The organism is Kitasatospora sp. NPDC054768, from assembly GCF_053612025.1.
Genome location: NZ_JBSHBN010000038.1, coordinates 1 through 57,671 on the forward strand (window position 1 = coordinate 1; position 57,671 = coordinate 57,671).

The following is a 57,671-nucleotide window of genomic DNA, read 5'->3' on the forward strand; positions in this document are numbered from 1 at the left end:
GCCCGGAGCCGGTCGGGCCGCCCCGCCCGCCGTCAACGCCCCTCGTCACTCCGGACGTCGGCACCCTGCGGAGCGGCGGAGCCGGCGATCCGGCCCAGCAGGGTGGCGAGCTCCCCGGGCATGGACAGGAACGGGGCGTGGCTGCTGGGCAGCCGGTGGACGGTGTCGGCGCGGGCGGCGAGCTCGCGCTGCCGTGACGGTTCGAGGGCCCGGTCGTGCTCGCACACGATGTAGCTGGACGGCACGGTGCGCCAGCCCGCCGTGGTCACCGGCTGGGTGAAGGACCGGACGCTCTGCGGGGTCAGCCGGGCCAGGGCGCGGTCGGCCTCGGCGGCGGGCACGTCGGTGTAGTGCACGCGGCGGGCGTCGGCGTTCGGCGGGGTGCGGCCCGTGTCGTCCTCCGGAACGGGAGCCCCGAGGAAGGAGAACACGCTTTCGCCGACGTCCAGTTGGAAGGCGGTGAGGTAGACCGCCCGCACCACGTTGGCGGCGCCCGCGATGGCCTCGGTGGTGGGGGCGCCGCCGTAGGAGTGGGCGACCGTCACCACCGGGCCGTCGATCCGCCGCAGGCGGTCGCGGATCGCGTCGGCGTCCTCCAGCAGGCCCGCCGGGCGGGCGGCATCGGGGTGGGCGCCGTCGAGGCGGGCGGCATCGGGGTGGGCGGCGGAGCTGGGCAGGTCCACGGTGTGGGTGCGCCACCCGTCGGCGGCGAGGGCGGTGCGCACCGCGTCCCAGCACCAGGCGCCGTGCCAGGCGCCGTGGACCAGGAGGAAGGCGGGGCGGTCGGGGCCGGCGGTCATCTGCGGTGGTCCTCCGTCGTACGGGGCGCGGGCGGTGGGCCTTCCGAGTATCCAGCGGGAACGTGACGGCCGTGTGACGCCGGGCGTGTCGCCCGCCGGCCGGCCCGGGGCCGTCGCGGACCGCCGCCGGGCCCGCTCCCGAACGCGCCAGTGGCGCCGCCCTCGACGGGGCGGCGCCACTGGCGTTCAGCGGGGTCCGGGTGGGCGTCAGCCGTGCCGGCCCGGTCGGCGGTAGGCGACGAAGCAGAGGGTGCCGCCGCCGAGGAGGGCGATGGCTCCGAGTGCCGCGACGAGGGTGTCGGGGGAGGAGCCGCCGGTGTGCGGCAGTTCGCCGCTCTCCGACGGGCTCGGGACGTGGGTGTGCGTGTGGGTGGCGGTGGCGGTGGCGGTGGCGGTGGCCGTCGGGCTCGGCGAGTGGGACGGCGAGTGGGACGGCGACGAACTCGGGCTCGGGCTCGGCGACGGCGTCGGCGAGGAGGTCGGCGAGGGCGAGGAGGTCGGCGACGGGGAGGAGGTCGGCGAGGGCGAGGAGGTCGGCGACGGGGAGGAGGTCGGCGAGGGCGACGGCGAGGGGGAGGTGGTCTGGAGGATCACGCCCATGTCGAGGTCGAGGTCGCGCTGTCCGCCGCTGAGGGTGACGGTCTGGGTGAGGCCGGTGGCCGGGTCGGCGTCCGAGTCCTTGGCCGGGTCGGTGCCGGCGTGCTGCTTGGTGACGGTGGCGCCCTTGGGCAGGGTGGCCAGGTCGAAGCGGACCGCATAGCTGCCGTCCGGCAGGTTGTCGAACAGGTAGTGGCCGGTGGCGTCGGTCACCGCGGTGACCGGCTTGCCGTCCTTGTCCCGCACCGGCTGGCCGGTGCCGTCCAGCAGGTGCACGGTGACCCCGGCGATCCCGGTGTCACCGGGCTTCTGGACGCCGGAGCCGTCCTTGTCCTGCCAGACGAAGTCGCCCAGCGCGTTGTTGGAGGGTGTGACCCGCTTGACCGCGACGCCGACCTTGGCGGGCTCGGCCGGCAGCAGCTGGCGGCCGGCCGCGTCGGTGGCGGTGTACGCGAAGCTGTTCCAGGCGTACTCGCCCTCCGGCGCGTCGTAGGAGGCGACCATCGGCCAGGTCAGGGTGAAGGACTCGCCGGAGGCCATGGTGCCGGGGCGGTGGATGCGGAACCAGGTGGCCGTCCCGGGGCCGGGGAAGGTGGTGCTCCAGACTGCCGCGCTGTTGCAGCCGGTGCGGTTGACGACGACGGGCTCCACGCAGGGGTTGGGGTCGGTGGTGTACTCGATCAGCACGGTCGGGTCGCTGCTGGTGATCGGCTGGCTGAGCGACGGGGTCCAGGCGCTGCCGCGCGGGGCGTCCTGGGTGAGCACGTAGGTGTCGCCCGGGGTGGGGAGCCTGTCGTAGGCGATGAAGTCGGTGACCGGGTCGGGGGAGTCGTTGCGTACGGTCATCCGGTACGAGATCCGGCCGCCCGGGGTGGCGGTGCCGATGCTCACGTAGTCGGAGTCCAGGTCGCCCTTGACCTCCTTGTACGAGCGCAGCACCGACGGCACGTCCACCCGGATCTGCGAGGAGGCGTGGCAGAGCAGCTCGGTGGTGTTGCCGTTGCCGTTGAGGTCGAGCACGTCCGGGGTGCTGCCGCTGTCGGAGCCGGAGAACATGCAGGCGACGGGGGCGGTGGGCTGGTCCACGGTGACGTAGACGTCGTTGGTGAGGTCACCGGAGCGGATGCTGTTGGCGACCTGGACGTCGAAGAGCATCCGGTAGGCCAGCTGGTCGTGCAGGTACGTCATGTCCGGCGCGCCGGCCGGCCACTCCATCCGCAGGATCTGCCGGCCGTCCGGGCCGGGGGTCACGGTGATCGACGAAGGGGCCTTGGCGTCCGGGTAGTTGGGGTCGGGCCGGGCCGAGCCGTCGATGTAGACGACGCCGGCCGGCAGCACGTCGTAGAGCACCAGCGGCCGGTCCAGGTCGCGGGCGCTGCGGTTGTACGGGATGACCTGGAAGGTCGCCCGGCCGCCGGGGGCGGACAGCTCGCCGGCGACGGTGGTCTTGGCCGCGCCGAGGTTGGTGGCCTGGGTGATGGTGGTCTGCGCGCAGGCGTTGGCCGAGGCGTTGTTGGTGCCGTCGGTGGCGGTGGTGTCCACGCAGTTGGTCAGCGGCTCGGGGGCCTGGCGTCCGTCGTGGCCGGGGGTGGCGACCTGGGTGACCAGCTGCACCGCGTTGCCCGGGCTCCAGCCGGTGGGGATCGGGCCGTTCCAGGTGAACCGGAGGCCGTCCAGCCAGCGCCCGGCCGGGATGCCGAGCACGTCGTTGGCCGGGTCGCCCGCGCCCGGTTCGAAGGTGATCCGGCGGGTGTCGGAGCCGTTGAACGGGGTGCCCGGGGTGAAGGTCTGCCAGGTGGGGTCGCCGTTGAGGCGGTACTGCAGGGTCAGCAGGATGCTGGTGGGGTTCCACGGCTCCAGCTGGAGGGACTGCGGGAAGATCCAGTTGTAGATGCCGTCGGTGCTGCCGGCCCCGGGGTCGGTGACGGTGAGGCTGGTGGCCGGTCCGGCGGTGTTGGTGGCCGACAGGCTGAAGGAGTTGAGGTCGCCGTTGACGGTGGTGTCGCGCCAGACCTTGCTGGCGGTCACCACCACGCCGGTGGCCGGCGGCTGGAACGGGCTGGTGGTGGCGTTCGCGGTGTCGAGCTGGCGCTCCGGGTCCGGCCCGATCGGGTCGCCGTGCAGGGCCACGACGTTCTCGGAGGTCGTTCCGTCCGGGAAGGAGGCCTCCGGGTAGTTGACGACCAGGACGCCGGGGATGCGGCAGCCGCCGCGCCCGTTGCCGGAGACGAACGGGCCGATGTCGTAGCCCCAGGTGTTCGGGCCGGGTGCCACCGGCGACCAGCCCGGTGAGCGGCCGGTGTCCACCACCGCGCCTGGCGGCAGGGTGTCCAGCAGCCGGCTGGTGTCCAGGTCGACGTTGGGCACGTTGTCGGTGGCGCAGGCGCTGAACTGGTAGGTGACGGTGCGTCCGTCACTGCTGGAGGTCTGGACGCCCTTGGTCACCGTGTACTGCGGCTGCACCTGGACGGCGGTGTCGGCGGTGGCGGTCTGCGAGGGCTCGCCGTTGGCCGACATGGTGGCCGAGTTGGTGGAGGTGGCGCCGTTCGGGGTGGTGAAGTTCGGGTACTTCATCGTCACCGTGACGGTGGCGGTGGTGCCCGGACTCAGGTCCTTCAGCCGGATGTCCATCGTGCCGCCCATAGCGCCCGCGGCGGGCACGGTGGAGGCGGCCACGTCCACCGAGGACGGGTCCGGCGTCCAGCCGAGGAACTGCATGTTCGAGGGCAGGGTGTCGAGGATGTTCCCGCCCGTGCACTCGGTGATGGAGCAGGTGTAGCGCAGGGTGTAGGTGACGTTCTCCCCCGGGGAGACGGTCGCCTTGTCGACGCTCTTGGTGAAGGAGATCGCGGCCTGGGCCGGTGGGGCCAGCACGCTGCTGCTCAGCAGTGAGCCCGCCACCAGCGCCAGGACCGAGACGATCCGTCCGGTCCGGTGTGGAATACGCATAGCGCGCAGTCCAGCCGATCGCCGTGCCGGGCCGGTCGGCGACACGAGGGGCGGTCGCGGCGATTCACCTGCTCGGCGGTCGCCCGCCCGGCCGCACCGCGGTCGCCGGAACGGGCGGCGGGGCCGATCATGGCGCGGGCCGCGGGCGACCGGCCCGACGGGGAGCGCCGCCCGGACCGGCCAGCCCGACGGAGCGCCCGGCCGGCCGGGCCGGTCAGCCGAACATCACGCCGGTCTCCCGGGCCAGGGTGTCCAGGCCGTAGCGGGTCACGTGCTCGGCGTTGTCCGGGTCGATGGTGCGGACGCCCTCGGCGGCGAGCCGCTCGTTGATCTCGTCCAGGTGCTGCTGGACGACCTGCTTCTCCGCGTCGGTGGTGCGGCCCTTGTGCGGCCGCCCGGCGTGTTCCAGGCTGGCGTAGTTGACCCGCTCCCGGCTGCCGGCGAGGGCCGTCGCGGAGGCGGCGGCCCGGGCGGCCGGCCTGGCGCCGCGCAGCACCTCGGCCATCGGCGCGGCCGAGGCCAGCCGGTTGAAGGTCTCGGCCTCCATCACCACCGTCTGCGGCTCCGCCCGGTCCGGGTGGTGCAGCTCGATCGTGACCAGGTCGAGCGTCAGCTCCCGCACCTCGCCCAACTCCCCGGCGAGCGCGTCGATCTCGACCGGACCGTCCGTCAGGTCGGGGTGCTGGAGCACCACCACCCGCACCAGGTCCCGGTCGTTCTCCGCGTGCCGGCCGGTCAGGTCCGAGAACCGGATGATCTTCTGGCCCATGGTCTCCCTCTCTGCCCCTGTGATCAGCCGAGAGCCTACGCCGGGATGATCATCGATGTGCACAAGCGGCCGGGCCCGGGGGATCACCCCCGGGCCCGGCCTTACCTGTCCTGCATCAGTTGGTCGTCGGAGAGGCCTCCTCCCGGCTCAGTACCGCGGGTTCACGCGGTAGATCGGACGGTCCGGCACCCACCAGTGGCTGGAGCGCCAGATCCCGAAGGTGAAGATCACACCGTGGCTGCCGCGCTTGTTGGCCGCCTTGATGAACTGCTTGCCGATCTTCTTCATCAGGTAGGACAGCGCCCACAGGACGTAGCCGGCGGCCCGGGCGACGATGTGCGGGAGCCTGCGCAGGATCTTCGAGATGCCCTGGGCGATCTTGCCGGAGACGTACAGCAGGGCACCGATCGTGTTGCCCTCGGCCCGGCTGAAGTAGGCCGTCCACTTCTTCTTCCAGTTCAGACCGGTCAGGTCGTCCATGGTGATCGGGTCGACCGGGTAGCCGTAGGCGTTCGGCGAGCCCTCCAGGACCGGGTCGGTCTGCAGGAAGCGGCCGGTGGTCGAGTCGTACAGGCGCACGCCCATCAGGGTGAGGCCGGAGAGGCCGTCGGCCTCGCGCTGCGCCCCGCCGAGCCAGCCGTACGCGGTCGAGCCGGTGGAGTCGACGGTGTTGCCGTACTCGTCGTAGTGGTAGACCGCGAGGTCCTCCAGGCCGTCCGGGGACATCTGGACGGACACGTCGCCGTGCAGGTTGGTCAGCAGCAGGATCGCGCCGCCGTCGGTGCCGGTGGCGGCCGTGAGCTGGCCGGTCAGGTCCAGGACGTCGCGGGTCAGCTTGCCGGCCGCGTCCTTGGACCAGGAGGCGCTGTCGTTGCCGCCGTCGAAGTGCTTGGTCTCCTGCTCGGTGACGGTCCAGGTGCCGTCGGTGCCCTTGGTCTCCGTGGTGCCGACCGCGAGGCGGCCGGAGGCGTCCAGGTCCCAGGTCCTGCGGGTGTCGCCGAGGGTCTCGGTGCGGACCAGGTCGTTGGTGTAGTAGCCGACCTGGGTGCCCTTCGGCAGGGCGGTGGTGCGGCCGAAGGCGTCGTACACGTAGCCGGTGTCGGTGAGGCGGTCGGCGGTGTCGTAGCCGTGGTTCTCGGCCTGGGTGACGGCGTCGGCGGTGGCCGGGTCGCAGTCGTCGGTGACGCTGGTGCGGTTGGTCCGGTTGCTGCTCCTGTCGAACGCGTAGGTCCGGGTGGAGCAGGCCAGGCCGGTGCTGTCGGCGGCCTTGGTGAGGCGGCCGGTGGCGTCGTAGGTGTAGCCGCTGGTGGTGCTGTTGCCGTCGCTCTGGGTGCGGCCGGCCTGCTGTCCGTGGACGGTGTAGTCGGCGGTGTCGGCCAGCAGGACGGTGCCCGCCTGGTTGGTGTAGGTCTTGCCGGTCTGGATGCCCCGGCTGTCGTAGCTGCTGGTCAGGGTGTTGCCGCCGGGCAGGGTCTGCGAGACCAGCCGGCCCTCGACGTCGTAGCCGGCGGTGAAGGTACCGGCCACCGAGTCGGTGAGCGAGGTGGGCAGGCCGCGCGGGTCCTTGGCGGTGTCGTAGCCGTAGGTCACGGTGGACGGCACCGAGTCGGACTTCTTCACCGGGCGGTCGAGCCGGTCGTACTCGGTGGTGGTGACGTTGCCGGCGCCGTCGTCGTAGGAGACCTGGCGGCCGAGCCTGTCGTAGCCCTGGGTGATGGTGGCCTTGCCGTTGTTGAGGGAGGCCAGCTCGCCGTTGGCGGGGTCGTAGCCGAGCACGGTGTCGGCGACCGCGGTGCCGGTGCCGCCGCTGACCGAGATCTTCACCGGGCGGCCGGCCGCGTCGTAGCTGCGGGTGGTGGTGCGGGTGACGCCGTTGGCGGTCTCGGTCTGGACCGTGACGTTGCCCCAGCGGTCGTACTGGAAGGTCTTCGTCGGCAGCTGCGGCGGGTTGCCGCCGCCGCCGGCGACCTGGGCGGCCGGGGCGATCGAGCAGACCAGGTCGGCCCACTCGGGGTGGCCGGCGCAGGCGCCGGTCCCGGTGCCGGTCCAGTAGGTGGTGACGGTGGTGGCCGCGTCGGAGCCGGTGGAGTTCGGGCGGCTCTGCGAGGTCACCCGACCGCTGGCGTCGTAGCCGGTGGCGGTGGTGATCTTCAGGCCGGCCGGGTCCTGGACGGACGTGACGGGCAGGCCCTGGGCCCAGTCGTAGCCGGTGGCGGTGGTGCGGGTGTCGGCGTCGGCGGCGTAGCCGTCGATCCGGGCGCCGACCGTCACCGAGGTGGCCATGTCGCTGACCGCGGCGCCCGCCGGGCGGCCCTCGTCGTAGCCGCTGACGGTGTGGGCGCGGGCCGCGACCTCGGCGCCGGCGGCGAGCGCCGGGGAGGTGCCGGAGGCGGCCACGTCGTGCTCCAGGGTGACCAGCTGCAGCGGGTCGTACTGCTCCAGCAGGCGCTTGCCGTCGGCCGAGTGGAGCGAGGTGGAGGAGAGCACCTGGGCGCGGTCGGCCGTCGAGCGGCCGGCGATGCCGAGGGCGCGCAGCTTGTTGAGGTCGTTGCCGGTGGTGGCCAGGGCGAGGATGCGGTTCTCCGCGGAGAGGGTCCGCACCGGGCTGCCGTAGGCGTTGTACTCGGTGGTGGTGATGCCGCCGCCGGGGGTGGCGGTGTTGACCTCGCGGCCGGAGGCGTTGGTGTACGTCACCGAGGCGCGGTTGTAGCCGGCGGTGCCGAGCGCCTTGCCGTCGTGGGTGGCCGGGACGGCGTCGGGCGGCAGCACGGCGGTGGCGTCGGTCGGGGCGTCGGTCTGGCCCCAGGCGGCGACGTCGGACGGCGCCAGCGGGTACGGCGCGTTGGCGCCGCTCAGCGGGACGTCGTAGACCACCGAGGTGGTGGCGGTGCCGTCGGTGACGTCCTTGCTGCCCTGCTTGAGGGTGGGACGGGAGGCGGCGAGCAGCATGCCGTCGCCGGCGGTGGCGGCGTTGCCGGCCTTGCCGTACTCCAGGGTCCACGGCAGCTCGCCGGGGTCGGTCACGGTGGTGACCCGGCCGGCCGCGTCGTAGCCGTACGCGGTCTTCAGCGCCGGGCCGGTCCGCGGGTCCCACACCTCGCGCAGCCGGCCCTGGTCGTCGTACGCGTACTGCGAGACGACGACGGGGGTGGCGGTGGCGGCGCCGGGGTCGGTGGACCACAGGCGGATCTGCTTCACCTGGCCGGCCGTGTCGCCCGGGGCGGAGGCGGTGGCGGTGGTGGTGTCGGCGTAGACGTACTCCAGCACCCGGCAGCCGGCCGTGGACGGCACGGCGGCGCAGTTGGCGGAGGCGGTCGCCGAGGAGGGCGCGACGACGTACTTCGGGCGGGCCAGGGTCTTTCCGCCGGAGACGACCTTCTCCGAGACCACCGAGGTGGTGGAGTTGTCGCTGGGCAGCGAGGAGCCGGAGGCCTGCCAGGTGGTGGCGGCCGGGTCGACCTTGGCGAAGGTGACCGTGATGCCCTCGGTGTCCTTCAGGGTGAAGGCAGTGGTGAACGCGCCGGTCAGGGTGAGGTTCTCGGCCCCGGGCTCGGGCTTCCAGCCGCCGGCGCCGGTGGCGGTGAAGCCGACCTCGGAGCCGTCCGCGGAGACCACCGAGAGGGAGGTCGCCGAGGTCTTGCGGACGTAGGAGTAGTCGGCGTCGGTGATCTCGGCGGTGGTGCCGGAGCTCCACTGCGGGCCGAAGATCGCCGCCTGGCCCTCCTGGGCCGAGCCGTTGGCGGGCCGGCGGGAGGAGAAGGAGCGCTCGGCGTGCAGGCCGAAGGCCTCGGCGTCGGTCTCGGACAGGGTGAGGTCACCGGTGAGGGTGTTCACCGATCCCGGGCCGACCTTGGTCTCCGGCGCGGTGCCCGCGTTGCGGTCCACCGTGACGGTGTTCGGCTCGGTGGCGTCGGTGGCGGTGCCGTCGGTGAACACCGCGCGGACGTCGACCGGGCCGTTCTCGGCCAGGGTGTCGGTGATGTTCCAGGTCAGCGCGGCCGCCTTGCCGCCGGGGGCGGGATGCGGCCAGGCGGTCACCGGCTGGCCGGCGGTGGTGGTGACGTTGGCGACCGGAACGTCCTTCCAGGCGTCCGTCTCGCCGCGGCGGTACTGGTAGCGCACCCCGGTGTAGGTGCTGTTGCCCTCGGCCTGCAGCGAGGTGCGGCGGGCCGGGCGCTCGCCCGCGCCGGGCGCGACCAGGGCGGAGCCCTTGCCGGCGTAGAAGGCGTAGGTCCTGTCGGCGGAGACGTTGCCCGCGGCGTCCCGGCTGTGCGCGGTGACGGTGTGGGCGCCCGCCTTGAAGGTGAGCTTGGCGTTGACCGGCGTGCCGGTGGTGGCCGCGGTGACCCAGGCCCCGCCGTCCAGCTTGTACTGGACGTCCTTCACGTCGCTGCTCGGCGGGGTGAAGGTGAAGGTGCCGCTGTAGTCGCCGTTGGCGTCCGGGGTGCCCGCCCACTGGCCGGCCGGGAAGTCGCCGGAGGAGACGGTGGTCGCGCCGGGCGCGGTGGTGTCCACGGTGAGGGTGCGGAAGGCGGACCAGGCGCTGTTGGCGGTGCCGTCCCAGGAGCGGGAGCGCCACTTGTAGGCGCCGGCCGGCAGCGCGGTGCCCGGGGTCCAGGTGAACGTGGCGCCCGAGGCCGCCATGGCGGTGCGGCCGGACTGCAGCGCGGCCGTGCCGTTGGACGCCCAGAGCTCGAAGTCGAGGGCTATGTTGCCGCCGTCGGGGTCGGTCGCCTTGGCGGACAGCGTCGGCGTGGAGTCGCCGGTGAGCGCGGCGTCGGCCGGGGAGATCAGGGTGGAGACGGCCGGCGGGGTGTTGTAGGTCACCGACAGGTACGGCGTGTTGGACGTCGCGTTGCCGGAGTTGAACTTCTTCCAGCCGTACGGGTCGCTCTCGTCGGTGGCCCGGATGCCCAGGGTGTTGTTGGTGTTCCCGTTGGCGGCCCAGGCCTTGACCAGCGAGGTGATGTCCTGGTTCACCCAGCCGTCGTTGCAGGAGCTGGAGTAGCCCTTGGTCGCGGTGGAGGTCGCCCACTTCTTGTTCCAGCCGGGCTGGGCGGTCCAGCGGGTGGCCGTGGTGGCCGTGCCGGTGTCCCAGACCTCCCAGCTCTTCGCGGTGCAGGACCAGCTGTGGAAGTTCCACAGGTTGAGCTTGCCGCCGGTGATCTGCTTCCCGCTGATCTTCGCCATCGGGAACTGCAGGAACGACCGCGCGACCTGGCCGGAGCCGTTGTTGCCCAGCTTCAGCTCGGTCTGCGAGGAGACGTCGGTGGCGTAGCCCTGCTGCACGAAGGTGTCGAAGCCGACGCCGATGTTGACCGCGGGGTCGATGGTGACCGGGTACGTGGTCTTCGGGTCGGTCAGGAAGGCGGCGTCCGGGGTCAGCGTCAGGTCGATCGCGTTCCCGTTCTGGGTGACCTTCAGCGCGACCGGCGCGGTGCGGGTGTGGTCGCCGCTGCGCTCGTCGACCTGCGCGTCCCACATCACCGGGGCGGGCAGTTGGCCCTTCTCCTCGCCGGTCTTCGGGTCGAGGAACGACACCGAGTCGTCCGGGTTCTGCCGGGCCCGCAGGCCGGCCGCGTCCAGGGTGAGCGTCACGCTGCCGTTGGCGGCCACCGCCGAGCGGTCCTTGAGCTCCAGGAACTGCTCGAAGCCGGTCCGGGTGGACTCGACGACCAGGTCGGTGGCGGTGAGCGCGTTCGCGTACCGGGCCCTGGCGCCGTCCACCGAGGGTTCGGGCAGGGCGCCGCGCCAGGACAGCGACATGGCGGTGCCGTTGCCGTTGTCCAGCGAGACCAGCGGGGTGGTCGGGGCCTTCGGGTCCCCGGCCGGGGCGCCGGCCGCCTTGAACGCCGACGCGGCGGCGGGCGGGGTGGCGCCGGCCAGCGAGAGGTCGAGCGGGTGGCCCTTGGCCTTGACGCTGCCGTCCGGCTGCCGGGCGAGGTCGGTGTCGATCGGCTGGAGCCTGCCGGACCTGTCCTTGTAGCGGACCGGCCCGGACGCGAGGTCCAGGGTCGTGGTGCCGTCCGGGTTGATCCAGGTGGTGGTCGACTCGGTGCGCTCGTCCACGACCTCGATCCGGCGGTTCTCCAGCCGGGCCTTGAGGTGGGCGGTGGCGATGTCCTTGGCCTCGGCCGGGCCCAGGGCCTTGGCGGGCTTCGGGGCCTGCTCCGTGGTGACGGCCACGGCCTGACCGGTCGTCATGATGACGGCGGCGGCCTCGACGGAGAGCACCACGGCCAGCGCGACGGCGGTGTTGCGCAGCACGCCGTTGCGACGGCGCTGCGTGGAGGGGGGCGGCGAGCCGGCTTCGGACCGGTGCCGTGATGATCCGCCCGGGGGGGCGTGACATGGAACTCCTCGATTGTTCTCTGCGGGAGGGGAGGGGGGTGGAGGAACGGGGGCACGGCCGGGCCGCCGACGGCCCGTCGGCCATGCCGGGGTAAAGCGGTAGCAATGAACCGGCCAACTTCCGGGCCGGGTGGGATCGGTGGAAACCCGTCCGGAACAGCGGAAACCGTTCGGGCGGGACGACGGGTGGCCGACGCGGACCCCGTCGGTCGGCGGGACTACCGGAGGCCGGACGGGGTCCGGCCGGTGAGCGCCAGCGCCCGGTCCAGCAGGCTCTGCGCCCGAGCCAGAGCCGCCGTCTCGTCGGGGGCGCGGACGTAGAGCACCAGGCCGATGCCGTCGGGGACGGCGCGGGCGCGCACGTGCTCCAGACCGTCGTCCGGGCCGGCGCACGCCCACAGCCCGACCTGGACCTCCGCGGCCGCCGCCTCCCCCGAGGGGTCGGCGGCATCGGTCGGCAGCGTCAGATGGACCGCGAACACGGCAGGTCAGACTTGCCCGACGGCGGCGTCGGCCGACGGGCCGTCCCAGCCGATCGACCGGGTGGAGGGGGTGTCCCAGCCGATCGAGAGAGCGGCGGGGCCGTCCCAGCCGATCCCCCCGCCCGGGCCCTGGGCGGCGGACGGGGCGGCGTCGGGGGCGGTCGAACCGGCGGCGAAGGCCGGCGCGACGGAGCCGGCGAGGGCGAGGGTCAGGAGGACGGCGGCAACTGGACGGACGGACACGGGCGAGTCCTGTTCTGTGCGGGAACTGCGCTGAGGGAGACCGCAGTTCTGGGTGTCCGGAAAGACGGGGAGTGCGCGCACCGGGAATCCTCCCGTTCCCCGGCCCGTCACGGGAAGCGAATCCGCGGGCAGGATCAGGACAGGCAGCATGCTGCAACACCGCACCGGGCAGCGGCCCGAATTCCGCCTTTGTGCGGGCCCCGCCGAGGGCGTCGACGGCCCGGGTGGGGCGTTGACCGGATCATGCCCTTGCGAGGGCGTTCCGGCCGAAGGAATGATCAGCCCCGGGCCGACCGGGCATACGGAACCGTCCACGGGGATCAGGGGTCGAGAAGTGCTGGAACTGCTGGGGCTGGATGCCACTGCGGAAGCCGTCTACCGGGAAATGCTCGCCGACCCCGAGGGCGGGGTCGCGGAACTCTGCGAGCGGCTCGGCCTCCCCGAGGCCGCCGTGCGCGCGGCCCTCGACCGGCTCGCCGACCTCACCCTGCTGCGCGCCTCCCGCGAACGGCCCGGCACCCTGCGGCCGGTCAGCCCGGAGCGCGGACTGGAGATCCTGCTGCGCCGTCAGGAGGAGGAACTCGCGCGCCGGCAGCAGGAGGTCGCCGCCTCCAAGGCCGCCGTCGCGCGCGCCCTGGGGGAGTACGCGAAGGTACGGGCCGACAACCCGGTGGGCGACCGCGAGCGGCTGCTCGGCCTGGACGCCATCCAGGACAAGCTGGAGGTGCTGACCTCCCGGCTGACCAGCGAGGTCCTGGCGGTGATGCCCGGCGGCGCCCAGTCCGCGGCCAGCCTGGCCGCGTCCCGGCCGCTGGACGAGGACGCCCTGCGGCGCGGGGTCAGCCTGCGCACCATCTACCAGGACAGCATCCACGACGCCCCGGAGACCCTCGACTACGTCCGCTGGATGGCCGGCCTCGGCGGCGAGGTGCGGACCGCGCCGGTGCTGCCGCCGCGGATGCTGGTCTTCGACCGGAGCACGGCCGTGGTGCCGATCGACCCGGAGAACACCCGGGCCGGCGCGCTGTGCACCAGCGAGCCGGGGATCGTCGCGTCCCTGGTCGCCCTGTTCGAACAGACCTGGGAGACCGCCGTCCCGATCGCCGACGACCGGGACGGGGTGGCCCCGCTGAGCCTGACCGCCGGGGAGCGCGAGCTGCTGCGGCTGCTGTCCACCGGGCTCACGGACGACGCGGCGGCCAAGCGGCTCGGCGTCTCGGTGCGGACCGTCCGGCGGCAGATGGCCGCCCTGATGGAGCGCCTCGACGCGGCGAGCCGCTTCGAGGCCGGGCTGAAGACCGCCCGGCGCGGCTGGTTGTAGCCGCCTCCCGGCCGGGCGGGGCCGCCGCGGACCGGTTCCGGGATTCGCCGACGGGCCGTCCGGGTACGCCGTACGCTCGGGGCGCCGGCGGTCGGCCGCCGCCCGGGGCCCGGAGGAGGACGGCGTGGACACGGCTGCGGAACGCACGTCCCCGGGCGGGCACCGGACCGACCCGGTGCTCGTCGACCGCGTCACCGAGGCGCTCCTGCTGGCCGGCCTGCCCGTCGGGTACGGCGGACACGGGCCCGGCGTCCACCTGCGCCCGGCCCGGCCGCACGACGACTCCGACGACTGCGCCGGACTGATCGCCCTGCACTGGGAGCCCGGCCCCCGGCTGGCGGCCGCCGCGGCCATGGAACAGCCCCAGCAGCCGGCGTTCGCCGCCCGACGGGTCGTCGGCAGCACCATGCGGAACGCGCTCGCCGAGTTCCTGCCGGCCTTCGGCATCGAGGTCGTGGCCGGCCGGCTCGGCGGGGAGACCAGGGTCGGCCGGGCCGACGGACCCGCTCCGGCCACCGGCCAGGACGCCGCCGCCCCGGCCCCGGCCGGCTCCCGCCCGCAGGACCTCGGCATCGGCGCGGACGTCGTCGCCGCGGTGCGCCGCACCGCCGGGCTCGCCGGCCTGCCGGTCGCCGACCACCTCCACGCGCCCGGCATCACCCTCACGCCGTGCCCGGCCGTCGAGGACGGGGACGACACCACCGGCGTCGCCGACCTCCACTGGAACCCCTCCCGCCGGCTGTCCGCCGCCGCCGACGGCGACACCCCCGCCGCGGAGCGCGCCGCCCGGGCCCGCACCGCCGTCCAGGACGCGATGCGGCACGCCTTCGGCGCCGTCCTCGGCGCCTGCGGTCTCGATCTCCAGTGGCGCCGCCCGGCCGCGCTCCCGTACCAGCTGCGCGCCTACGGGCTCGTCGACGAGCTGCCGGTACGGCGCTGACACCTGCCGGGCCCCGGAGGGTCGGCCTGCTGGTGCGGATCCCCCGGGCGGTGCAGGGGAGTCGGCGTGCGGAGACACCGACCGATCGCTGCGGCAGGATGGTTGAAGGGGTGGGCGCCGCTCTACGGGACTTCGGCCTCCTCCCGTAGATCGCGTGCGGCGTGCGGGAGTTGCACCGCGGGGCGGCGCAGTGGGGTGCGGAGGCGGTGGGCCAGGGCGGCGGCGGCCACGCAGAGGGCCAGTGCGGTCCAGAGCAGCGGGGGGTTCTGCAGGCCCAGGCCGATGACGGCCGGTCCGACCGCGTAGGACACCGTCCAGGTCAGCTGGAACAGGGACATGTACGGGCCTTCGTCGCCCTTGGGGGCCATGGCGACCGCCGCCGCGGCCGCGGTGGGCTTCGAGGCCAGTTCGGCCAGGGCCAGGACCGCCGCCACCAGGACGGCGAGCGGGCCCTGGAGGGCGTGCGGGGCGGTGGAGACGGCCGCGGTCAGGGCGATGGCGACGGCCACCGCGCCGATCGACAGGCGCAGGACCCGCGAGCGGCTCCAGCCGGAGAGCCGGCGGCTGATCCGCATCTGCAGGGCGGTGGCGGTGGCGTAGCGGACGGCGACCACGACGGTCGGCCACCAGGCGGCCTGGTGGAGGCTCTCCACCAGGTAGACGGGGAAGGCGACCGTCGGGATCAGCCAGGCCGCCGACAGCAGCGTCTGGGACGCGACCAGGGACATGAAGGGCCGGTCGCGGAGCGCCGCCCGGGTGTTCGATCTGGCTGCCCTGCGCGCGGGCCGCTCGGCGGCCGGCACGGTGACCCCGAGCAGGAGGACGGCCGCGAGCAGGGAGCTCGCGCTGTTCAGGGCGAGCGCGACCCGCAGGCCGTGTCCGCCGGCGAGCGCCATCAGGGCGGTCGCCCCCAGCGTGCCGACCCCCAGCGAGGTGGTCTTGAGCACGGTGACCGCGGAGAACCACTCGGTGAGCTCCGCCGGTTTCGCGAACCGCGCCACCAGCGTGGGCCAGGCGGCCCCGTAGAGGCGGTCGGCGGCCGTCACGAGGAAGCTCACGGCGGCCACGGTGGGCAGGTTCCCGGCCGCGAGGAACAGGCCGTACCCGAGCGCGGTCAGGACGTTGCTGACGAGCAGACAGGACTTGGGCCCCGCCGCCTGGACGAGCCGTCCGCAGAGCGGCACGACGGCGAAGGACGCGATCGACCCGACCGTCACGGCGGTGCCCGCGGCGGCCGCCGGGAAGTGCTGGACGGTGACGAAGAACAGCAGCGACAGCGGCAGGAAGACGCCGGAGCCGAACGTGTCGATCGCCACCGAGAGGAACAGCCGCCGCTGCCGACGGAACCGCCCGGCCCCTGTCACGCCACCCCCACCCTCGAACCCCCGGTCACCCCTGCCCCGATCGGATCCCCCGATCGCGGTCGCGACTACCGCGTGTCGCGCAGCTTGAGAATGTACGTCGCGGTCAGCGCGACCGCACGGTCCTCGTCCCGCGTCAGCTCCGCGAGGGCGCGCGACGTCGTGCTCCCCGGGACGTCCGCGAGCGCCTGGGCCAGCCTCCGGCGGGCGTCCGGTCCGACGCCGTCGAGGGCGAGTCGGTCGACCAGCCCGGTGGCGATCCGGTCCGCCAGCGCGGGGTCGTTCGCCAGCGCGCCCAGGGTGTCGGCCGCGTCGGCGTCGTTCGCCGCCTCGACGATCATGTCGATGAGCGTCGGGACCGCGTCGGCGACGCCACGGGCGCCGAGCGCCAGCGCCGCGTACCTGCGGACCACGGCGTCGGGGCCGCCGAGGGCGTCCCGCAGCAGTGCGGTCGCGGTGCCGTCCGGCAGTTCGGCGAGGGACCGTACGGCACGTTCGCGCACCTCGGCCGCGGGCGAGCGCAGGCCCTGCGCGAGCAGGGCCGCCCCGGCGCCGCCGGCCTGCGCCAGCGCCCAGCGGAGGGCCCCGGCGACGTTCGGGTCCGACTCGCCCAGCACGGCCTCGACCAGCGCCTCCACCGGCACCGCGACGTCCTCGCCCGCGGACAGCGCGGCGCGCTGCCGCGCCCCCGGGCTCTTCGACTCCAGGGCCTGGAGCAGCGCGACGACCTGGAGCACCTCCTCCCAGCCGGCCGGTCCCGCGGCGTCGATCCGCCGCAGCCGGGTGAGCAACTCGGTCTCCGCCGCGATGCGTTCGCGTGTGCGGCGGATGAGGTCGGCGACGAGTTCGGCGGGCGCGAAACCGGGGTCGTCGAGGGCCCGCCCGACGTCGCGCAGCGACAGGCCCAGCGACCGCAGGCTCTCGATGTGGAAGATCCGCCGGATGTCCTCGTCGGCGTACCGGCGGTAGCCGGAGCCGGTACGGCCCGTCGGCCGCACCAGTCCGAGCGACTCGTAGTGTCTGAGCATGCGGGCGCTGACCCCGGAGCGCCGTGCCACGTCGCCGATCAACACTGCCTACCGTCCCTCCCGGCGGCCCTCGCCGAGGACCGCCGTGCGCTTCGCCTCCTCGATCGCGACCTCGAATCCGGCGTCCGGGTCGCGCCACAGCCGCTCCGTGGCGAGCGCGTGGGCGCGCACCCGGGGGTCGGGGTCCGCCGTCGCGGCGTCCAGTGCCGGCAGCATCGCCTCCCCGAGCGCGATCAGCGCCCGGCTGAGGCTCAACCGCGTCCCGCGTCCGCCGCGTCCGAGCTGAGCGGCCAAGACTACGGCCAACTCGCGCTCCCCACCGTCGGGCACGAGCACGACCGCGGCCCGCCAGGCACTGCGGGCCACCTCCTCGTCGGCGTCGGCCAGCAGCGCCGGCGTGATCGCCGGCCAGGCCCGCCGGTCCCCGATCTTGGAGAGGGTGTGCAGGGCCTGGCTCCGTGCCTGGGCACCGTCCGCGCGCACCTCGTCGAGCAGCAGCGGGACCGTCACCGCGGCCTCGTGCCGGGTGAGCGCCCAGGTGAGCATCTCGCGCACGGTGAACTCGGGCTCGACCGCGCACCGTTCGACCAGCCCGCCGACGAACCGCGGGTGCGGGTCGCTGCCGACGGCCATCGCCGCCCGCAGCCGGACCGACGAGTCGTCGTGCGCCAGACCCCGCAGGGCCCGCAGGGTGTTCGTGTCCTCTTCCGCCCCGACCATCAGGACCACCTCCTCGGCAGCAGTGAAAGCCTTGTCACCGTGTCAAGGTCAAACGGCCGGGAGGCGGGACGCGCCGCGGGTTCGTCCCCGATCACCCGGGCCGGGTGATCCGGCCCCGGGGCGGCTGCCGACCGGCGGGGTTATTCTGCGGCTGATGGGCGGATCGGAGAGTGCGCGGCGACGACGGCCCGGCGTGGTGGGACGACTGCTGAGGACGCTCCGGGCGGATCCCTCCCACATGCCCGAGCGGCTGGCGGCCTTCGTGGTCGACTACCTGGGCCCCCAGGCGGCCGAGACGGCCGCGGCGCTGCGCGGACCCGGGCAGGCGGGGACGGCCCGGCAGGATCCCACCGAGCAGATCATCGACCGGGGTGTGCGCCGGACCGTGGTGGAGGGTTCCTTCCTCGGGGGCCCGTTCCTGCTCCTGCTCCCGGTCGCGTTCGTCGCCGCGCTGCTCGCCCAGCTGCGCATGGTGCTGGAGCTCGCGGCCCTGGCCGGCCACGACCCCTGCGGCGACGACGCGGCGGCACAGATCCTGGTGGTGCAGGGGGTCCATCCGACGGTGGAGCAGGCGCAGGAGGCCCTGCGGAAGGCGGCGCGGGCCGGAACCGGGGGGCGGGACGAGGCCTCCTGGCCGTCCGTCGTCCGCCGCCAGGCCTATCTGATCGGCCTGTTGACCCCCGAGGACCCGGCGCGTTCGGCCGTGCGCAAGTGGCTCGGCTGGGCCGGCCTGGGCGTGCTGCTCCTCGTCGGGACCGTGGTGCCGTTCGTGTGGGTGCCCGCCTGCGGACAGATGTACTGCCGCGCCACCGGCGAGCTCGCCGACCGGGCCCTCCTCCGGTTCGGGCTGACGGCGTCCGCGGCGGCCCAGGCGAGGAGGACCTCGTCGATCCTGCGTCCGGGCATGCTCCTGGTGGCGCTGCGGACCGTGGTGGCGTGCCTGGCGACCGCGGGCGGGGTGCTGTTCGTGCTGCTCACCGGGGCCCGGGTCGCCGGCCACGCGTGGCTCGCGATGTTCCTCGTGCTGCTCGGGCTGAGTGCGGTGGCCGTCGGCTGGCGCTGGTTCCGTGCCCGGAGGCACCGGCGCACCCGGGCGGGGTAGGCGCGGGCCGGCCGCCGCGGGGGCGGCGCGAGGTCAGAGCAGGTCCAGTGCGCGCGCCCGCCGCACGGCCCGGTTGCGCCCGGTGACGGAGAGCTTCCGGTTGATGCTCTTGAGGTGCGTCTTGACGGTGTTCACCGAGAGGAACAGCCCGGCGGCGATCTCCTCCGTGGACAGCATCTGTGCCGCCAGTCTCAGGACGTCCAGTTCGCGGTCGCTCAGCGGTTCGACCAGGGCGTCGGTCGCGGCGGTGTCCCCGGACGCCCCGGCCGGGAGGCCGGGCAGGAGGTCGGCGGGCAGCCAGCCGTGGGAGTCCGCCAGCTCGGGCCGGGCGTGCAGCAGGTGCCGCAGCCACGGCCCGGCGTCCCGGAACGGCCGGCGCAGCCGCTCCGGCCGGGCGACCGCGAGGGCGCGGGCGAGCAGGCGCTGGGCCGCGGCCTCGTCGCCGAGCGCGAAGGCCGCCTGGGACCGGGCCAGCAGGACCCGTACGGTGATCGCGGGCCCGTGGCCGTCGCGCTCCGGGACCGCCTCCAGGATCCGCAGGGCGCTTCGGTTCTCCCCGGCGGCGAGGTGCGCCCGGGCGGTGGCGACGGCGTGTTCCGGACCGTCCGCGCCACTGCGCTCCAGCGCCTCCAGCGCGGCGGCCGGGTCCCCTTCGGCGAGGTGCCCGGCCGAGACGGCCACGGCCACGGCCTCCCGCACCCAGGGCGGCGGGGGGTCGGTGGCGGGACCGCCGTCCGCGAGCCCGCCGAGGAGGTCGAGGGCCGCGCGGGGGCGGCCCTCGGCCAGCAGCGTCCTCGCCCGGACGATGGCGATTCCCGCGGTGACGGCCGGGTCGTGGTCGGCCGCGGCCGACCGGGCGGCCCGGTCGATCGCCGCCCGCGCGGTCGGCAGGTCGTCGCGGTCGACGGCGAGCGCGGCCAGCACGAGCTGGCCGGCCCCCGTGCGGGATTCCGGGGACAGCCCGGAGCGTTCGGCCTCGGCCCCCGCCTTCCGCAGGTGGGCCTCCGCCGGCCCCGGCCTGCCCCGCAGCACGTCGATCAGGGCGAGTCGGGTGAGCGATTCGTGGCGCGGACAGGCCGTGGTGGGGTCGTCGGCCGCCGCGGCGGCGGCGGACAGGGCCGCCCCGGCGGCGTCGAGGCTGCCCTTCCAGAGCAGCGCGGATCCGAGGTCGGTCAGCCGGAGCGCGGGAAGTTCCGGGTGCTCGCCCAGCAGACCCGGCGGGACGTCCTCCTCCAGCCGCGCGGCCTGGACGGCGGCGGCCCGGGCCATGTCGGCCGAGCCGAGCAGTCGGCCCGCCAGCACCCGGAGGTGGGCCGCGCTGAGCAGGGCCGTCGGAACGTCCTCGACATCGCGTTCGGACAGCAGCGTCTCGGCGCGTCGGAGGTGGTCGAGTCCGCGGTCCACGTCGTGGCGGGCGAGATCGCGGGCCGCCCGGACCAGTTCCGGGGCGGGCCCCCGGGCGTCGGGCGCCATGTCGGCGAACAGGCGGTCGAGCCGGTCCGCGTCGCGGCCGGTGAACAGCCGTCCGATGGCCAGCCGGTCGACGACCTGCGTCGCGGCGAACTCCCAGTCACCGGCCGCGGCGGCGTGCACCAGCCCGTCGGTCAGGTGTCCGGCCGCGGTGAGCCAGCGGGCCGCCCTGCGGTGGAGCGCCCGGTCCAGCCCCGGGCTGCGTGCCGCCAGCTGGACGCGCAGGATCTCGGCGAACAGCGGGTGGCAGCGGTACCAGGAGCGGCCGACGGGTTCGACGAAGGTGTCGGCGCGCGCGAGGTCGGCGAGGATCCGCGCGCCGTCCGTCCGGCCGGTCAGGGCGTCGGCCAGCTCGGGGTGGATCTGGTCCAGGACGCTCGTGCGCAGCAGGAGGTCCTGGGTCTCGGCGGGCTGGGTGTCGAGGACCTCGGCGAGCAGGAAGTCCGCGACCGTGCTGCGGCAGGCCTCGAACTCCTTCAGGTACGCCTCGGGGTCGGCGGCGCCCTGGGCGGCCAGGGCGGACAGTCGCAGACCGGCGGCCCAGCCGCCGGTCCGCTCGGTCAGCGTCCGGACGGTCCCGGCGGAGAGGGCGAGGCCGTGCCGCCGCATCAGCGCGGCGGTCTCCCGCGGGCGGAAGGCCAGGTCGGCGGCCCGGATCTCGGTGGCGCAACCGGAGGCGCGGTAGCGGTGGAGCGGCAGGCGCGGCTCCGTGCGGCCGATCAGGACCAGCCGCAGCCCCTGGCCCGCGTGGCCGAGCAGGAAGTGGAGTCCGGAGGCGACCTCGGCGGACGACACGTGGTCGAACTCGTCGAGGACGAGGACCACGGGAGCCTCGCGGCGGCTCAGGTGGGCGGCCAGCCGGGCCAGCAGCGTGTGATCGACCTCGTCGGCCCGGGCGGGGGTGCCGATGTCGTCCGGCAGGGCGACGCCGTGGTGCCGGAGGGCCTCCAGCAGGTAGGCCCAGAAGACCCCCGGCGCGTTGTCCTCCCGTTCCACGGTGAGCCAGACCGCGGAACCGCTCAGCCGCGTCCTGGCCAGCCAGTCGGCGACGAGCAGGGTCTTCCCGGCCCCCGCCGGGGCGTTCACCAGCAGGAGGGACGTCCGGAGACCGTCGCCGAGGCGCTCGGCCAGCCGCGGCCGGTGCACGAAGGTCCCCGGAATCGGGGGGACGGCGAAGCGGGCCGCGAGCACGGGATTGCCGCCGGGTATCCGGGTCGGCCGGGCGGAGCGGTGCCGAGGTGCGTCCGCCGGACGGGCGGGGGAGTCGACGGCTGGGCTGAGGGGCATGGTGCTCACCTCAGGGTGGGGTACGGCGCATGGTGAGCGCGGATCGCTGACAGATCCCATCCTGGCCGACGCCGTCCGACCTGGCAAAGGGGCCTCCCGGCCCACCGGTGGGGGCGGTCCGCCCCTGCGGTGCCCTTCCGGCGGCCCTCAGTCCTCGTCCGCCGGGACCGGCTCCGGAGTCGAAAGGAGCCGGGCCAGTCGTCCCTGGCTCGCCACCACGTACCCGATGCCGATGCCGAGCGTGATGGCCGTGAACACCACGATGAGCCAGCTGAGCAGGGTGAAGACCAGGCCGAGCGGGCCGAACTGGGTCACGCTGCGGTTCAGCGAGCGGGGGACGTAGAGCCGCGACACCCAGGCGAGCGTGGTCAGCGCGGCCCCGGTCAGCACCGCCCCCGGCAGCAGCGGGAGCCAGGGGATCCGGCCGCCGAGCAGCAGGTGCTGGGTCCACCACCACAGCAGCGTGGCGGTGACCAGGTAGAACAGGACCCCGAGGCCCGTGCCCGCCCCGAACCCGGACCGCACCTGGCCCTGGAGGATCAGGGCGGTCAGCCAGACCAGGAGCCAGGCGAGCCACCGCCAGGCCGCCAGGCGCCCCGCCAGGTGGGGCAGGTACCAGCTCCGCTCGCACAGGCGTTGCAGGATGCGGCTGCAGCTCGTGGCCGAGAGCAGGGTCACCATGATCCCGATGCCGCCGAAGGCGTCGGTGGTGGACTCCTGGCCGCTGGGGTGGAGCGCCCCCTTGATCTCGTCGAGCGATTGGCCCTGGAGCCCCAGGACGGTGCGCAGCGACTCGGAGACGCTGTTGCGCACGTCCTGGGGCATGAAGGCGGCCAGCACGAACAGCACCGGGATGGCGGTCAGGAAGGTTTGGGCCGCGAGGCGGGTGGCCGTGTCCAGGACGTGGACGTGGAGCAGTTGGGCCGCGAGCCGGCGCAGGAACGGGACGTCGCGCAGGGTGGCCGTCCGCCCCCTCAACCAGGCGGTCCTGGCGCGGATCCATGCGGCGCGGCCGGGTTCACCACGCTGTGCCGCCACCCCGGGCTCCTTCCGGTCGATGCCTGCCCCCGGTCCGTCGCGGCCCGTCGTCGGCCGAGCGCCGAGGGTTCCCAGACTGGGCGACGGGACGGTGTGCGGCACCCCGGGCGGTCCGCCGTTCGGCGCAACCCGTGGGCACCGGCGCCCTCCTGCCCCGCCGGTCCCCGCCGATCCGGTGGGACCGGGCCGCGCGTCGGCGCGCCGCGGGGGGACCACCGGCCGCGGCGGCCGTCCTCGACGGGCGACCCGGTCACGAGGGGGCGAGGGTACGAGGCAGGCGCGTACGGACCGCGTGGGCCGGTGAGCGGGAGGAGTCACGGTGAAACGCTGGAGAGCGCTGATCGTCCTGGGCATGGCGCAGTTCCTGATGGTGCTCGACGCCTCGGTGATGAACGTGTCCATCAGCCAGCTGGTCGAGGACTTCGACACCGAGGTCACGGCGATCCAGGCGGTGATCACGCTCTACACGCTGGTGATGGCGGCGTTCATGATCACCGGCGGCAAGCTCGGCGACATGTTCGGGCGCCGACGGATGTTCATGGTGGGGCTGGTGGTCTACGCCGTGGGATCGGCGATCACGGCGGTGGCGCCCACCCTGGGGCTGCTGGCGCTCGGCTGGTCGGTGATCGAGGGGCTGGGTGCGGCGCTGGTCCTTCCGGCACTCGCCGCGCTGGTGGCCGGCGCCTACCGGGGACGGGACCGCGCGACCGCCTACGGTGTCATCGGCGGCCTGTCCGGGGCGGGCATCGCCGTGGGGCCGCTGCTCGGCGGATGGCTGACCACCTACCTGACGTGGCGGCTGGTCTTCGCCGGCGAGGTCGTCCTGGTGGTGGTCATCCTCTTCCTACTGCGCTGGATCGAGCGGCAACCGGTACCGGAGCACCACGAGCGGATCGACCTGGTCGGTGTGCTGCTGTCGGTGTCCGGGCTGGGGCTGGTGGTGCTGGCCGTGCTGCAGAGCAGCACCTGGGGCTGGCTCCAGCCGCGCAATCCGCCGTTCACCGTCCTCGGATTCTCGCCGACGCTCTTCGCCGTCGCGCTCGGCGGGGTGCTGCTGGTGCTGTTCCGGGCGTGGGAGCTGCGCCGGGAGCATCCGCTGGTCAGGTTCGCGCTGTTCCGCATCCCACCGCTGAGGTCCGGCCTGCTGATGCTCTTCTGCCAGAACCTGATCCTCCTCGGGTTGTTCTTCGTCATCCCGCTCTACCTCCAGGTCGTCCAGGGCGAGAACGCCTTCGAGACCGGTCTGCGGCTGCTGCCGGTGTCGATCACGATGCTCGCCGCCTCCATGTCCGGCTCGCTGCTCACCCGCTTCGCCTCGCCGAGGACGGTGGTGCGGATCGGGCTGCTGGTGCTGTTCGCCTCGTCGCTGTGGCTGGTGGGCACCGTCCAACCGGAGCTCGACGACCTGTCGTTCGCGCTGGCGATGGCCGCCCTGGGGATCGGCATGGGGCTGCTCGCCTCGCAGCTGGGCAACGTGGTGCAGTCGAGCGTCGGGGAGGAGGACCGCAGCGAGGTCGGCGGGCTGCAGTACACCGCGCAGAACCTCGGGTCGTCGCTGGGCACCGCGCTGATCGGCGCCATCCTGATCGGCGCCCTGACGGTGGCGTTCGGCAACGCCGTGGCCGGGCACCCGGAGATCTCCGACGCCGTGAAGCAGCAGGCGGGCATCCGGATCGAGGCGGGCGTCACCTTCGTGCCCGCGGACCAGCTCGCCACCGCGCTCGCGCAGAGCACCGTCCCGCCGCAGGAGGCGGCCGCCGTCGTCGACTCCTACAGTGCGGCCCAGCTCGACGGCCTCAAGGTGTCGCTGCTGGCCGCCGCCGCGATCACGCTCGCCGCCTTCGCCTTCACCGGTCACCTGCCCGCGCGGCGGGTGCCGCGCGGGAGCGGGCCGGAGCGCGGGGGGACGGGCGGCGGCGGGGCGACGGCCGGGGCGTAGGGCCGCACCGGTCCCCGCTCGGGGGCTCGCCGGGGCCGCCTCACACCCCGGACCGGGCGGTGATCCGGCCGCTGTCGATCGCGGCGGTGAGCGCGGCGTGGTCGGCGCCGGTCAGGTCGGCGTAGGTGAGGGCGAAGTCGGCGATCGCGCGGTCGAAGACGTCGCCGGAACCGAGGTACGCCGCGATGGCGACGCGGTCCCCGGTGCGCGCGTGTCCGCGGGCGAGGGTGCGGCCGCACAGCTCGGCGTACCCGTCCAGCAGGCCCTTGGGCATGCCGTCGATGACGGCGGAGCCCTTCATGTCGCGCAGCTGGCGCCAGTAGAAGTCGCGGCCGGCCGGGCCGGTGGCCCAGCCGAGGAAGATGTCGCTGACGGCCTGGAGGCGGCGCTGTCCGGCGACCACCCGGCGGCCCTGGTGCCGGTGGACGCTGGGCGCGAGGTGCGGTTCCAGCACGGACCGTTCGGCCTCCTTCACCTGGAGGAAGAGCGGCTCGCCGGTGGCGCGCGCGCGGAACAGGCCGATGTGGCAGCGGGTGCCCACGCTGCCCACGCCGACCACCTTGCGGGCCGCGTCGATCAGTTCGAAGCGGTCGAGCAGCGCCGCCCGCTCCTCCGGCAGGGTGTCCCGGTAGTCCAGGAGGATCTGCCGCAGGTGGGGCAGGTCGGCGGGGTCCATCGGTTCCAGCAGCGGCGGGTCGGCGACGATCCGGGGCTCGCCGTCCGGGCCGGGCTCGGTGAGTTTGGCCAGGGCCTGCAGGCTGGTGCGCGCGCGTGCCTTGGCGATCGTGGTCCGGACGCGCTTGCGGTACTTCGACTGCTGGACCAGCGGCAGCAGTTCGGCGGTGTCCACCCGTTCGTACCAGACGTCGAGTTCACCGAGGCCGGCGAGCCGTCGCATGGCGAGCCGGTACGCCCGGGCGGACGACTGCGCCACGGCCCGGGCAGAGGCGTCGGATTCGCCGTTCTCGCGTGCGGCCACGGCGATGCTGGCGGCCAGGCGTTCGACGTCCCACTCGAAGGGGCCGGGCAGGGTCTCGTCGAAGTCGTTGAGGTCGAAGAGCAGGGCGCGCTCCGGCGAGGCGAAGAGCCCGAAGTTGCACAGGTGGGCGTCCCCGCAGAGCTGGACGGTGAGGCCGGTGTTCGGGGCGGTGGCGAGGTCCGCGGCCATGATGGCGGGCGCACCGCGCAGGAAGGCGAACCGGGAGGCCGCCATCCGGCCGTAGCGGATCGGCACGAGCTCCGGGACGCGGGTGGCGGCCTGGGCCTCCAGGACGTCGACGGGGTCCGCGCGGTCCGGCCCGGGGGTCCAGGTCCCGTGGGCCGAGCGCGGCACGTTCCGGCGGGCCCGCCGCCCCGCCGAGACCGAGTCGGGGGCCGACCGCTCCACCCGCTCACCGTCGTCGGCTCCCGGGGGCCGGCCGGGCGCCCCGGTCGGTGCCGACGTCATGCCGACACCTGCCGGTGCGTGGTCCGGGTGGCCTGTCTGATGGTCTCGACGACGTGCGCGACGGCGTGGGCCATCGTGCCGGTCAGGAGGAACAGGAGGGTGATGAGGATCCAGCCGTCCTTCTCCTCGACGCCGAGGTCGGCCGGGTGCACGGGGCGGACCGGCGTGGGCGCGCGCTGCGGCGCGGGGCGCAGGAGTTCCCTGGCGATCGCGAGGATGCCGGACAGCGCGTGGCCGATCGCGCCGGCCATGAGCATCGAGGCGCCGAGCACGATCCATCCGACACGTCCGACCTCGTCGGGTGAGGTCGTGGTGGTGGGACGTGACGCCTGGTGGTGGGTACCGAGCACGGGGCTCGCCTCCTTGCGGGGGAGGGAAACATCCTTCCCCTCACGCTAGGGGCGGTGGCCGGAGCCCGGGTCACCCGGCGTGGGTGAGCGCGGCCGTGCCGGAACCCGCGGTGCGGGTGATGATGGCCGCGACGGACCCCATCGGCCGTCTCCGCGGCGATGACGGGAGCAGGCGTCGTGACAACGTCCCGCGGTGGTACCCCCGCCCCGCGCGACCCGGCCCCGCGCGATCCGGCCCGGGGCGGAATCCGGAAGCGGACCGATTACGCCGGAGCGGTGTACGGCTCGATGCTCGCCGCCTCCGTGATCGCGGCCTCCAGCCTCACCGAACCGCACCCCCGGCTGTCGCTCATCCTGCTGCTGGTGATCACCGGGATCGTGTTCTGGATCGCGCACGTCTACGCGCTGGTGGCGGGGGAGCGCGAGGCCGGCCACCAGGTCACCTGGAGCCAGGTGCGCGAGGTCGGCCGGCACGAGTGGCCGCTGGTCGAGGCGTCGGCGCTGCCCGCCCTGGCGGTGCTGGTCAGCCCGTGGCTGGGGGCGGGGGAGAACGCCTGGCTCGCCCTCGGTGTCGCCGTGGCGCAGCAGGTGGCCTGGGCGACGCTGGGCGCCCGCCGGGCGGGCGCCTCGTCGGGCCAGATCCTCGCCGAGGGGGTGGTCAACCTGCTCCTGGGCCTGGTCATCGTGGCGGCCAAGGTCGCCGTCGGGCACTGAATCACCCGCGGCGGGTGAGGCCGCCGCCGTGCCGACCGTGTTCAGCGCCGTGCCGACGGTGCTCAGTACCGTGCCGGCGGTGTCAGCCGGCCAGGAGCCGCTGCTTCTGCGTGGCGAACTCCTCCTCGGTGAGGACTCCCTGGTCCTTCAGCTGCGCCAACTGCTGCAGCTGGGAGATCTTCGCGTCCACCCCCGTCGGGGCGGGTGCGGCGGGTGCGGCGGGTGCGGCGGGAGCGGGCGGCGGGGGCGGCGGTGCTGGTTCGGCCGCCACCTCCTGTTGCGCCCAACGGCCCGCCTGGCGACGGGACACCCGGTTGGACACGGCGGTCGCCGTTCCGGCGACGACGGCGGTGCGCGCGACACCGCGCAGCAGTCCAGGCATGACGCGTACTCCTCTCGGTGGCTTCAGGTCTCGGCGACTTCGCGTCCCGGTGGCTTCAGGTCCCGGGGCTTCACGCGGTGGCGGACGGCCCGGAGGCGGAGCCGCCCGGCGCGTCCGTCGGTTCGTTCCCGCCGGCACCGTCCAGCTCGTCCAGGGAGCGCAGCAGCTCGGGCATCGGCACCCGGCCACTGGCGACCAGCCGGGCACCGCCCCGGCGCAGGGCCGTGGCGAACGGGGCGGCCCAGGTGTTCTCGTAGATGAGCACACCGGCCGAGTTGCCGGGCTCGATGACCCCGGCGGCCTCGCTCAGGTCGCCGGCGTCGAGCAGGCCCGACCCGGCGCCCTCGAAGACGGCCAGGTCCAGTCGGCCGTCGCCGTCGAAATCGGCGATCTCCATGCCCGTGACGGTGCCGTCGGCGTCCTTGCGCACGAACGCGAAGTCCAGGATGCGGATCACATTCCGGTCCACCAGGTCGACCAGCAGCGGGAGTGCTTCCCCGGTCATCCGGTTGCCGGGGAACTCGACCACCACGTAGTCGATGGGCCCGGTCTCGGCGAGGACGTCCTCGGCCATGGCGGTGCTCCTTTCGGGGGAGTCCCTCGCCCGTCCCGGCGGGCCGGGCGCTGATACCGACCGTACGGGCCGCCGACGCGCCGGCGGATCACCTGCCCGGGGTGAGGCGGCGGCCCGGTGCCGGGCACGTCCCGGACCGGGCGGAGGGTGGGCGGCCGGGTCGCGCCCCTCGTCCGGGTGGCCCAGCCCGGGGTGCCGGGCGGGGGCCCCTGCGGCGTGAATGGTGTCCAGCGGCGCCGTGGCCGCGCAGCGAATGCCGGGAGGGCCGTTGAACGGGCCGAGTGAACCCCAGCCGTCCGAGCCCCCGACGGGCGGGCCGGTGAACGGAGGCGCCACCGCGGGGCCCCGGCACCCCTCCCGGGCGGGCCGGATCGTCAGGAGCACCGTCTCGGCCGTGCTGATCACGCTGACCTGCATCCTGGTGCCGGTCTCGCTGCTCACCGTCTGGGTGCACGACATCGCGCTGGACACCGACCGGTACGTCAGCACGGTCGCGCCGCTGGCCACGAACCCCGCGATCCAGGACGCCGCGGTCAACCGGATCACCCGGGCGGTGGACGTGAAGGTGGACGGTCCGGAGGTCGCCTCCGACCTGGCCGCCTGGCTCCAGTCGCAGGGCCTGCCGCCCCGGGCCGCGTCCGCCGTCAAGTCGCTGGGGCCCAAGATCGACGACGCGGTGGACCAGGTGGTCTCCAAGGCGGCGACCAAGGTCGTGCGGAGCGACGCCTTCGACACCGTCTGGACGCAGGCGAACCGCGCCGCCCACACGGCCGTGGTCCAGGCCCTGACCGGACACGGCCGCGGCGCGGTCGGAGTCAGCGACGGCACGGTCACCCTCGACGTCGGGAAGGCCGTGGACCAGCTGAAGGACCAGCTGGTGGCCGCGGGGCTGACACCGGCCGAGAAGATCCCGGACGTGAACAAGCATCTGGTGCTGTTCCAGTCCGACAAGCTGGCCAAGGTCCGCGGGGCCGCGCACGCGCTGGACGTGATGGGCAACTGGCTGCCGGTGATCACCGTGGTGATCGGTCTGGTCGGCGTCCTGCTGGCCCGGCGCCGGCGCCGGGCCCTGGTGTCCACGGCGCTCGGCGCGGCGGGGGCCGGCCTGGTGGTGGCGATCGCCCTGGTGATCGCCCGGCACTACTACCTCGACCACCTGCCGCCCGCCGTGCAGTCCCGGGATGCCGCGGCCGCGGTCTTCGACACGCTGCTGAGGTTCCTGAAGGTCAGCCTGCGCACCCTCGTCGTCCTGGGCGTGGTGGTCGCGCTCGGCGCCTACCTCTCCGGGGCGGGACGGCTGCCGCGGGCCGTGCGCGGCGGGGCCGACCACGCCGCCGACTCGGTCGCCGGCTGGAGCGGCGCGCACGGCGTGCACACCGGACGGGCCGGAACCTGGACCGACGCCCACCGCCGCTGGCTCGCCCTCGCGGCGCTGCTGATCGTGGCCCTGGTGTTCGCCCTCTGGAACCACCCGACGGTGCTGACCGTGCTGCTGCTCGTCCTGGTGCTCCTCGTGGTCCTCGCCGTCCTGGCCCTGCTCGCCGCCTCCGGACGGGTCGCCGGCCCAGGACGGGGCGGTGCGCCCGGCGGGGCCGACGCGCCCGGAGGCGGCGGGGCGTCCGGAGGCGGCGGCGCCGAGAACCCCCGGGAGGAGAGCTGAAGGGGCTCCACCAGGGACGTCCGGGCCACGGCCGCGGCCGGCCCGCGCCACGACAGGACGGGGATCCGGTTCTACCGTGAACGTAGGACTTCTGTTCCACCCTCCCGCCTACCGCGGTCCGCGAGGCGGTTGCCATCGAAGGAGTCACCGTCATGACGAGCAGCGTCAGTGGAGTCGGCAGCAGCCAGATCCCCCAGCCCCAGCGGCACCCATACGCGTCCGGGTGGACCATCTTCGCGGGGGTCATGCTGATCACCGGCGGTCTCATGGCGGTCTTCGAGGGGATCTCCGCCATCGCCAAGGACGACCTGGTCGTCGTCACCCGCAACTACGCGTACTCGCTGAACAGCGCCGGCTGGGGGTGGATCCACCTCATCCTCGGCGTCCTGATCGTCGTGGCGGGCGTGGCGGTCTTCAGCGGCGCCCTCTGGGCCCGGATCTTCGGTGTCGCCCTCGCCGGGCTGGGAATGATCGCCAACTTCCTGTGGCTGCCCTACTACCCGGCGTGGGCGATCGTCCTGATCGCGATCGACGCCCTCGTCATCTGGGGGCTGTGCCACGGCGGCCTCAAGCAGGCGGCCGAATGACCCCCGAGGAGGCCCGTCCCTGACCGTTCGACCGGCCCGGATCCCGGCATCCGCCGAGGTCCGGGCCGTTGCGTGCCCACCGGGAGCATCGGCGCCGTCCCGCCGCGGAGGGGTCCCCGTCGGGCCCGGACGGGCGGCGGGACGGCCTGTGAGGCCCGGGTGAAGGTCGTGGGTGGGGCCGGTGATCGGCCGTTGATCGGGCGTAGACGGCGAGCCAGGAGCATCGGGAACCGGAGGGAGCCGGTCGGAGGCCACAGCCTGATCGCCGGGTCCCGTACGGCCGGACCACGGGCCGTGCGGGCGCCCGGAGCTGAGGCCGCCACCGGTCCCGACGCCAGGAGGAGTCCGGACCACGAAGGGCAGACGAGGCATGGACGGCGGGCAGTCGGTGCAAGCGGTGAGAACGGCGGCGGGCTTCGGCGAGCTGCTGCGGCTACGGCGCGAGCGGGTCGGGCTGACCCAGCAGTGCCTGGCCGATCACGCGACCCTGAGCGTGCGGGCGATCCGGGACATGGAGAGCGGCCGGGTGCGCCGGCCCCGCAACGAGACCGTCCGGCTGCTGGCGGACGCGCTGCGGCTGGAGGGCCGCAGCCGGACGGACTTCGAGGAGACCGCCCGCCGGCACCCGCTCGCGGACGAGCCGGTGGCCGAGCCGGCCGCCCCGCCGGTGGCCCGCGGGGCGATCGTCGGCCGGGACATGGAGGCCGAGGTGCTGGCCGACGCCTTCGCCGTGCACGGGGACCGGCTGGTCTCGCTGGTGGGCCTGGGCGGGGTCGGCAAGACCCGGCTCGCCCTGGAGGTGGCCCGCCGGCTGCACCTGGCCGTCCGCTGGTCGGTGCGCTGGGTGGACTGCGGCGGCGGCCCGCACCTCTGGCGCGCGCCGCTGGACGACCTCGCCCGGGACATCGGCGAGCGGCCCGCCCTGCTGGTGCTGGACGGCGCCGACGGCGGGGTGGACGCCGGGCAGCTGGACGGGTTGTTCCACCGCTGCCCCGGGCTGCGGGTGCTGATCACCGCCCGGGAGGCCCGGCCGCTGCCCGGGGGACAGGTCATCCCGCTCGCGCCGCTGCCCGTCCCGGCCCCCGAACTCGACGCCGAACCGGAGGCGCTGGCGCAGGTCGGGGCCGTCCGGCTGCTGCTCTCGCACCTGTGCCGGCTGCGCCCCGGCTACACCCTGGAGCGCTCCGAGGCGCCCGCCGTCGCGGAGCTCTGCCGCCGCCTGGACGGCCTGCCGGGCGCGCTGGAGCGCGCGGCGGGGTGGGCGCTGGTGCAGTCCACCTCCCAGCTGGTGGCCGGGCTGGCGGTCGTCCCGTTCACGCTGGCGGCGCCGCCCGTGGTGTTCGGTGCGCGCGGTGACCTGCGGGACGAGGTGGAGCCGGCGATCCGGCGCCTGACGGAGCGCCAGCGCGCCCTGCTGGAGGTGCTCGTGGACGAGCCGGGGGACTGGTCGGGGGAGGACGCGGTGGTCCGCAGCGGCTGGACGCTTCAGGCCTGCCTGGCCACGGTGCACGAACTGCTGTCGCGCGGGCTGATCCGCAGCGTGCCCGCCCGGGACGGCGTGCGCTTCACGGTGCTCAACCTGTGCCGGCGCCTCGTCCGGGAGGAGCCCGGGATCCGGCTGGGGCCGGCGGGGGACGGCCCGCTGCTGGCCGTCGCGGGCTGACCGTGAGGCGTCGAACGGCTGCCGATTCTGCCGCTTAATGCCGCAGGAGCTGCCGCTTGCCGGGCCCGATCGTTCCTAGCGTTCTCCGTGGGGCCGGACCGCCGCGGGAACGCGCCGGAACGCCATCGAGGATCTCTACCGATGAGGGCTGAGTCGTGGAGCACGGAAACGCCGAACAGAACGGTCTGGACGTCGTCGTGACGACGACGGCCTCGGATTCGCACACCTGGAACCTGGTCTTCCTCCAGTTCCTGCTGGAGGAGACGGGCCACCGGGTGACGAATCTGGGCGCATGCGTCCCGGACGCGCTGCTGATCTCCGAATGCCGCCGGATCGAACCGGACCTGATCGTGATCAGCAGCGTCAACGGGCACGGCTTCCAGGAGGGCCTGCGGGTGATCGAGGCCCTCCGCGCCTGCCCGGAACTGCGGCGCACCCCGACCGTCATCGGCGGCAAGCTCGGCATCGCCGGGGCCGACGACCCCGACCGCGAGCGGACGCTGCTGGCGGCCGGCTTCGACGCGGTCTTCGAGGAGGGCGCCGCGGTGGCCGGGTTCCGCGAGTTCGTCGGCGGACTGCGCTCCGGGGTCCTGCTGTGACGGATCCTGCTGTGACGGATCCTGCTGTGACGGATCCTGTGGTGACGGATCCTGTGGTGACGGGCCCCGCAGTGACGGGTCCCGCCCGGGCGGGCTTCGGCGCGTTCGTGGCCCAGGCCGCCGAGGCCGGCGCCCTGGTGGTCCAGCCCCGGATGGGCATGGCGCGGGCGGCCGTGATGCGGGAGGGCCTGCTCGCCACCCGGGGGGCGGCCGCCGTCACCGTCGGCACCATCACCCTGGACAGCTACACCCGCACCGGCGACCTCGACGCCGCGCGGCGCGCCCTGGCCGCCGGGGCGGGCCTCAACGGCTACCCGATCGTCACCCACCCGGTCGAGGTCACCCGGGAGGTGCTGCGCGGGGTGGCGGACGCGGGCTTCCCGGTGCAGGTCCGGCACGGCTCGGCCGCGCCGGAGCGGATCGTCGAGGCGCTGCTGGCGGCCGGTCTGGACGCCACCGAGGGCGGACCGGTCTCCTACTGCCTGCCGTACGGCCGCACCCCGCTGCACGAGGCGGTGGCGCGCTGGCGGCGCAGCTGCGAAATCCTCGCCTCCGTCCGGGAGTTCGGCGCCGAGCCGCACCTGGAGACGTTCGGCGGCTGCATGATGGGACAGCTCTGCCCGCCCTCGCTGCTGATCGCCATCAGTGTGCTGGAGGCGCTGTTCTTCCGTCAGAACGGGCTGCGCAGCATCTCGCTCAGCTACGCCCAGCAGGCCAACGCCCGCCAGGACGAGGAGGCGCTGGCCGCGCTCGGCCGGATCGCGGGGGAGCTGCTCGCGGACGTCGACCGGCACCTCGTGGTGTACGCGTACATGGGCGTGTACCCGCGCTCGCCCGGCGGCGCGCGGCTGCTGCTGGAGGACGCGGCGCGGCTCGCGGTGCGCGGCGGCGCGGCCCGGCTGATCGTCAAGACCACGGCCGAGGCGCACCGCATCCCCACCGTCGCCGAGAACGTCCGGGCGCTGGAGACCGCGGCCGCGGCCGCCGCGGCGGAGCGGGGCCGGCCACGACCCGTCGCCGCGCCGGACACCGGGATCGAGGCCGAGGCCAGGGCGCTGATCGGCGCGGTGCTCGACCTGGACGCCGACGTCGGGCGGGCCCTGGTGCGGGCGTTCGCGGCCGGCTACCTGGACGTGCCGTACTGCCTGCACCCCGACAATGCCGGGCGGACCGGCAGTTCGCTGGGCCCGGACGGCCGGCTGCACTGGTCCGGCGTCGGCTCGATGCCGATCGCGGGGCTCGTCGAGCGCGGCCGGGCGCCGATCCTCGGCTCGGCCGGGCTGCTGGCCGCCCTCTCCCACGTCCGGCGCGGCTACGACGGCCGGGCCGAGTACGCGGCCGCCTCCGTGGCGGCGTCCGCCGCCCGGGGCCTGCCGGTGGCGCGCTGAGCCGCCCGCCGGGCCGCGAGGCCCCGACCCGCCCGTCGTTCAAGCACCCCCGCCCGCCCGCCGCTCCACCACCGACGACCGCCCGCGCCTCCGACGGCGGGCCACGGACCACCCGAGAGAACAGGACCCCGACCATGCCCGACACCACGCCCCGGCCCCCGGTCGATCCGGGCCGGCACCTGACCGCCCCGACCACCCGCAGCGCCCTGCGGATCCAGCAGCAGCTGCTCGCCGCCGCCCGCGAGTTCCTGCGCGGCCGGGGCTTCACCGAGCTGCTGCCGCCGATCATCGGCCCGGTCACCGACCCCGGTGCGCGTGGCTCCAAGCAGGTGGACATCGACTTCTACGGCCACCGCTACAAGCTGATGACCAGCGCGATCCTGTACAAGCAGGCCTCGCTGCTCGCCTTCGACAAGATCTTCTGCATCGCCCCGAACGTCCGGCTGGAGCCGCTGGAGACCGCCGGGACGAGCCGGCACCTGGCCGAGTTCCACCAGCTGGACGTGGAGGTCGCCGGCGCGAGCCGGGACGACGCCGTCCAGCTGGCCGAGGAGCTGGTGGTGCACATGGTCGACAGCACGGTGCGCGAGCTGCCCAAGGAGTTCGCCGAACTCGGCCGGGACCCGCAGGCCTTCGCCGAGCTCCTGAAGGGCTCGTTCGGCCGCGTCCGGCACGCCGAGGCGGTGGCCGAACTGCGCGGCATCGGGCACCCGCAGAGCCTGGACGCCGAACTCGACTGGGAGGGCGAGGCATTGCTGTCGGACCGGCGTGACCGGCCGTTCTTCGTCACCGACTACCCGAAGGGCTCGCGCGGCTTCTACGACCGCGAGCACCCGGAGGACCCGGGCCTGCTGCGGAACTTCGACCTGCTCGCGCCCGAGGGCTACGGCGAGCTGTGCAGCGGCAGCCAGCGCACCAACGACTACGCGGAGATCGTCACCCGGATGCGGGAGACCGGCGAGAACCCGCAGAAGTACCGCTGGTACCTGGACCTGGTGCGCGAGGGCGTGCCGGCCAGCGCGGGCTTCGGCATCGGGGTCGAGCGGCTCACCCGGTACGTCGCCGGGCTGGACGCCGTCTGGCAGGCCAGCGCGTTCCCCAAGGTCGCCGGGGTGGTGTCACCGTGAGGGAGCGCAGCGAGCTCACCGTCGAGCGGAGCGGGGCGGACGCCGCCGCCGTGAAGGACCTGACCGCGCCCGGCTTTCCGGAGGAGGAGGTCCGGCGGCGGGCCCGCGTCGGGGCGGCCGCGGCGTTCCCGCCCGCCGAGGAGTACGGGCGGGTGCTGTTCGGCGCCGGCCGGCCCGGGGAGCCCGCGCAAAACGACGCGCTCGACGCCCTGCGGATCGTCCCGCCGCTGTTCCTGCCGCAGCGGCTCGCCAAGCTGATCGACCTCGGCCGCGAACCCGACTACCGGGACGTCGAACTCGCCACCGCCATCGGCGGGTTCGCCTCGGCGCTGCCGGTCTACGTGTCGGCGACCGGCTCCACCCGGGCGGCCGGCGGCGACCTCGGGCTGGCCCTGAGCCGGCAGGCCGGGGCGCTCGGGATCCCGATGGTGATCGGCGAGAACGTGGTGCCGGTCAACGGCTACGGCCGGCTCGGTGAGGCGGCCGACCGCACCCTGCTCGGCCGGCTGCGCGCCTACGGCGAGCAACTCCCGGACGGGCTCGGCGGCGTGGCCGTGCAGCAGAGCACCGAGGACGCCGACGCCGAGGTGTGGAACCTCGTCCACAGCGATCCGGCCGCCCTTCCGCTGCTCGAATCCGGGCGGCTGGCCTTCGAGTTGAAGGTCGGCCAGGGGGCCAAGCCGGGCCTGGGCGGGATGACCGTGCTGGACGCGGAAGCCGCCGCCGCGCTCGGCGACCGCTTCGGGCTGGACCCGCTGTTCGGCGACGGCCGGGTGTTGCGCGCCGCCACCCCGGGCACCTTCACCGCGGAGATCCTGCGCCAGCAGATCCGGCTGATGCGCAACAACTACCCGCGGGTGCGGATCTGGGTGAAGCTCTACCCCGGCCGGGACGTGGCCGAGGCCGCCCGGGTGGCGCACGAGGCCGGAGCGGACGCCGTCGTGGTGGACGGCGCCGAGGGCGGCACCGGCTGGGCGCCGGGGGTGTTCCTGCCGCACGTCGGCCTGCCGCTCGCGGAGTGCCTGCGCCGGCTGGCGGCCGCGCCGCCGCCCTCCCTGCTGGTCTCCGGGCGGATCTGGGAAGGCGCCCGGGCGGTCAAGAGCCTGGCGCTGGGGGCCCGTGCGGTGGGCCTCGGACGGGCGGCGCTGCTCGCCGTCGCGGAGGACCGGGAATCCGGTCTGCGCCGTTTCGCGGAATGCCTGGCGTTGGAACTCCGACTGCTGATCAGTTCGCTCGGGAAATACGCCCCCGAGGCCCTGGACGGGGCGGACGTCTGGTCCCCCGAGAATTCCTGAAACACCCTCGGCCGGTAGCCCTGGCCTGCCTGGAAAGCGGCATGATGAAACTGCCGATTTCCTTCCGCTCATTCTGCCGATAGGGCCGTCGAATTCCCCCTATCGTCGCTTTCGTCGCCGATTTCTCTCACGATCTGGGGTTGGATGATGTCCTCGCGCGGTTTCCCCACCGAATTCACGGCGCCCGGTTTCGCGCCGTTCGCCTCCGCCGTCGCCCGCTTCCCGGAGCGGCCGGCCGTCCGGGCCGGCGGCCGGACGGTCGACTACCGGGAGCTGGACGGCCTGACCGCCGCCCTCGCCGCCCGGCTCGCCCCCGGCCGGACGGTCGCCGTGACCGGCCGCGACCGGCTGGACCACGTGGTCGCGCTGCTCGCGGCGCTGCGGGCCGGCGCCACCTACCTGCCGCTGGACGGGGAGGCCCCCGAGGAGCGCAACCGCTGGATCGCCGAGGACGCCGGGGCCCACCTCGCCCTGAACGGCGAGGAGCTCACCGAAATCGGCGGAGGGGCGGGCGGGAACGCCGGCGCCGGCTACGTCATCTACACCTCCGGCACCACCGGCCGCCCCAAGGGCGTGCACGTTCCGCTCGCCGCCCTGGCCGGCCACCTGGCCGGTGTCGTCGAGACCTTCGGCCTGACCGAACGGGACGTGGTGCTGCAGTTCGCCCGTCCGACCGTGGACGTGGCCGTCGAGCAGGTGCTCGGCGCGCTGTCCGCCGGGGCCTGCCTGGTCCTGCCGGAGCAGCGGCTCCTGGCCCCGGCCGCGCTGCTGGATCTGCTGGACGCCGAGGGTGTCACCGTCGCCAACCTGGCCGCGGGCTACTTCCAGGACGTGGTGGCGGCCCTGGGCGGCCGGGTGCCGCGCACCCTGCGGCTGATGATCTCCGGCAGCGACAAGCTGGAGCCCGCCACCGCCGCCGCCTGGTGGTCGGCGACCGGGGTGCCGCTGCTGAACGCCTACGGCCCGACCGAGACCGTGGTCACCGCCACCACCCACCGGCTCGACGGCACGCCGGAGCAGCCCGCCGCCCGGGTGCCGATCGGCACCGGGGTCGGCGCGCGCCGCCTCCACGTGCTGGACGGGCGGCTGCGGCCGGTGCCGCCCGGCGAGGCGGGCGAACTGTACGTCGGCGGGCCGCTGTTGGCCTCCGGCTACCTCGGTCGTCCCGGCCTCACCGCCGGCCGCTTCGTCGCCGACCCGTTCGCGGAGGCCGACGGGGCCCGGGGGGCCCGGATGTACCGCACCGGCGACCTGGTGCGCCGCGCCGCCGAGGACGGCCCGCTGGAGTTCCTCGGCCGCGGCGACCACCAGGTGAAGATCCGCGGCTTCCGGGTCGAGCCGGGCGAGGTCGAGCAGGTGCTGGCCGGTCACCCCGGTGTCACCGGATGCGTCGTGGTGGCGCACGAGGGCCGGCTGGCCGCGTACGTCACCGGCGCCGCGCCGGGGTACGCCGAGGCCCGGGCCTGGCTGGCCGAGCGGCTGCCCGAGCACATGGTCCCGGCGACGCTCACCGCGCTGGACGCCTTCCCGCTGACGGCCGGCGGCAAGGTGGACCGCGGGGCGCTGCCCGAGCCGCGGACCGTGCCGCAGGGCAAGCCGGCCGGCCGCCCGCCGCGCACCCCCGCCGAGCAGCTGATCGCGGCGGTCTGGGCGGACGTGCTCGGGGTGCCGGAGGTCGGCGCCGACGACAACTTCTTCCACCTGGGCGGCGATTCGCTGACGGCCGTGCGGGTGGTGGGCCGGGTCTTCGACGTCTTCGGCATGGTGTCGCCGTACACCATCTTCGACGCGCCGACGCTGGCCGAGTTCGCCGCCGCGGTGACCTCCGCGTCCGGCGGCGCGCGCCCGGCCCCGGTCCGCTCCGGCGCCGCCCAGGCCCCGCTGTCCAAGTTCCAGCGCGGGCTGTGGTTCCTCGACCAGTGGAACCCGGACGCGCCGACCTACGTGGTGCCCTGGGTGTTCCGCTTCTCCGGGCCGGTCGACCCCGAGTTGCTGCGGCGGGCGCTGGCCGGGGTGGTCGAGCGGCACGAGAGCCTGCGGACGACCTTCGAGCTCGCCGAGGACGGTCCGCGGCAGGTCGTCCACCCCTCCGTGGAACTGCCGTTCACGCTCACCGAGACCACCGCCGAGGAGGTGGACGCCCTGGTCGCCGAGGCCGCGCTGGAGCCCTTCGACCTGGAGCGGGGGCCGCTGGTCCGGGCCCGGGTCTTCCGGGCCGACGGGGCGACCACGCTGCTGCTGCTCCTGCACCACATCGTCTGGGACGAGGGCTCGCTGGCCGTGCTGGAGGCCGAACTCCAGGAGCTGTACGCCGCCTTGGCCGAGGGCCGGCCCGCCGAGCTGCCGGAGCTCGCCGTCCAGTACGGCGACTACGCCGCCTGGCAGTACCAGGACGACACCGCCGAGCGGCAACTGGACTACTGGCGCGAGCAGTTGCTCGACGCGCCGACCGCCGACGCGCTGGTGCCGGACCGGCCCCGGCCCGAGGAGCAGGCCTTCCGCGGCGCCTTCCACCGCTTCGCCATGCCCGGTCCGGTGGCCGAGGCCGTCCGGGCGCTCGCCCGCAGCGAGGACGCCACCCCGTTCATGGTGCTGCTGGCCGGGCTGGCCCTCGCCCTGCACCGCCGGTCCGGGCAGCGCGACCTGGTGCTCGGCTCGCCGGTGAACGTCCGCGGCCGGGCCGAACTCGACGGCCTGATCGGCTACTTCGTCAACCTGCTGCCGCTGCGGCTGAAGCTGGAGGAGGGCGTCTCCTTCCGTGAACTGGTCCGGCACGTGCGCGAGGTGTCGATCGGCGGCTACCGCCACCAGGAGGTGCCCTTCGACGACATCGCGGGCGCCGTGCTCGACGAACGCCCCGAGGACCGCAACCCGCTCTGCCAGGTGCTGCTGGAGCTGCACCCGCTGGACCCCCGGCCGTTCACGGTCGGCGGGCACGAGGTCACCCGGGCCCTGCACTCCAACCCGGTCTCCCGCTTCGACCTGTCCGTCTCGGTGGACGACCTGGGCACCGGCTTCACCGGCCGCTTCGAGTACGACAGCGACCTCTTCGCCCCGGACACCATGGCCGGCCTGTGCGAGGAGTGGCTGGGCACCCTGGCCGCCGCCGTCGAGGTGCCGGTGCACGCCCTGTTCGAGGCGCGGGCCGCCCGCGACCCGCGGGCCGTCGCCCTGATCTCCGGCGAACGGAGCGTCGGCTACGGCGAGTTGAACACCGCCGCGAACCGGCTCGCCCGGCACCTGACGGGCCTCGGCATCGGGCGCGGCGACACCGTCGCGGTGCTGGCCGAGCGCGGGCCGGAGCTGGTCGTCGCCCTGTTGGCGGCCCTCAAGGCCGGCGCCGCCTACACCCTGCTCGACCCGGACTTCCCGGCCGAGCGGCTGGCCGGCGCGGTCGCCGACACCGGCGCCGCCACGGTGGTCACCCACCGGCACGCCGTCGTGCCCTTCCCGGTCGGGCGGCAGGTGGACCTGGACGCCGCGGCCGCCGAACTCGCCCGGTACGCGGGGCACGACCTCGGCCTGCCGGTCGAGGGCGCCGACCTCGCCTGCGTGATGTTCACCTCCGGCTCCACCGGCCGCCCCAAGGGCGTCGCCGTCCCGCACCGCGCGCTCACCACCACCTACCTCGGCCAGGACTACGCCCGCTTCGGCCCCGCGGAGGTCTGGCTGCAGTGCTCGCCGGTCTCCTGGGACGCCTTCGCCCTGGAGCTGTACGGCGCGCTCTGCTTCGGCGGTGCCTGCGTCCTCCAGCCCGGCCAGCGTCCGGACCCGCAGACCATCGCCGAGCTGACCCGCCGCCACGGCGTCACCCAGCTCCAGCTCTCCGCCAGCCTGTTCAACTTCCTGCTGGAGGAGTTCCCGGAGACCTACGACGGCCTCAAGCTCGCCTTCACCGCCGGCGAGCGAGCCTCCGTCACCCACGTGGCCAAGGCCCTGGAGGCCTACCCGGGCCTGGCGGTGGCCAACGGCTACGGCCCGGTGGAGAGCCTCGGCCTGACCACCTGCCACCGGGTCGGCCCCGCCGACACCGCCGGTGCCTCCGTCCCGATCGGAGTCCCGCTGAACGGCAAGGGCGTCCTCGTCCTGGACGAGCGGCTGCGCCCCGTCGAGCCCGGCGCGACCGGCGAGCTGTACGCCACCGGCGACGGTCTCGCCCACGGTTACCTCGGCCGGCCCGGCCTCACCGCCGAACGCTTCGTCGCCTCCCCGTACGGCGCCCCCGGCGAGCGCCTCTACCGCACCGGGGACCTCGGTCACCTCAACGCCGAGGGCCTGTTGGAGGTCACCGGCCGGATCGACGACCAGGTGAAGATCCGCGGCTTCCGGGTCGAGCCCGGCGAGATCGAGGACGCGCTCACCCGCCACCCGGCCGTCCGGGAGGCCGCCGTCGCCGTCCACGAGCCCGCCCCGGGCGACCGCCGGCTCGCCGCCTACGTGACCGTCGCCGCCGGCGCCCCCGCCCCGGACGCGCTGCTCGACCACCTGGCCGCCCTGCTGCCCGAGCACATGATGCCCGCGACCCTCGACGTCCTGGACGCCCTGCCGCTCAACCACAACGGCAAGGTGGACCGCAAGGCGCTGCCCGCCCCGGCCGGCCGCCGGGCCGCCGACGCGGCCGGGGCCACCGACGGCTCCGGGGCCACCGTGGCCGCCGACCCGCTGACCGAGGCCGAACGCCTGGTCGCCGAGGCGATGCGCGAGGTGCTCGACCTCGCCGAGGTCGGCCGCGAGGACAACTTCTTCCGGATCGGCGGCAACTCGCTGGCCGCCGTCCGGGTCGCGATGCGGCTGTCCCGGGAGACCGGCAGCCGCGTCCCCCCGCAACTGGTGTTCCGGGCCCGGACCGTGAGCGCCATCGCCGAACGGCTGGCCGCCCGATGACGGGCCGCACCGCACACGAAGGGAACGAGGCCGTGAGCCCGTCCGACCGCCCGGCGCGCACCGCGCCCGTCTCGGGGCTGCAGCGCGGCCTCTGGTTCCTCGACCGCCTCGACCCGCGGGCCGTCACCTACTGCACCCCCTGGACCCTCGACGTCACCGGCCCGCTCGACCTCGCCCTGCTCCAGCGCGCGCTGGACGCCGTCACGGCCCGGCACGAGACGCTGCGCACCACCTTCGCGCTGCACCCCGACGGCCCCCGCCAGCAGGTGCACCACCGCCTCGCCGTGCCGCTCGCGGTGACCGACCTGCGCCCGCTGGGCGGCCCCGGGCAGGAGGAGCGCCTGGAGGACCTGCTCACCGCCCGCTGCGCCGAGCCCTTCGACCTGGCCGCCGGCCCGCTGCTGCGCGCCGAGGCCTTCCGGCTCGCCGACGAGCGCACCACGGTGCTGTTCACCGTCCACCACATCGTCTGGGACGGCTGGTCCGCCGAGGTCTTCGAGCGCGAGCTCGCCGAGCTGTACGGCGCGGCGGTGCGGGGCGGGCGGGCCCGGCTGCCGGAGCTGACCGTGCAGTACGCCGACTGCGCCGAGGAGGAGCTCGGCACCTCCTACGAGGAGCACCTGACCTACTGGAAGCAGCAGTTGGACGGCGCCCCCACCCTGCTGGAGCTGCCCACCGACCGGCCCCGGCCCGCCGAGCGCGGAGCGGCCGGCCGGACCGAGGAGTTCGGCCTCGCGCCCGGGACGGCGGCGCGGGTCCGCGCGCTGGCCGAGGCGGAGGGCGTCACCCCGTTCACCGTCCAGCTGGCCGCGTTCGCCCTGCTGCTGAACCGCTGGACCGGTGCCGACGACCTGGTGGTCGGCACCCCCGTCACCACCCGGGACCGCCCCGAACTGGAGCACCTGCTCGGCTACTTCGTGAACCTGCTGCCGCTGCGCCTGCGGCTGGCGCCGGCGCTGGGCTTCCGGGACCTGCTGGAGCACGTCCAGGACGTCGCCTTCGAGGCGTACGGCTACCTCGACCTGCCCTTCGACCAGATCGTCGACCGGCTCGGCGCCGCCCGCAGCGCCCAGCACCCGCCGCTGGTCCAGGTGGTGTTCGGCGCCCACGGCGAGGACCGCAGCCCGCTGGCGCTCGGCCCGGCGGCCACCGCCCGCAGCCGGGTGCGCTCCAACGGCACCAGCAAGTTCGACCTCACCTGGTCCGTGTTCGACGGCGGGGACGCCGGGGGCGAGCTGCGCGGCGAGGCCGAGTACCGCAGCGAGCTGTTCGACCCGCAGACCGTCCGCCGGCTGGCCGCCGAGTACGACGCCCTGCTCACCGCGGCCCTGGACGACCCCGACGCCACCGTGCTGCGGCTGACCACCCGCCCCGTGGACGCGGGCGCGGCCACCGACACCCCCGGCCACTGCCTGCACCACCTGTTCGAGCGGGCCGCCGACGCCCACCCCGACCGGCCCGCCGTCGGCGACCCCGACCGCACCCTGAGCTACGCCGAACTGGACCGCCGGGCCAACCGCCTCGCGCACGCCCTGCGCGCCCGCGGCGCCGGCCCCGGCGACCGGATCGGCATGCTGCTGGAGCGCACCGCCGACGTCCTGGTCACCGTCCTCGGCGTGCTCAAGACCGGCGCCGCCTACGTGCCCGTCGACCTGGCCGCCCCCGCCGACCGGGCCGCCCTGGTCTTCGGTGACACCGGCGTCGCCCTGGTGGTCACCGACCGCCCGGACCGGGTGCCCGACGGCCCCTGGCAGGCCTACGACCTGAGCGCCGAGGCCGCCGACCTGGCCGCCCGGCCGGACACCCGCCCGCCGGCCGCCGGCCGCCCCGGCGACGTCGCCTACGTCATCTTCACCTCCGGCTCCACCGGCCGCCCCAAGGGCGTCGCCGTCGCCCACGAGCACGTCAGCCGGCTGATGGCGGACGGCGCGCGGCACTTCGGCTTCGGCCCGCAGGAGACCTGGACGCTCTTCCACAGCTACGCCTTCGACTGGACGGTGTGGGAGATGTGGGGCGCCCTGCTGCACGGCGCCCGCCTGGTCGTCGTCCCGTACGTGACCAGCCGCTCGCCCGAGGAGTTCGCCCAGCTGCTGGAGGAGGAGGGCGTCACCCGCCTCTGCCTCACCCCCTCGGCGCTGCGCCAGCTGGAGCCGGTGCTGCGCCGCAGCCCGCGCGCCCTGCCCGCGCTGAAGTGGATCATGCTCGGCGGGGAGGCGCTGGACCCGGCCGTCGTCCAGCGCTGGTTCGAACTCGACCCGCCGCCCCCGGCCCGGCTCTGCAACCTGTACGGCATCACCGAGACCACCGTCCACGTCACCACCCACGACCTGGCCGGCAGCGCGGGCTTCGAACGCAGCCTGATCGGCACGCCCATGCCGCACCTGAGCGCCCAGGTCCTGGACGACTGGCTGCGGCCGGTGCCGCCCGGCGCGGCCGGCGAGCTGTACATCGGCGGCGGCAGCCTCGCCCACGGCTACTGGGGCCGCCCCGGCCTCACCGCCGGGCGCTTCGTCGCCGACCCGTACGGCCCGCCCGGGGCCCGGCTCTACCGCACCGGCGACGTCGCCCGGCGGCTGCCGGGCGGCGGACTGGAGTACATCGGGCGCGCCGACTTCCAGGTCAAGCTGCGCGGCTTCCGGATCGAGCTCGGCGAGATCGAGAACGCCCTCGCCGCCCACCCGGACGTCGACGCCTGCGTCGTCACCGTGCACGAGGACCGCCTCGCCGCGTACGTCACCGGACGCGAGCCCGCCGACGTCCGCGCCTTCCTCGGCCGCTCGCTGCCCCCGTACATGGTCCCGGCCACCTTCACCGTGCTGGAGTCGCTGCCGCTCACCGTCAACGGCAAGGTGGACCGCGCCGCCCTGCCCGCCCCCGGGCAGCGCAGCGCCGCCGCCGCGGGCCGCCACGTCGAGCCGCGCACCCCGGAGGAGGAGGCCTTCGCCGCCGTCTGGACGGAGGTCCTCGGGGTGGACGGCATCGGCGTCCACGACGACTTCTTCCACCTCGGCGGCGACTCCATCCGGGCCGTCCAGCTGGCCGGCGCGCTGCACGAGCGCGGCTGGGGGCTGAGCCTGCGCGACGTCTTCAACGCCCCCACCGTCGCCGCCCTGCTGCCGCTGGCGAAGCCCGTCACCGAGGACCCGGACGCCCACGAGCCGTTCGCCCTGATCACCCCGGAGGACCGCGCCGACCTGCCGCCCGGCGTCGTCGACGCCTACCCGATGGTGTCCATGCAGCTCTCCATGGTCTTCCACATGGAGATCGCCGGCGGCACCGACAGCTACCACAACGTCAACTCCTACCGGATCTCCGGCGACCTCGACGAACAGGCGTTCCGCCGCTCCGTCGCCGAGGCCCTGGACCGCCACGCCGTGCTGCGCACCGGCCTGGACCTGTCCGGCTACGGCGAACCGCTGCAGCTCGTCCACGGCCGGCTGCCCGCCCCCGTCGAGTTCGCCGACCTGCGCGGCACGGCCGAAGCGGACCAGGACGCCGCGATCCGCGAGGTGTTCGACACCCACCGGTGGACGCCCTTCGACCTCACCGCCCCGCCGCTGTTCCGGATCACCGTGCAGCGCCTGGCCGAGGACGCCTTCCAGCTCACCGTCTCCGAGCACCACGCGATCCTCGACGGCTGGAGCTTCACCTCGCTGCTCACCGAGATCCTGGAGCGCCACGGCGCCCTCGCCGCCGATCCGCTCGGCGCGCCCACCCCGCCGCCGCGCACCGCCTTCCGCGACTTCGTGGCCGTCGAACGGCAGGCCGCCCGGGACGAGCGCTCGCTCGGCTACTGGCGCGAGCGGCTGTCCGGCGTCAGCGGCCAGCTGTTCCCCGGCAGCGAGTCCGTGCACGAGGCGCCGCGCACCGTCGAACGGGTGCTGCCCGAGGCGCCCGACCAGCTGCGGACCGTCGCCGACGCGCTCGGCGTGCCGGTCAAGTCGGTCGCGCTCGCCGCCCACCTGCACGCCCTCGCCGCCGTCACCGGGAAGCAGCGCGTCACCACCGGCCTGGCCGTCAACGGCCGACTGGAACGGCTCGGCGGCACCGAGGTGTACGGGCTGTTCCTCAACACCGTCCCGCTGAGCTGCGAGCCCACCGGCGACCTGCTCGCCCTGGTCCGCGAGGTCCACCGGGAGGAGCTGGACATGATGCCGCACCGCCGGGTGCCCTTCGCCCGGCTCGCCCGGCTGATGACCGACACCGCGCTGGACAGCCAGTTCGGCTACCTGCGCTTCCACGCCCTCGGCCGGCTCAGCTCGGCCCGCATCGTGGACGGCCGGATCGGCACCGAGCCGACCCTGCGCCACGAACCCAACAGCTTCGCCTTCGGCGCCTCGGTGATCCAGGACCCGGTCACCCAGCGGGTGCTGCTCGCGGTGGACCACCAGCGCTCGCTGGTCACCGACAGCACCGCCGAGCAGTTCATCGACACCTACGCCACCGCCCTGCACACCATGGCCGCCGCCGCCCGAGACCTCTGAGGACCCGTCATGACCGATCTGCTGGACCGCCTGCGCGCCACCGTCGCCGCCCACCCCGAGCGCACCGCCGTGCTGGCCGGCGCCGACCGCCTGGACTTCGCCGAACTCGACCGGCGCACCGCCGCCCTGGCCCGTGCCCTGCGCGCCCTCGGCGTCGGCCGCGGCGACCGGGTCGGCGTCCACCTCGGCCGCACCGCCGACCTGCCGGTCGCCCTGCTCGCCGTCTGGCGGGCCGGCGCCGCCTACGTCCCGCTCGACCCGGCCTACCCCGCCGAGCGGCTCGCCTTCATGGCCACCGACGCCGGGCTCGCCGCCCTGATCAGCGCCGACGGCCTCCCGGCCGCCGAGGGCGTGCCGGTGCTGCGCCCGGACGCCGCCGCCGACGGGCCCGACCTGCCGACCGGGGCGCACCCGCTCGACCCGGCCTACGTCATCCACACCTCCGGCTCCACCGGCCGTCCCAAGGGCGTCGAGGTGCCGCGCGGCGCCGTCGCCGCCCTGGTCGAGGCCCTGGAGGCCACCGGCGCCTACCGCGCCGGGCCCGGCGTGGTCGGCTGGAACGCCAGCGTCTCCTTCGACGCCTCCGTCCAGCAGTGGGCCCGGATCTGCCGCGGCGACACCGTCCTGGTCATCGGCGAGGAGCACCGCGCCGACCCGGCCCGGGTCGCCGCCCTGCTGGCCGAGCACGCCGTCACCGACCTCGACCTGACCCCCTCGCACTGGGAGCTGCTGCGCGAGCCGCTCGCCGGCGCCCGGGTGCCGCGGCTGTTCATGGGCGGCGAGCCCGTCCCCGAGCGCACCTGGCGGGAGCTGGCCGACGGCGGCATCGACGCGCTCAACCTGTACGGGCCCACCGAGTGCACCGTCGACGCCGTCACCGCGCCGATCAGCGGCCCCGGGCCGCACCTGGGCGAACCGCTGCCCGGGGTGCGCCTGCACCTGCTGGACGAGAAGCTCGCCGCCGTCCCCGACGGCGTCGTCGGCGAGCTGTACCTGGCCGGGCCCGGACTCGCCCACGGCTACGTCGGCCGGCCCGCACCGACCGCCGAGCGCTTCGTCGCCGACCCGTCCGGCGGGCCGGGAGCCCGGATGTACCGCACCGGCGACCAGGCCCGGCGCGGCGAGGGCGGCCGGCTGGAGTACGTCGGCCGGGTGGACCGCCAGGTCAAGCTGCGCGGCTACCGGATCGAGCTCGGCGAGGTCGAGCACGCCCTGGCCCGGCTGACGGGCGTCCGGGCCGCCGCCGTCACCGTCCACGAACCCGCCCCCGGCGACCGGCGCCTGGCCGGCTACGTCACCGGCGCCGTCACCGCCGCCGAGCTGACCGAGCGGCTGCGGGCCACCGTGCCCGCCCACCTGGTGCCCTCGGTGATCACCGTGCTGGACGCCCTGCCGCTCACCCCCAACGGCAAGGTGGACCTGGCGGCGCTGCCCGTCCCCGCCGCCCCCGCCACCCCCACGCAGGAGGCGGCGGCCGGCACCGGCGGACTGGCGGAGCAGGTCGCCGAGGTCTGGAGCACCGTGCTCGGCGTCACCGGCGTCCGGCCCACCGACGACTTCTTCTCGCTCGGCGGCCACTCGATCGCCGCGCTGCGGGTCGTCCACCTGCTGCGCCGCCGGCTCGGCATCGAACTCCAGCTGCGCCACCTGCTCGACTCCGCCGACCTGGCCGCCTTCACCGCCACCGTCGGGCAGGCCGCCGCGGCCGGCACCGCCGCCCCCCGGCCCGCCCTGACCGCCCGCGCCCGGGCGGCCGGCGCATGACCGCCGCGCTGCGGGTACGGCCCCGCGTCGAGGGGGACTGGCTGTTCGTCCCCGCGCCCCAACCCCACCGCCCCTACCGGCTGTTCTGCTTCCCGCACGCCGGGGGCGACGCCACCGCCTACACCCCGCTCGCCCGCGCCCTCGCCCCGGCCGCCGAGGTCTGGGCACTGCGACCTCCGGCCCGCGGCGGCCGGCTCGGCCACCCGATGCCCGCGAGCTTCGACCTGCTGGTCGACGCCGTCCTGGAGGCCCTCACCCCGCACCTGACCGGCCGGTTCGGCTTCTACGGGCAGAGCTTCGGCGCCCTCCTCGGCTACGAGGTCGCCCGGGCGCTGCCCGCCGAGCGGCGCCCCGAGCTGGTCGTCGCCGCCGCCGCCTCGCCGCCCGCCGCCTGGGCCGGGGCGGACCGCCCCCGGCACACCGCCGACGAACTGCTGCGGCTGGCCGGGATGGGCGAACTCGTCGAGGGCGACGCCGACCTGAAGGAGAACGCGCTGCGCGGCATCCGCACCGACCTGGCCGTGGTCGACACCTACCGGCCCCGGCCCCACCCGCCGATCGGCTCCGCCCTGCACACCGTCGTCGGCGTCGAGGACCCCCTCCTCGCCGTGGGCGGCCTCGAAGGCTGGGCCGCCCACACCCGCGGCGGCTCCGGCCACCACGTCGTCCCCGGCGGCCACCTGCTCGCCACCGTCGACGGGCCCGGCCCGGTCGACCTGCTCTCCTCCCTCATCGCGCGGCCCGGCGCCGCCCACCAGTCCACGACGGAGCACTGATGCCAACCACCACCGCGGTCGACCTCACCGACCCCGACCTGTGGGCCCGCCCCGACACCCCCGCGCTGGTCGCGGAGCTGCGCCGGGAGTCCGCCGTCCACCGCACCGACACCGTCGACGACGGGCAGGTCTGGTCGGTGCTCTCCTACCGGCACTCCGCCGAGGTGCTGCGCAACGCCGCCCTCTACAGCTCCGAACAGGGCTCGCTGCTCGGCGCCGGCGAGGGCAACGTCCCGGTCGGCTCCGGCCGGATGATGGCCCTCACCGACCCGCCCCGGCACCGCGAACTGCGCGCCCCCGCCAACCCGTTCTTCGCCCCCGGCCCGGTGCGCGGCGCCGCCCGCGGCATCACCGACCTCGCCGCCTCGATCGTCGAGAAGGCCGTCGAACTGGGCGAGGTCGACCTCGTCGACGCCGTCTCCGCCCTCCCGCTGTCCGTCATGTGCGACCTCCTGGACGTCCCCGAGCAGGACCGCGAGATGGTCGAACGGGTCTGCGACGTCGCGTTCCTCGGCAACACCCCCGAGGAGCGCCGGGCCGGCCACCAGCAGCTCATCCCGTACCTGCTGCACCAGGTGATGCTGCGCCGGACGGACCCGAGGGACGACCTGATCAGCAAGATGGCGACCTACCGGGTCGGCGGCAAGCTGCTGCCGGTCGAGGACGTCGTGCTCAACCTGGACAACATCGTGGTCGGCGGCGTCCAGACGGTCCGTCACACCGCCGCCATGGGCCTGCACACCCTCACCCGGCACCCGGAACTGTGGCGGAAGCTGCAGCGCGGCGAGGTCGGCATGGACTCGGCCCTGGACGAACTCCTGCGCTGGACCTCGGTCGGGCTGCACACCCTGCGCACCGCGAGCCGGGACACCGAACTCGACGGCCACACCATCCGGCGCGGCGACCGGGTCGCCGTCTGGGTGTGGTCCGCCAACCGGGACCCGGAGGTCTTCGACCGGCCCGAGGAGATCCTGCTCGACCGCAGCCCCAACAAGCACCTCGCCCTCGGCCTCGGCGCCCACTACTGCATCGGCGCACCGCTGGCCAAGGCCGAACTCGGCGCCCTGTTCACGGCGATGCTGGAACGCGTCGCCGTCATCGAGCCGACCGGGCCGGTCACCCACAACCGCTCGATCATCAACTTCGGCCTGGACCGCTTCCCGGTCCGCCTCCTCCCGCGCTGACCGTCCGACGGCGGCAGCCACCCGCACCGAACTGCCGCGTACCTGCCTCGCCTCCTGCCGTTGCGGGCCCCGGGCCGCCCGTACCTTCGAATCAACCCAAGGAGGACACCATGAGCAACCCGTTCGAGGACGACAACGCCGGCTACCTGGTCCTGGCCAACGACGAGAACCAGCACTCCCTCTGGCCGGTCTGGATCGACGTGCCCGCCGGCTGGACCACCGTCCACGGCGAGGACACCCGCCAGGGCTGCCTCGACTACATCGAGGCCAACTGGACCGACATCAGGCCCGCCAGCCTGGTCGCCTCCCTCGCCCACCAGTGAGCGCCACCATGCCGACCTGGGAACTGAACCCCGGCCGCCCGGCCCTCGCCCACGCCCCGCGCACCGCCGACCTGGGCGAGGCCTGCGACTGGCTGCGGGAGAACGAGACCGAGCTCACCGACGCCCTGCACCGCCACGGCACGATCTTCCTGCGCGGCCTGCCGGTCGCGAGCACCGAGGACGTCGCGGCCGTGCGCGACGTGCTCATCCCCGAGCGCACCCCCTACCGCGAGAAGGCCACCCCGCGCAGCGACTACGGCAACGGGGTCTTCTCCTCGACCGACCTGCCGCCGGCCCAGCCGATCCGGATGCACAACGAGAACAGCTACACCCTCACGTTCCCCGGCCGGCTGCTCTTCGCCTGCCTGATCGCCCCCGAGGAGGGCGGGGCCACCCCGACCGCCGACTGCCGCAAGGTGCTCGACCACCTGCCGGCACACCTGGTCGAGCGGGGGCGGACCTCCGGCTGGACGCTCACCCGCGCCTACTCGGACTACGTCTCCCTCGGCTGGCGCACCGCCTTCGCCACCGAGGACCCCGCCGAGGTCGAGGCCTACTGCCGGGAGAACGGCATCACCTGCGAGTGGCGCCCGGACGGCAACCTGCGCACCAGCCAGCTGCGCCCCGCCACCATCCACCACCCGCGCACGGGTGAGGAGGTCTGGTTCAACCACCTCGCGTTCTGGAACGAGTGGTCGCTCGACCCGGACATCCACGAGGCGATGACCGAGGAGTTCGGCCCGGACGGCCTGCCGTTCAACACCGGATTCGGTGACGCCGAACCGCTCGGAAGCGCCGACGTCGACGCCCTCAACGAGGCGTACCACGCCGCGACCGTTCGCGAGCGGTGGCAGGTCGGCGACGTGATGCTGGTCGACAACGTGCTCTGCGCACACGGCCGGGACCCGTACCGCGGCGACCGCAGGATCGCCGTCTCGATGGGACAGCCGGTCGACGTCCTGGACTGCCGGCCCAGCGTCCGCCCGGACCTGGCCGCCGTCTGACCGCCGACCGACCGTCCCCATCCCGAACACCCCGTGCCGTGCCGTGACGTGAGTAGAGGAAGCACCGTGATCCCGGTTTCGTACGCCCAACAGCGTCTCTGGCTGATCGACCAGATCGAGGGGCCGACCGCGCTGTACAACCTGCCGTTCGCGCTGCGCCTGCGCGGCGAGCTCGACACCGCCGCGCTGCGCGCCGCGACGGCGGACGTGGTCGCCCGGCACGAGGCCCTCCGCACGGTGTTCCCGGTGGTCGGGGGAGTCCCGGTGCAGCGGATCCTGCCCGCCGAGGAGGCGCGGCCGCGCTTCCTGGTGCTGGACCGCGCACCGGCCGACTACCCCGCCCACCGGGACGCGGCCGCCGCCGAGACCTTCGACCTGAGCCGCGAACTGCCCATCCGGGTCACGGTGTTCACACTCTCCCCGACCGAGCACGTGCTGCTCGTCGTGCTCCACCACATCGCCGGCGACGGTTGGTCGCTCGGCCCCCTGCTGCGCGACCTCGCCGAGGCCTACCGGGCCCGCCTCGCCGGCGACGCCCCGTCGTGGGAGCCGCTGCCGATCCAGTACGCCGACTACGCGCTCTGGCAGCGCGACCTGCTCGGCGACGAGCGCGACCCCGAGAGCCTGCTCGTCCGTCAACTCGACTACTGGCGAACCGTGTTGGCGGGTCTGCCGGAGGAGCTGGAGCTGCCGACCGACCGCCCCCGACCGCCCGCCCCCACCGGCGCCGCCGACTCCGTCGACGTCGCCTGGGACGCCGGTCTGCACACCGCCCTGCTCACCCTCGCCCGCACCCACCGCACCACCCTGTTCACCGTCCTCCAGGCCGGCCTGGCCGCCCTGTTCACCCGGCTCGGCGCCGGCACCGACATCCCGCTCGGCACCGGCGTCGCCGGGCGCGCCGACGAGGCCCTGGACGACCTGGTCGGCTTCTTCGTCAACTCCCTGGTGCTGAGGGCCGACACGTCCGGCGACCCGAGCTTCGCCGAGTTGCTCGGCCGGGTCCGGGAGGCCCAGCTCGACGCCTTCGCCCACCAGGACCTCCCCTTCGAGCGCCTCGTCGAGGAGCTCAACCCGCCCCGCGCGCTCGGCCGCCACCCGCTGTTCCAGACCCTGCTGGTGCTGCAGAACCACGGGCAGGACGCCGCACCCGACCTGCCCGGGCTGGAGAGCGCACCGGAACCGATCGGCCTGCGCGTCGCCAAGTTCGACCTCAACATCGGCATCGCCGAACAGCACGGCCCGGACGGCGCCCCCGCCGGGCTCACCGGCTCGATCGAGTACGCCGCCGACCTCTACGACCGCGCCACCGTCACCGCCCTCGCCGACCGGCTCGGCCGGCTGCTGGCCGGCGCCGCCGCCGACCCGCAGGCGCCCATCGCCACCCTGGACGTGCTCGCCCCCGAGGAGCGCACCCGCATCCTCGTCGAATGGAACGCCACCGACGCCCCCCGGTGGAGCGGCACCCTCGTCGAGTCCTTCGAGCGCCGGGCCGACCGCACCCCGCACGCCACCGCCCTCGTCCACGACGGCGGCACCCTGACCTACACCGAACTCGACACCCGCGCCAACCGCCTCGCCCACCACCTCACCGCCCTCGGCGTCGGCCCCGAGACCCCCGTCGCGATGCTGATGGAGCGCTCCGCCGACGTCGTCGTCGCCACCCTGGCCGTCCTCAAGGCCGGCGGCTGCTACGTCCCCATGCACCCCGGCCTGCCGCCCGAGCGGATGACCGGCGTGCTCGCCGACACCGGCGCCCCCGTGCTGCTCACCGACCGCGCCGACCCGGGCTTCCCGCACGGCGCCGCCGTGGTCCGCCCCGGCGACGAGGCCGGCGCCCCGGCCCACCGCCCCGGCGTGCCCGTCCACCCGGACCAGCTCGCCTACGCGATGTACACCTCCGGCTCCACCGGCCGCCCCAAGGGCGTCGCCGTGCGCCACCGCGACGTGCTCGACCTCGCCGCCGACCGGCGCTGGCAGGACGGCCGCCACCAGCGCGTCCTGCTGCACTCCCCGCACGCCTTCGACGCCGCCACCTACGAGATCTGGACGCCGCTGCTGGCCGGCAACACCGTCGTGGTCGCCCCGCCCGGCGCCCTCGACGCCACCGCCCTGCACGCCGTCACCACCCGCCACGACGTCACCGCCGTCTTCCTCACCAAGGCCCTGTTCGACCTCGTCGCCGAGCAGGCCCCGGAGACCTTCGCCGCCCTGCGCGTCGTCTGCACCGGCGGCGAGGCCGCCTCCGGGGTGCTGCTGCGCCGGGTCCTGGAGGCCTGCCCCGAGCTGCTGCTCGCCCACGTCTACGGCCCCACCGAGACCACCACCTTCGCCACCCACCACCCGCTCGCCCCCGCCGACCTCGACGGCCCCCGGGTGCCGATCGGCGGCCCGCTCGACAACATGCGCAGCTACGTCCTCGACGCCCGGCTGCGCCCCGTCCCGCCCGGCGTCCCCGGCGAGCTGTACCTCGCCGGCGCCGGCCTGGCCCGCGGCTACCTGGGCCGTCCCGGCCTGACCGCCGAACGCTTCGTCGCCTGCCCGTACGCGCCCGGCGAGAGGATGTACCGCACCGGGGACCTGGTGCGGCTGCGCGCCGACGGCGCCGTGGAGTTCCTCGGCCGGATCGACGGGCAGGTCAAACTGCGCGGCTTCCGGATCGAACTCGGCGAGATCGAGGCGGCGCTGTCCCGCCACCCCGCCGTCCGCCAGGTCATCGTGATCGCCCGCGAGGACCGCCCCGGCGACACCCGGCTGGTCGCCTACTGCACCGCCGAGGCCTCGCTCACCCCGGCCGACCTGCGCGCCTTCGCCGGCACCGTGCTGCCCGGCTACATGGTCCCCGCCGTGGTCGTCCTGCTGGACGCGCTGCCGCTCAACGCCAACGGCAAGGTCGACCGCCGCGCCCTGCCCGCCCCCGACCTCGCCGCCGACGACACCGGGCGCGCCCCCCGCGACGAGCGCGAACGGGTGCTCTGCGAGCTCTACGGCGAACTCCTCGGCATCGACGACATCACCGTCGACGACGACTTCTTCGCCCTCGGCGGCCACTCCCTGCTCGCCACCCGCCTGGTCGGCCGGGCCCGCACCGAGCTCGGCGTCGAACTCGCCATCGGCGACCTCTTCCAGGCCCCGACCGTCGCCGGGCTCGCCGACCGGCTCGCCGACCGCGCGACCGGCGCCCCCGCCCCGGCCCGCCCGTCGCTTCGGCCCGTCGCCCGGCCCGAGCGGGTGCCGCTCTCCTTCGCCCAGCGCCGGCTCTGGTTCCTGGCCCGGGCCGACGGCCCCTCGGCCACCTACAACGTCACCCTCGCCCTGCGGCTGAGCGGCCCGCTCGACCCCGCCGCCCTGGAGGCCGCCCTCGGCGACGTCGTGCACCGGCACGAGGCCCTGCGCACCGTCTTCGGCGAGCACGACGGCACCCCGTACCAGCGCGTCCTCGACGCCCCCGCGACCGGCCTGCTCACCGTCACCGACCGCCCGAGCGACGAACTCGCCGGCCACACCTTCGACCTCGCCACCGACCTCCCGGTCCACGCCTACCTGCGGCCCGAGGGGGCCGAGGAACACGTCCTGGTCCTGGTCGTCCACCACATCGCCGGGGACGGCGCCTCGCTGGGCCCGCTCTACCGCGACCTCACCGACGCCTACCGGGCCCGCCTCGCGGGCGAGGCCCCGCCGTGGGAGCCGCTGCCCGTCCAGTACGCCGACTACGCGCTCTGGCAGCACGAACTGCTCGGCGACGAGGACGACCCCGAGAGCCCGCTCTCCCGCCAGCTCGCCCACTGGCGCGAGGCGCTGGCCGGCGCGCCCGAGGAACTCCCGCTGCCGCTGGACCGCCCCCGCCCGCCGGTCGCCACCCACCGCGGCGCGGTCGTCCCGCTGGAGTTCGACGCCGACCTGCACGCCCGGCTCACCGCGCTCGCCGCCGAGCACGGCGTGACCCTCTTCATGGTCCTGCGGGCCGCGTACGCCACCCTGCTGCACCGCTTCGGCGCGGGCACCGACCTGCCCATCGGCACCCCGCTGGCCGGCCGCCTCGACGAGGCCGTGCAGGAGCTGGTCGGCTTCTTCGCCAACACCCTGGTGCTGCGCACCGACCTGTCCGGCCGCCCGAGCTTCGCCGAGCTGCTGGCGAGGGTCCGGGAGAGCGACCTGGCCGCCCACGCCCACCAGGACGTGCCCTTCGAGCGCCTGGTGGAGGAGCTGAACCCGACCCGGTCGACCGCCCGCCACCCGCTGTTCCAGGTGATGCTGGCCTTCGCGGGCGCCGCCGAGGACGGCCCGGACCTGCCCGGCGTGACGGTGACGGAGGAGCCGGTCGACTTCGGGACGGCCACCTTCGACCTCACCCTGCGCCTGGTCGAGCGGCAGGGCGCCGAGGGCGCCGCCGCGGGGCTGGCCGGCGTCCTGGAGTACGCCACCGACCTGTTCGACCGCGGGAGCGCCGAACAGCTGGCCGCCGCCCTGGAGTCGGTCCTCCGCCAGGTCGCCGCCGACCCCCGGCGGTCCGTCGCCGAGCTGGACGTCCTGCCCGCCGGGCGGCGGGCCGCGGAGGCGGGCGACCACACCCCGCTGCCCGCGACGGTGCCCCTGGTGCCGGCCGTCTTCGAGGCGCAGGCCGCGGCCACGCCGGACGCGGTGGCCCTGGTCTGCGGCGAGCTCTCGCTGACCTTCGCCGAGCTGAACGCCCGGGCCAACCGGCTCGCCCACGCGCTGATCGCCCGGGGCATCGGCCCCGAGCGCGTGGTGGCGCTGGCCCTGCCGCGCTCGGCCGAGACGGTGGTGGCCGTCCTCGCGGTGCTCAAGGCCGGCGGCGCCCACCTGCCGCTGGACGCCGAGTACCCGGCCGAGCGGACGGCGCACATGCTGGCCGAGGCCCGCCCGGCGCTGGTGCTCACCGACGACCGCTGGCCGCTGCCCGAGGTGCTCGACGGGCACCCCGCGCTCGACCTCGCCGCGCAGCCGGCCGGCCCGCAGACCGACCCGGCCCCGCGGGCCACGGCGGCCGACGCCGCCTACGTCATCTTCACCTCCGGCTCCACCGGCCGCCCCAAGGGCGTCGTGGTGCCGCACGGCGGCATCGCCGCGCTGCTGGCCGCCCACCGCGCGGGCGTGATGGCCGGGGCCGCCCGGCAGCGGGTCGCGCTCACCGCCTCGCTCTGCTTCGACGCCTCCTGGGACGGCCTGCTGTGGCTGGTCGCCGGCCACGAGCTGCACCTGATCGGCGGCGACGTGCGGCGCGACGCCCGGGCGCTGGTCCGCCACGCGCGCGAGCAGGGCATCGGCGTCCTGGAGGTGACGCCCTCCTACGCCGAGCAGCTGATCGAGGAGGGCCTGCTGGAGGAGCCCGCGCCGGCCCTGGTGCTGCTCGGCGGCGAGGCCGTCGGCCGGGCGCTCTGGACGCGGCTGCGCGAGGCCCCGGGCACCGCCGCCCACAACCTCTACGGCCCGACCGAGTGCACCGTCGACGCCCTGACCCACCCGCTGGAGGCCACCGGGCGGCCCGTCCTCGGACGCACCGTCGCCGGCACCCGCTGCCACGTCCTCGACGAGTACCTCAACCCCGTCCCGGCGGGTGTGCCGGGGGAGCTGTACCTGGCCGGCGCCGGACTGGCCCGCGGCTATCTGGCGCGGCCGGGACTGACGGCGGAGCGCTTCGTCGCCTGCCCGTTCGAGCCGGGCGCGCGCATGTACCGCACCGGGGACCTGGTGCGCCGCACCCGCGACGGGGAGCTGGAGTACCTCGGCCGCACCGACCACCAGGTGAAGATCCGCGGCTTCCGGATCGAACCCGGCGAGATCGAGCGCGTCCTGACCGCCCACCCGCGGGTGCTCCAGGCGGCCGTCCTGCCCGACGGGGACGGGCTGCGCCTGGTCGCGTACGTGGTCGCCGACGGCCCGCTCGACCCGGCCGAGCTGCGCGCCACCGCCGCCCGGACGCTGCCCGGCTACATGCTGCCGGCCGCGATCGTGCCGCTGGACGCGCTGCCGCTGAACGCCAACGGCAAGCTGGACCGGTCCGCCCTCCCGGCACCGGACTTCGGGGCGCTGTCGGCCGGCCGGGCGGCGCGCACCCCGCAGGAGGAGATCCTGTGCGGGCTGTTCGCGGAGGTGCTCGGCCTGGAGGGCGTCGGTATCGACGACGACTTCTTCGATCTGGGCGGTCACTCGCTGCTGGCCACCAGGCTGCTCAGCCGGGTGCGGGCGGCGCTGGGTGCCGAGTTGGGGATCCGGGACGTCTTCGAGGCGCCGAGCGTGGCCGGGCTGGCCGCCCGCCTGGGCGCCGGCTCCGAGCGGGCGGCGCTGAGCGCGGCGGGCGAACGCCCGGAGCGCGTCCCGCTGTCCTTCGCCCAGCAGCGCCTGTGGCTGATCGACCGGATGGAAGGCCCCAGCGCCCTCTACAACGCGCCGCTGGCGCTGCGCCTGACGGGGGAGCTGGACGCCGCCGCGCTGGAGCTCGCCCTCGGCGACGTGGTCGCCCGGCACGAGAGCCTGCGCACCCTGATCGAGGAGTTCGACGGCACCCCGTACCAGCGCGTCCTTCCGGCTGGGGAGGCCGTGGTCCCGCTCGACACCCGGGACTGCCCCGCCGACGAGGTGGCCGCCACGGTGGCCGGACTGTGCCGCCACGCCTTCGACCTGCGCACCGAACTCCCCGTCCGCGCCGCCCTGCTGCGGGTCGCGGCCGAGGAGCACGTGCTGGTCCTGGCGCTGCACCACATCGCCAGCGACGGCTGGTCCCTCGGCCCGCTGGTCCGCGACCTCACCGGCGCCTACGCGGCCCGCGCCGAGGGCGCCGCCCCCGGCCGGGCGCCGCTGCCCGTCCAGTACGCCGACTACGCGCTCTGGCAGCGCGAGCTGCTCGGCGAGGAGAGCGACCCCGAGAGCCTGGCGGCCCGCCAGCTCGCCCACTGGCGCGAGACCCTGACGGACCTCCCGGACGAGGCGACGCTGCCGCTGGACCGCCCCCGCCCGCCCGTCGCCTCCCACCGCGGCGACCGGGTGGCGCTCACCCTGGACGCCGAGTGCCACCGCGAACTGGTCGCGCTCTCCCGGGCCCACCGGG

Annotated in this window: 35 protein-coding genes (1 of these 35 running past the window's edge); 20 read left to right on the forward strand and 15 right to left on the reverse strand. The window is 75.0% G+C overall.

Annotation, left to right across the window (positions count from 1 at the left end; genetic code table 11):
* Nucleotides 1-32: 32 nt before the first annotated feature.
* The 6 genes from ACWGKU_RS14365 to ACWGKU_RS14390 all read right to left on the reverse strand — a co-directional run bounded on the left by ACWGKU_RS14365 (nucleotide 33) and on the right by ACWGKU_RS14390 (nucleotide 12,191).
* On the reverse strand, nucleotides 33-800 hold the full coding sequence (locus tag ACWGKU_RS14365; protein WP_452181022.1) for an alpha/beta fold hydrolase: 768 nt from the start codon (nucleotides 798-800) through the stop codon (nucleotides 33-35).
* Nucleotides 801-1,007: 207 nt separating this feature from the next.
* Nucleotides 1,008-4,346 carry an SdrD B-like domain-containing protein gene (locus tag ACWGKU_RS14370; RefSeq protein WP_452181023.1) on the reverse strand — a complete coding sequence of 1,113 codons (3,339 nt, stop codon included), beginning with the start codon at nucleotides 4,344-4,346 and terminating at the stop codon, nucleotides 1,008-1,010.
* Between the two features lie 214 nt (nucleotides 4,347-4,560).
* The gene (locus tag ACWGKU_RS14375) at nucleotides 4,561-5,115 is read right to left on the reverse strand and encodes a hypothetical protein (protein WP_401054318.1); all 555 of its coding nucleotides are present in this window, start codon (nucleotides 5,113-5,115) and stop codon (nucleotides 4,561-4,563) included.
* 147 nt (nucleotides 5,116-5,262) lie between these two features.
* Entirely contained in the window at nucleotides 5,263-11,382 is a 6,120-nt protein-coding gene (locus ACWGKU_RS14380) for a DNRLRE domain-containing protein (RefSeq protein WP_452178845.1), read from the reverse strand.
* A 302-nt stretch (nucleotides 11,383-11,684) separates the two neighbouring features.
* Nucleotides 11,685-11,948 (reverse strand): hypothetical protein, encoded by a 264-nt coding sequence (locus tag ACWGKU_RS14385; RefSeq protein ID WP_452178846.1) that lies wholly within the window; start codon nucleotides 11,946-11,948, stop codon nucleotides 11,685-11,687.
* A gap of 6 nt (nucleotides 11,949-11,954) precedes the next feature.
* On the reverse strand, nucleotides 11,955-12,191 hold the full coding sequence (locus ACWGKU_RS14390) for a hypothetical protein (RefSeq protein WP_359898286.1): 237 nt from the start codon (nucleotides 12,189-12,191) through the stop codon (nucleotides 11,955-11,957).
* A 334-nt stretch (nucleotides 12,192-12,525) separates the two neighbouring features.
* Between ACWGKU_RS14390 and ACWGKU_RS14395 the strand changes: the two genes are divergently transcribed.
* Both ACWGKU_RS14395 and ACWGKU_RS14400 read left to right on the forward strand, forming a co-directional pair.
* A complete protein-coding gene (locus ACWGKU_RS14395; protein ID WP_401054151.1) occupies nucleotides 12,526-13,512 on the forward strand; it encodes a LuxR C-terminal-related transcriptional regulator in 987 nt (328 codons plus the stop codon).
* A gap of 124 nt (nucleotides 13,513-13,636) precedes the next feature.
* On the forward strand, nucleotides 13,637-14,452 hold the full coding sequence (locus ACWGKU_RS14400) for a hypothetical protein (protein WP_452178847.1): 816 nt from the start codon (nucleotides 13,637-13,639) through the stop codon (nucleotides 14,450-14,452).
* Between the two features lie 122 nt (nucleotides 14,453-14,574).
* Here the strand turns inward: ACWGKU_RS14400 and ACWGKU_RS14405 are convergent, their stop codons facing one another.
* The 3 genes from ACWGKU_RS14405 to ACWGKU_RS14415 form a co-directional block, all read right to left on the reverse strand.
* Nucleotides 14,575-15,816 (reverse strand): MFS transporter, encoded by a 1,242-nt coding sequence (locus ACWGKU_RS14405; RefSeq protein ID WP_452178848.1) that lies wholly within the window; start codon nucleotides 15,814-15,816, stop codon nucleotides 14,575-14,577.
* 65 nt (nucleotides 15,817-15,881) lie between these two features.
* A complete protein-coding gene (locus tag ACWGKU_RS14410) occupies nucleotides 15,882-16,886 on the reverse strand; it encodes a HEAT repeat domain-containing protein (protein WP_401051699.1) in 1,005 nt (334 codons plus the stop codon).
* A 3-nt stretch (nucleotides 16,887-16,889) separates the two neighbouring features.
* Nucleotides 16,890-17,561 (reverse strand): HEAT repeat domain-containing protein, encoded by a 672-nt coding sequence (locus ACWGKU_RS14415; RefSeq protein ID WP_452178849.1) that lies wholly within the window; start codon nucleotides 17,559-17,561, stop codon nucleotides 16,890-16,892.
* A gap of 238 nt (nucleotides 17,562-17,799) precedes the next feature.
* On the opposite strand from ACWGKU_RS14415, the gene ACWGKU_RS14420 reads away from it, so the two are divergent.
* On the forward strand, nucleotides 17,800-18,663 hold the full coding sequence (locus ACWGKU_RS14420; protein ID WP_401051694.1) for a hypothetical protein: 864 nt from the start codon (nucleotides 17,800-17,802) through the stop codon (nucleotides 18,661-18,663).
* Nucleotides 18,664-18,696: 33 nt separating this feature from the next.
* Here ACWGKU_RS14420 and ACWGKU_RS14425 read toward each other — a convergent pair whose 3' ends face one another.
* Together ACWGKU_RS14425 and ACWGKU_RS14430 are read right to left on the reverse strand one after the other, a co-directional pair.
* Nucleotides 18,697-21,420: a LuxR C-terminal-related transcriptional regulator gene (locus ACWGKU_RS14425; protein WP_452178850.1), complete on the reverse strand. Its 2,724-nt coding sequence runs from the start codon at nucleotides 21,418-21,420 to the stop codon at nucleotides 18,697-18,699.
* Between the two features lie 147 nt (nucleotides 21,421-21,567).
* Nucleotides 21,568-22,458, reverse strand: coding sequence for a YhjD/YihY/BrkB family envelope integrity protein (locus ACWGKU_RS14430; protein WP_452178851.1), 891 nt, complete (start codon nucleotides 22,456-22,458; stop codon nucleotides 21,568-21,570).
* Nucleotides 22,459-22,777: 319 nt separating this feature from the next.
* On the opposite strand from ACWGKU_RS14430, the gene ACWGKU_RS14435 reads away from it, so the two are divergent.
* On the forward strand, nucleotides 22,778-24,397 hold the full coding sequence (locus ACWGKU_RS14435) for an MFS transporter (RefSeq protein WP_452178852.1): 1,620 nt from the start codon (nucleotides 22,778-22,780) through the stop codon (nucleotides 24,395-24,397).
* A gap of 40 nt (nucleotides 24,398-24,437) precedes the next feature.
* Here the strand turns inward: ACWGKU_RS14435 and ACWGKU_RS14440 are convergent, their stop codons facing one another.
* Both ACWGKU_RS14440 and ACWGKU_RS14445 read right to left on the reverse strand, forming a co-directional pair.
* On the reverse strand, nucleotides 24,438-25,844 hold the full coding sequence (locus ACWGKU_RS14440) for a DUF2252 domain-containing protein (protein ID WP_401055868.1): 1,407 nt from the start codon (nucleotides 25,842-25,844) through the stop codon (nucleotides 24,438-24,440).
* A complete protein-coding gene (locus ACWGKU_RS14445; protein WP_452178853.1) occupies nucleotides 25,841-26,194 on the reverse strand; it encodes a hypothetical protein in 354 nt (117 codons plus the stop codon). The genes ACWGKU_RS14440 and ACWGKU_RS14445 overlap by 4 nt, the downstream gene beginning before the upstream one ends.
* A gap of 177 nt (nucleotides 26,195-26,371) precedes the next feature.
* Between ACWGKU_RS14445 and ACWGKU_RS14450 the strand changes: the two genes are divergently transcribed.
* Nucleotides 26,372-26,908: a hypothetical protein gene (locus ACWGKU_RS14450; RefSeq protein WP_452178854.1), complete on the forward strand. Its 537-nt coding sequence runs from the start codon at nucleotides 26,372-26,374 to the stop codon at nucleotides 26,906-26,908.
* 82 nt (nucleotides 26,909-26,990) lie between these two features.
* Here ACWGKU_RS14450 and ACWGKU_RS14455 read toward each other — a convergent pair whose 3' ends face one another.
* Together ACWGKU_RS14455 and ACWGKU_RS14460 are read right to left on the reverse strand one after the other, a co-directional pair.
* The gene (locus tag ACWGKU_RS14455; protein WP_452178855.1) at nucleotides 26,991-27,290 is read right to left on the reverse strand and encodes an SHOCT domain-containing protein; all 300 of its coding nucleotides are present in this window, start codon (nucleotides 27,288-27,290) and stop codon (nucleotides 26,991-26,993) included.
* A 70-nt stretch (nucleotides 27,291-27,360) separates the two neighbouring features.
* Nucleotides 27,361-27,864, reverse strand: coding sequence for a DUF6325 family protein (locus ACWGKU_RS14460; RefSeq protein ID WP_401056028.1), 504 nt, complete (start codon nucleotides 27,862-27,864; stop codon nucleotides 27,361-27,363).
* A 394-nt stretch (nucleotides 27,865-28,258) separates the two neighbouring features.
* Here ACWGKU_RS14460 and ACWGKU_RS14465 point away from each other — a divergent pair, with 394 nt between their 5' ends.
* The 15 genes from ACWGKU_RS14465 to ACWGKU_RS14535 form a co-directional block, all read left to right on the forward strand.
* Nucleotides 28,259-29,524 carry a hypothetical protein gene (locus ACWGKU_RS14465; protein ID WP_452178856.1) on the forward strand — a complete coding sequence of 422 codons (1,266 nt, stop codon included), beginning with the start codon at nucleotides 28,259-28,261 and terminating at the stop codon, nucleotides 29,522-29,524.
* Nucleotides 29,525-29,676: 152 nt separating this feature from the next.
* Nucleotides 29,677-30,111: a DUF7144 family membrane protein gene (locus ACWGKU_RS14470; RefSeq protein WP_401048330.1), complete on the forward strand. Its 435-nt coding sequence runs from the start codon at nucleotides 29,677-29,679 to the stop codon at nucleotides 30,109-30,111.
* 388 nt (nucleotides 30,112-30,499) lie between these two features.
* Nucleotides 30,500-31,774 (forward strand): helix-turn-helix domain-containing protein, encoded by a 1,275-nt coding sequence (locus tag ACWGKU_RS14475; RefSeq protein ID WP_401048332.1) that lies wholly within the window; start codon nucleotides 30,500-30,502, stop codon nucleotides 31,772-31,774.
* Between the two features lie 155 nt (nucleotides 31,775-31,929).
* Nucleotides 31,930-32,373: a cobalamin B12-binding domain-containing protein gene (locus tag ACWGKU_RS14480; protein ID WP_359898267.1), complete on the forward strand. Its 444-nt coding sequence runs from the start codon at nucleotides 31,930-31,932 to the stop codon at nucleotides 32,371-32,373.
* Between the two features lie 56 nt (nucleotides 32,374-32,429).
* Nucleotides 32,430-33,761 carry a methylaspartate mutase gene (locus ACWGKU_RS14485; protein WP_401048334.1) on the forward strand — a complete coding sequence of 444 codons (1,332 nt, stop codon included), beginning with the start codon at nucleotides 32,430-32,432 and terminating at the stop codon, nucleotides 33,759-33,761.
* Between the two features lie 134 nt (nucleotides 33,762-33,895).
* Nucleotides 33,896-34,888 (forward strand): asparagine synthetase A, encoded by a 993-nt coding sequence (locus ACWGKU_RS14490; RefSeq protein WP_359898265.1) that lies wholly within the window; start codon nucleotides 33,896-33,898, stop codon nucleotides 34,886-34,888.
* 50 nt (nucleotides 34,889-34,938) lie between these two features.
* Entirely contained in the window at nucleotides 34,939-36,183 is a 1,245-nt protein-coding gene (locus tag ACWGKU_RS14495; RefSeq protein ID WP_452178862.1) for a glutamate synthase-related protein, read from the forward strand.
* Nucleotides 36,184-36,327: 144 nt separating this feature from the next.
* Nucleotides 36,328-41,067: an amino acid adenylation domain-containing protein gene (locus ACWGKU_RS14500; RefSeq protein ID WP_452178857.1), complete on the forward strand. Its 4,740-nt coding sequence runs from the start codon at nucleotides 36,328-36,330 to the stop codon at nucleotides 41,065-41,067.
* Between the two features lie 32 nt (nucleotides 41,068-41,099).
* The gene (locus ACWGKU_RS14505) at nucleotides 41,100-45,551 is read left to right on the forward strand and encodes an amino acid adenylation domain-containing protein (protein WP_452178858.1); all 4,452 of its coding nucleotides are present in this window, start codon (nucleotides 41,100-41,102) and stop codon (nucleotides 45,549-45,551) included.
* A gap of 9 nt (nucleotides 45,552-45,560) precedes the next feature.
* Nucleotides 45,561-47,315: a non-ribosomal peptide synthetase gene (locus ACWGKU_RS14510; RefSeq protein WP_452178859.1), complete on the forward strand. Its 1,755-nt coding sequence runs from the start codon at nucleotides 45,561-45,563 to the stop codon at nucleotides 47,313-47,315.
* Nucleotides 47,312-48,091, forward strand: a complete 780-nt coding sequence (locus ACWGKU_RS14515; protein ID WP_452178860.1) for a thioesterase II family protein — start codon at nucleotides 47,312-47,314, stop codon at nucleotides 48,089-48,091. Before ACWGKU_RS14510 ends, ACWGKU_RS14515 begins: the two co-directional genes overlap by 4 nt.
* Nucleotides 48,091-49,275 carry a cytochrome P450 gene (locus tag ACWGKU_RS14520; RefSeq protein WP_401044488.1) on the forward strand — a complete coding sequence of 395 codons (1,185 nt, stop codon included), beginning with the start codon at nucleotides 48,091-48,093 and terminating at the stop codon, nucleotides 49,273-49,275. Before ACWGKU_RS14515 ends, ACWGKU_RS14520 begins: the two co-directional genes overlap by 1 nt.
* Before the next feature lie 110 nt (nucleotides 49,276-49,385).
* Nucleotides 49,386-49,598 (forward strand): MbtH family protein, encoded by a 213-nt coding sequence (locus ACWGKU_RS14525; RefSeq protein ID WP_189922088.1) that lies wholly within the window; start codon nucleotides 49,386-49,388, stop codon nucleotides 49,596-49,598.
* A gap of 8 nt (nucleotides 49,599-49,606) precedes the next feature.
* Complete coding sequence (locus tag ACWGKU_RS14530; RefSeq protein WP_359898259.1) at nucleotides 49,607-50,602, forward strand: TauD/TfdA family dioxygenase; 996 nt, start codon at nucleotides 49,607-49,609, stop codon at nucleotides 50,600-50,602.
* Between the two features lie 66 nt (nucleotides 50,603-50,668).
* Nucleotides 50,669-57,671, forward strand: part of the annotated coding region (locus ACWGKU_RS14535) for an amino acid adenylation domain-containing protein (protein WP_452191449.1) (this coding region is incomplete at its 3' end). 2,662 nt of the annotated region lie beyond the right edge of the window; 7,003 of its 9,665 annotated nt are in view.

What these genes read in the sequence shown, in the direction of transcription:
- ACWGKU_RS14420 (WP_401051694.1), top strand. Translation starts at nt 17,800, where the DNA reads ATGCCCGAGCGGCTGGCGGCCTTCGTGGTCGACTACCTGGGCCCCCAG.
- ACWGKU_RS14500 (WP_452178857.1), top strand. Translation starts at nt 36,328, where the DNA reads ATGATGTCCTCGCGCGGTTTCCCCACCGAATTCACGGCGCCCGGTTTC.
- ACWGKU_RS14515 (WP_452178860.1), top strand. Translation starts at nt 47,312, where the DNA reads ATGACCGCCGCGCTGCGGGTACGGCCCCGCGTCGAGGGGGACTGGCTG.
- ACWGKU_RS14375 (WP_401054318.1), bottom strand. Translation starts at nt 5,115, where the DNA reads ATGGGCCAGAAGATCATCCGGTTCTCGGACCTGACCGGCCGGCACGCG.
- ACWGKU_RS14370 (WP_452181023.1), bottom strand. Translation starts at nt 4,346, where the DNA reads ATGCGTATTCCACACCGGACCGGACGGATCGTCTCGGTCCTGGCGCTG.
- ACWGKU_RS14490 (WP_359898265.1), top strand. Translation starts at nt 33,896, where the DNA reads ATGCCCGACACCACGCCCCGGCCCCCGGTCGATCCGGGCCGGCACCTG.
- ACWGKU_RS14415 (WP_452178849.1), bottom strand. Translation starts at nt 17,561, where the DNA reads ATGGTCGGGGCGGAAGAGGACACGAACACCCTGCGGGCCCTGCGGGGT.
- ACWGKU_RS14525 (WP_189922088.1), top strand. Translation starts at nt 49,386, where the DNA reads ATGAGCAACCCGTTCGAGGACGACAACGCCGGCTACCTGGTCCTGGCC.
- ACWGKU_RS14440 (WP_401055868.1), bottom strand. Translation starts at nt 25,844, where the DNA reads ATGACGTCGGCACCGACCGGGGCGCCCGGCCGGCCCCCGGGAGCCGAC.
- ACWGKU_RS14470 (WP_401048330.1), top strand. Translation starts at nt 29,677, where the DNA reads ATGACGAGCAGCGTCAGTGGAGTCGGCAGCAGCCAGATCCCCCAGCCC.
- ACWGKU_RS14455 (WP_452178855.1), bottom strand. Translation starts at nt 27,290, where the DNA reads ATGCCTGGACTGCTGCGCGGTGTCGCGCGCACCGCCGTCGTCGCCGGA.
- ACWGKU_RS14365 (WP_452181022.1), bottom strand. Translation starts at nt 800, where the DNA reads ATGACCGCCGGCCCCGACCGCCCCGCCTTCCTCCTGGTCCACGGCGCC.
- ACWGKU_RS14520 (WP_401044488.1), top strand. Translation starts at nt 48,091, where the DNA reads ATGCCAACCACCACCGCGGTCGACCTCACCGACCCCGACCTGTGGGCC.
- ACWGKU_RS14510 (WP_452178859.1), top strand. Translation starts at nt 45,561, where the DNA reads ATGACCGATCTGCTGGACCGCCTGCGCGCCACCGTCGCCGCCCACCCC.
- ACWGKU_RS14460 (WP_401056028.1), bottom strand. Translation starts at nt 27,864, where the DNA reads ATGGCCGAGGACGTCCTCGCCGAGACCGGGCCCATCGACTACGTGGTG.
- ACWGKU_RS14425 (WP_452178850.1), bottom strand. Translation starts at nt 21,420, where the DNA reads ATGCCCCTCAGCCCAGCCGTCGACTCCCCCGCCCGTCCGGCGGACGCA.
- ACWGKU_RS14530 (WP_359898259.1), top strand. Translation starts at nt 49,607, where the DNA reads ATGCCGACCTGGGAACTGAACCCCGGCCGCCCGGCCCTCGCCCACGCC.